At 59.0% G+C, this 50,401-nt stretch carries 65 protein-coding genes (1 of these 65 running past the window's edge); 21 read left to right on the top strand and 44 right to left on the bottom strand.

Annotated features, from left to right (window positions below; all coding sequences use genetic code 11):
- From AC1ROI_RS11925 to AC1ROI_RS11815, 23 genes are all read right to left on the bottom strand, one after another.
- On the bottom strand, positions 1-809 hold an 809-nt coding region (locus AC1ROI_RS11925), incomplete at its 3' end, for a phage portal protein (RefSeq protein WP_492572145.1).
- Positions 802-966 carry a hypothetical protein gene (locus AC1ROI_RS11920; protein ID WP_172962134.1) on the bottom strand — a complete coding sequence of 55 codons (165 nt, stop codon included), beginning with the start codon at positions 964-966 and terminating at the stop codon, positions 802-804. The genes AC1ROI_RS11925 and AC1ROI_RS11920, both read right to left, overlap by 8 nt.
- Before the next feature lie 7 nt (positions 967-973).
- Positions 974-2,701 (bottom strand): terminase large subunit, encoded by a 1,728-nt coding sequence (locus AC1ROI_RS11915; RefSeq protein ID WP_102595903.1) that lies wholly within the window; start codon positions 2,699-2,701, stop codon positions 974-976.
- Complete coding sequence (locus AC1ROI_RS11910) at positions 2,701-3,186, bottom strand: phage terminase small subunit P27 family (RefSeq protein ID WP_102595904.1); 486 nt, start codon at positions 3,184-3,186, stop codon at positions 2,701-2,703. Before AC1ROI_RS11910 ends, AC1ROI_RS11915 begins: the two co-directional genes overlap by 1 nt.
- Before the next feature lie 174 nt (positions 3,187-3,360).
- On the bottom strand, positions 3,361-3,768 hold the full coding sequence (locus tag AC1ROI_RS11905) for an HNH endonuclease (protein ID WP_102595188.1): 408 nt from the start codon (positions 3,766-3,768) through the stop codon (positions 3,361-3,363).
- The gene (locus tag AC1ROI_RS11900) at positions 3,759-3,947 is read right to left on the bottom strand and encodes a hypothetical protein (RefSeq protein WP_102595187.1); all 189 of its coding nucleotides are present in this window, start codon (positions 3,945-3,947) and stop codon (positions 3,759-3,761) included. Before AC1ROI_RS11900 ends, AC1ROI_RS11905 begins: the two co-directional genes overlap by 10 nt.
- A gap of 60 nt (positions 3,948-4,007) precedes the next feature.
- The gene (locus AC1ROI_RS11895) at positions 4,008-4,220 is read right to left on the bottom strand and encodes a hypothetical protein (protein ID WP_102595186.1); all 213 of its coding nucleotides are present in this window, start codon (positions 4,218-4,220) and stop codon (positions 4,008-4,010) included.
- 147 nt (positions 4,221-4,367) lie between these two features.
- Positions 4,368-4,649: a hypothetical protein gene (locus AC1ROI_RS11890; protein WP_102595185.1), complete on the bottom strand. Its 282-nt coding sequence runs from the start codon at positions 4,647-4,649 to the stop codon at positions 4,368-4,370.
- A 58-nt stretch (positions 4,650-4,707) separates the two neighbouring features.
- Positions 4,708-4,902 carry a DUF7940 domain-containing protein gene (locus AC1ROI_RS11885; RefSeq protein WP_102595184.1) on the bottom strand — a complete coding sequence of 65 codons (195 nt, stop codon included), beginning with the start codon at positions 4,900-4,902 and terminating at the stop codon, positions 4,708-4,710.
- Positions 4,899-5,126, bottom strand: coding sequence for a hypothetical protein (locus AC1ROI_RS11880; protein ID WP_102595183.1), 228 nt, complete (start codon positions 5,124-5,126; stop codon positions 4,899-4,901). The genes AC1ROI_RS11885 and AC1ROI_RS11880 overlap by 4 nt, the downstream gene beginning before the upstream one ends.
- Positions 5,123-5,443 (bottom strand): hypothetical protein, encoded by a 321-nt coding sequence (locus AC1ROI_RS11875; RefSeq protein WP_102595182.1) that lies wholly within the window; start codon positions 5,441-5,443, stop codon positions 5,123-5,125. Before AC1ROI_RS11875 ends, AC1ROI_RS11880 begins: the two co-directional genes overlap by 4 nt.
- Positions 5,444-5,803: 360 nt before the next feature.
- Positions 5,804-6,490 carry a hypothetical protein gene (locus tag AC1ROI_RS11870; RefSeq protein ID WP_102595181.1) on the bottom strand — a complete coding sequence of 229 codons (687 nt, stop codon included), beginning with the start codon at positions 6,488-6,490 and terminating at the stop codon, positions 5,804-5,806.
- Positions 6,491-6,493: 3 nt separating this feature from the next.
- Positions 6,494-6,805 carry a hypothetical protein gene (locus tag AC1ROI_RS11865; protein ID WP_146012978.1) on the bottom strand — a complete coding sequence of 104 codons (312 nt, stop codon included), beginning with the start codon at positions 6,803-6,805 and terminating at the stop codon, positions 6,494-6,496.
- Between the two features lie 5 nt (positions 6,806-6,810).
- A complete protein-coding gene (locus AC1ROI_RS11860) occupies positions 6,811-8,091 on the bottom strand; it encodes a tyrosine-type recombinase/integrase (protein WP_102595179.1) in 1,281 nt (426 codons plus the stop codon).
- Positions 8,088-8,348, bottom strand: coding sequence for a hypothetical protein (locus AC1ROI_RS11855; protein ID WP_102595178.1), 261 nt, complete (start codon positions 8,346-8,348; stop codon positions 8,088-8,090). The genes AC1ROI_RS11860 and AC1ROI_RS11855 overlap by 4 nt, the downstream gene beginning before the upstream one ends.
- Positions 8,345-8,776, bottom strand: a complete 432-nt coding sequence (locus tag AC1ROI_RS11850; RefSeq protein WP_102595177.1) for a VRR-NUC domain-containing protein — start codon at positions 8,774-8,776, stop codon at positions 8,345-8,347. Before AC1ROI_RS11850 ends, AC1ROI_RS11855 begins: the two co-directional genes overlap by 4 nt.
- A 106-nt stretch (positions 8,777-8,882) precedes the next feature.
- A complete protein-coding gene (locus AC1ROI_RS11845) occupies positions 8,883-9,185 on the bottom strand; it encodes a nuclease domain-containing protein (protein ID WP_102595176.1) in 303 nt (100 codons plus the stop codon).
- Positions 9,176-9,385, bottom strand: a complete 210-nt coding sequence (locus AC1ROI_RS11840) for a hypothetical protein (protein WP_102595194.1) — start codon at positions 9,383-9,385, stop codon at positions 9,176-9,178. The genes AC1ROI_RS11845 and AC1ROI_RS11840 overlap by 10 nt, the downstream gene beginning before the upstream one ends.
- The gene (locus AC1ROI_RS11835; RefSeq protein WP_102595175.1) at positions 9,378-10,079 is read right to left on the bottom strand and encodes a replication protein P; all 702 of its coding nucleotides are present in this window, start codon (positions 10,077-10,079) and stop codon (positions 9,378-9,380) included. Before AC1ROI_RS11835 ends, AC1ROI_RS11840 begins: the two co-directional genes overlap by 8 nt.
- Complete coding sequence (locus AC1ROI_RS11830; RefSeq protein WP_102595193.1) at positions 10,076-10,861, bottom strand: helix-turn-helix domain-containing protein; 786 nt, start codon at positions 10,859-10,861, stop codon at positions 10,076-10,078. Before AC1ROI_RS11830 ends, AC1ROI_RS11835 begins: the two co-directional genes overlap by 4 nt.
- An 11-nt stretch (positions 10,862-10,872) precedes the next feature.
- Positions 10,873-11,574 (bottom strand): phage antirepressor KilAC domain-containing protein, encoded by a 702-nt coding sequence (locus tag AC1ROI_RS11825; protein ID WP_102595174.1) that lies wholly within the window; start codon positions 11,572-11,574, stop codon positions 10,873-10,875.
- 69 nt (positions 11,575-11,643) lie between these two features.
- The gene (locus tag AC1ROI_RS11820; RefSeq protein WP_102595173.1) at positions 11,644-12,066 is read right to left on the bottom strand and encodes a phage regulatory CII family protein; all 423 of its coding nucleotides are present in this window, start codon (positions 12,064-12,066) and stop codon (positions 11,644-11,646) included.
- A 66-nt stretch (positions 12,067-12,132) separates the two neighbouring features.
- The gene (locus AC1ROI_RS11815) at positions 12,133-12,342 is read right to left on the bottom strand and encodes a hypothetical protein (RefSeq protein WP_030130831.1); all 210 of its coding nucleotides are present in this window, start codon (positions 12,340-12,342) and stop codon (positions 12,133-12,135) included.
- Between the two features lie 89 nt (positions 12,343-12,431).
- On the opposite strand from AC1ROI_RS11815, the gene AC1ROI_RS11810 reads away from it, so the two are divergent.
- Entirely contained in the window at positions 12,432-13,244 is an 813-nt protein-coding gene (locus AC1ROI_RS11810) for a S24 family peptidase (RefSeq protein ID WP_102595192.1), read from the top strand.
- An 83-nt stretch (positions 13,245-13,327) separates the two neighbouring features.
- On the top strand, positions 13,328-14,221 hold the full coding sequence (locus AC1ROI_RS11805; RefSeq protein ID WP_102595172.1) for a DUF7946 domain-containing protein: 894 nt from the start codon (positions 13,328-13,330) through the stop codon (positions 14,219-14,221).
- Between the two features lie 37 nt (positions 14,222-14,258).
- Here the strand turns inward: AC1ROI_RS11805 and AC1ROI_RS11800 are convergent, their stop codons facing one another.
- Positions 14,259-14,570 carry a DUF1654 domain-containing protein gene (locus tag AC1ROI_RS11800; RefSeq protein WP_102595171.1) on the bottom strand — a complete coding sequence of 104 codons (312 nt, stop codon included), beginning with the start codon at positions 14,568-14,570 and terminating at the stop codon, positions 14,259-14,261.
- 456 nt (positions 14,571-15,026) lie between these two features.
- Between AC1ROI_RS11800 and AC1ROI_RS11795 the strand changes: the two genes are divergently transcribed.
- The 4 genes from AC1ROI_RS11795 (at position 15,027) to AC1ROI_RS11780 (ending at position 16,485) form a co-directional block, all read left to right on the top strand.
- Complete coding sequence (locus tag AC1ROI_RS11795) at positions 15,027-15,188, top strand: hypothetical protein (RefSeq protein ID WP_156375896.1); 162 nt, start codon at positions 15,027-15,029, stop codon at positions 15,186-15,188.
- A gap of 311 nt (positions 15,189-15,499) precedes the next feature.
- Entirely contained in the window at positions 15,500-15,790 is a 291-nt protein-coding gene (locus tag AC1ROI_RS11790) for a hypothetical protein (protein WP_256580165.1), read from the top strand.
- A complete protein-coding gene (locus AC1ROI_RS11785) occupies positions 15,787-16,095 on the top strand; it encodes a hypothetical protein (protein ID WP_102595170.1) in 309 nt (102 codons plus the stop codon). Before AC1ROI_RS11790 ends, AC1ROI_RS11785 begins: the two co-directional genes overlap by 4 nt.
- Before the next feature lie 81 nt (positions 16,096-16,176).
- The gene (locus tag AC1ROI_RS11780) at positions 16,177-16,485 is read left to right on the top strand and encodes a hypothetical protein (RefSeq protein WP_102595169.1); all 309 of its coding nucleotides are present in this window, start codon (positions 16,177-16,179) and stop codon (positions 16,483-16,485) included.
- Between the two features lie 18 nt (positions 16,486-16,503).
- On the opposite strand, the gene AC1ROI_RS11775 is transcribed toward AC1ROI_RS11780, so the two are convergent.
- Positions 16,504-17,160 carry a hypothetical protein gene (locus tag AC1ROI_RS11775; RefSeq protein WP_102595168.1) on the bottom strand — a complete coding sequence of 219 codons (657 nt, stop codon included), beginning with the start codon at positions 17,158-17,160 and terminating at the stop codon, positions 16,504-16,506.
- A 51-nt stretch (positions 17,161-17,211) separates the two neighbouring features.
- On the opposite strand from AC1ROI_RS11775, the gene AC1ROI_RS11770 reads away from it, so the two are divergent.
- The 14 genes from AC1ROI_RS11770 (at position 17,212) to fdxA (ending at position 28,322) form a co-directional block, all read left to right on the top strand.
- Positions 17,212-19,017, top strand: coding sequence for a DNA cytosine methyltransferase (locus AC1ROI_RS11770; protein ID WP_102595167.1), 1,806 nt, complete (start codon positions 17,212-17,214; stop codon positions 19,015-19,017).
- Positions 19,018-19,058: 41 nt separating this feature from the next.
- Positions 19,059-19,700, top strand: a complete 642-nt coding sequence (locus tag AC1ROI_RS11765; protein WP_102595166.1) for a phiTE_072 family protein — start codon at positions 19,059-19,061, stop codon at positions 19,698-19,700.
- Positions 19,697-20,212 carry a hypothetical protein gene (locus AC1ROI_RS11760; protein ID WP_102595165.1) on the top strand — a complete coding sequence of 172 codons (516 nt, stop codon included), beginning with the start codon at positions 19,697-19,699 and terminating at the stop codon, positions 20,210-20,212. The genes AC1ROI_RS11765 and AC1ROI_RS11760 overlap by 4 nt, the downstream gene beginning before the upstream one ends.
- 11 nt (positions 20,213-20,223) lie before the next feature.
- Positions 20,224-20,562 (top strand): hypothetical protein, encoded by a 339-nt coding sequence (locus tag AC1ROI_RS11755; protein ID WP_102595164.1) that lies wholly within the window; start codon positions 20,224-20,226, stop codon positions 20,560-20,562.
- 90 nt (positions 20,563-20,652) lie between these two features.
- Positions 20,653-21,102, top strand: a complete 450-nt coding sequence (locus tag AC1ROI_RS11750; protein WP_256580166.1) for a hypothetical protein — start codon at positions 20,653-20,655, stop codon at positions 21,100-21,102.
- Positions 21,099-21,509 (top strand): hypothetical protein, encoded by a 411-nt coding sequence (locus tag AC1ROI_RS11745; protein WP_102595163.1) that lies wholly within the window; start codon positions 21,099-21,101, stop codon positions 21,507-21,509. Before AC1ROI_RS11750 ends, AC1ROI_RS11745 begins: the two co-directional genes overlap by 4 nt.
- Before the next feature lie 64 nt (positions 21,510-21,573).
- Positions 21,574-22,140: a hypothetical protein gene (locus tag AC1ROI_RS11740; RefSeq protein ID WP_102595162.1), complete on the top strand. Its 567-nt coding sequence runs from the start codon at positions 21,574-21,576 to the stop codon at positions 22,138-22,140.
- Entirely contained in the window at positions 22,137-22,325 is a 189-nt protein-coding gene (locus AC1ROI_RS11735) for a hypothetical protein (RefSeq protein ID WP_102595161.1), read from the top strand. Before AC1ROI_RS11740 ends, AC1ROI_RS11735 begins: the two co-directional genes overlap by 4 nt.
- Before the next feature lie 49 nt (positions 22,326-22,374).
- Positions 22,375-23,583, top strand: a complete 1,209-nt coding sequence (locus tag AC1ROI_RS11730; protein WP_102595160.1) for a DNA-methyltransferase — start codon at positions 22,375-22,377, stop codon at positions 23,581-23,583.
- A 50-nt stretch (positions 23,584-23,633) separates the two neighbouring features.
- The gene (locus AC1ROI_RS11725; protein ID WP_256580167.1) at positions 23,634-24,017 is read left to right on the top strand and encodes a hypothetical protein; all 384 of its coding nucleotides are present in this window, start codon (positions 23,634-23,636) and stop codon (positions 24,015-24,017) included.
- 36 nt (positions 24,018-24,053) lie between these two features.
- Positions 24,054-24,248, top strand: a complete 195-nt coding sequence (locus tag AC1ROI_RS11720) for a DUF4224 domain-containing protein (RefSeq protein ID WP_102595159.1) — start codon at positions 24,054-24,056, stop codon at positions 24,246-24,248.
- A gap of 12 nt (positions 24,249-24,260) precedes the next feature.
- A complete protein-coding gene (locus tag AC1ROI_RS11715; protein ID WP_102595158.1) occupies positions 24,261-25,238 on the top strand; it encodes a tyrosine-type recombinase/integrase in 978 nt (325 codons plus the stop codon).
- A 53-nt stretch (positions 25,239-25,291) separates the two neighbouring features.
- Positions 25,292-27,856, top strand: a complete 2,565-nt coding sequence (mutS, locus tag AC1ROI_RS11710) for a DNA mismatch repair protein MutS (protein WP_172962136.1) — start codon at positions 25,292-25,294, stop codon at positions 27,854-27,856.
- Between the two features lie 142 nt (positions 27,857-27,998).
- Positions 27,999-28,322 carry a ferredoxin FdxA gene (gene fdxA, locus AC1ROI_RS11705; RefSeq protein ID WP_008154011.1) on the top strand — a complete coding sequence of 108 codons (324 nt, stop codon included), beginning with the start codon at positions 27,999-28,001 and terminating at the stop codon, positions 28,320-28,322.
- A 474-nt stretch (positions 28,323-28,796) separates the two neighbouring features.
- On the opposite strand, the gene rpoS is transcribed toward fdxA, so the two are convergent.
- The 8 genes from rpoS to AC1ROI_RS11665 all read right to left on the bottom strand — a co-directional run bounded on the left by rpoS (position 28,797) and on the right by AC1ROI_RS11665 (position 35,931).
- Positions 28,797-29,804 carry an RNA polymerase sigma factor RpoS gene (gene rpoS, locus AC1ROI_RS11700; protein WP_010462770.1) on the bottom strand — a complete coding sequence of 336 codons (1,008 nt, stop codon included), beginning with the start codon at positions 29,802-29,804 and terminating at the stop codon, positions 28,797-28,799.
- 105 nt (positions 29,805-29,909) lie between these two features.
- Entirely contained in the window at positions 29,910-30,767 is an 858-nt protein-coding gene (locus AC1ROI_RS11695) for a peptidoglycan DD-metalloendopeptidase family protein (RefSeq protein WP_083374911.1), read from the bottom strand.
- 211 nt (positions 30,768-30,978) lie between these two features.
- Positions 30,979-31,614, bottom strand: coding sequence for a protein-L-isoaspartate(D-aspartate) O-methyltransferase (locus tag AC1ROI_RS11690; protein ID WP_010462773.1), 636 nt, complete (start codon positions 31,612-31,614; stop codon positions 30,979-30,981).
- A gap of 41 nt (positions 31,615-31,655) precedes the next feature.
- Entirely contained in the window at positions 31,656-32,405 is a 750-nt protein-coding gene (gene surE / locus AC1ROI_RS11685) for a 5'/3'-nucleotidase SurE (protein ID WP_077748335.1), read from the bottom strand.
- Complete coding sequence (gene truD / locus AC1ROI_RS11680; protein ID WP_077748334.1) at positions 32,393-33,451, bottom strand: tRNA pseudouridine(13) synthase TruD; 1,059 nt, start codon at positions 33,449-33,451, stop codon at positions 32,393-32,395. The genes surE and truD overlap by 13 nt, the downstream gene beginning before the upstream one ends.
- Positions 33,448-33,921, bottom strand: a complete 474-nt coding sequence (gene ispF, locus AC1ROI_RS11675) for a 2-C-methyl-D-erythritol 2,4-cyclodiphosphate synthase (RefSeq protein ID WP_010462780.1) — start codon at positions 33,919-33,921, stop codon at positions 33,448-33,450. Before ispF ends, truD begins: the two co-directional genes overlap by 4 nt.
- 43 nt (positions 33,922-33,964) lie before the next feature.
- Positions 33,965-34,810, bottom strand: a complete 846-nt coding sequence (fghA, locus tag AC1ROI_RS11670) for an S-formylglutathione hydrolase (protein WP_102595157.1) — start codon at positions 34,808-34,810, stop codon at positions 33,965-33,967.
- A gap of 8 nt (positions 34,811-34,818) precedes the next feature.
- Positions 34,819-35,931, bottom strand: coding sequence for an S-(hydroxymethyl)glutathione dehydrogenase/class III alcohol dehydrogenase (locus tag AC1ROI_RS11665; RefSeq protein WP_010462785.1), 1,113 nt, complete (start codon positions 35,929-35,931; stop codon positions 34,819-34,821).
- Between the two features lie 107 nt (positions 35,932-36,038).
- On the opposite strand from AC1ROI_RS11665, the gene AC1ROI_RS11660 reads away from it, so the two are divergent.
- The gene (locus tag AC1ROI_RS11660; RefSeq protein WP_010462786.1) at positions 36,039-36,935 is read left to right on the top strand and encodes a LysR substrate-binding domain-containing protein; all 897 of its coding nucleotides are present in this window, start codon (positions 36,039-36,041) and stop codon (positions 36,933-36,935) included.
- A 136-nt stretch (positions 36,936-37,071) separates the two neighbouring features.
- On the opposite strand, the gene ispD is transcribed toward AC1ROI_RS11660, so the two are convergent.
- The 11 genes from ispD to lpxA form a co-directional block, all read right to left on the bottom strand.
- On the bottom strand, positions 37,072-37,779 hold the full coding sequence (ispD, locus tag AC1ROI_RS11655; protein ID WP_010462788.1) for a 2-C-methyl-D-erythritol 4-phosphate cytidylyltransferase: 708 nt from the start codon (positions 37,777-37,779) through the stop codon (positions 37,072-37,074).
- Positions 37,776-38,054: a cell division protein FtsB gene (ftsB, locus tag AC1ROI_RS11650; protein ID WP_008028992.1), complete on the bottom strand. Its 279-nt coding sequence runs from the start codon at positions 38,052-38,054 to the stop codon at positions 37,776-37,778. The genes ispD and ftsB overlap by 4 nt, the downstream gene beginning before the upstream one ends.
- A 171-nt stretch (positions 38,055-38,225) precedes the next feature.
- The gene (eno, locus tag AC1ROI_RS11645) at positions 38,226-39,515 is read right to left on the bottom strand and encodes a phosphopyruvate hydratase (RefSeq protein WP_010462792.1); all 1,290 of its coding nucleotides are present in this window, start codon (positions 39,513-39,515) and stop codon (positions 38,226-38,228) included.
- Positions 39,516-39,671: 156 nt separating this feature from the next.
- Positions 39,672-40,517, bottom strand: a complete 846-nt coding sequence (kdsA, locus tag AC1ROI_RS11640; RefSeq protein ID WP_010462794.1) for a 3-deoxy-8-phosphooctulonate synthase — start codon at positions 40,515-40,517, stop codon at positions 39,672-39,674.
- Positions 40,518-40,522: 5 nt separating this feature from the next.
- Positions 40,523-42,154, bottom strand: a complete 1,632-nt coding sequence (gene pyrG, locus AC1ROI_RS11635) for a CTP synthase (protein WP_010462795.1) — start codon at positions 42,152-42,154, stop codon at positions 40,523-40,525.
- 274 nt (positions 42,155-42,428) lie between these two features.
- Positions 42,429-43,757 (bottom strand): tRNA lysidine(34) synthetase TilS, encoded by a 1,329-nt coding sequence (gene tilS, locus AC1ROI_RS11630; protein ID WP_102599426.1) that lies wholly within the window; start codon positions 43,755-43,757, stop codon positions 42,429-42,431.
- Positions 43,758-43,890: 133 nt separating this feature from the next.
- Entirely contained in the window at positions 43,891-44,838 is a 948-nt protein-coding gene (locus AC1ROI_RS11625) for an acetyl-CoA carboxylase carboxyltransferase subunit alpha (RefSeq protein ID WP_010462799.1), read from the bottom strand.
- A gap of 139 nt (positions 44,839-44,977) precedes the next feature.
- Positions 44,978-48,499: a DNA polymerase III subunit alpha gene (gene dnaE / locus AC1ROI_RS11620; RefSeq protein ID WP_010462801.1), complete on the bottom strand. Its 3,522-nt coding sequence runs from the start codon at positions 48,497-48,499 to the stop codon at positions 44,978-44,980.
- A 76-nt stretch (positions 48,500-48,575) separates the two neighbouring features.
- Positions 48,576-49,202 carry a ribonuclease HII gene (gene rnhB / locus AC1ROI_RS11615; RefSeq protein ID WP_010462803.1) on the bottom strand — a complete coding sequence of 209 codons (627 nt, stop codon included), beginning with the start codon at positions 49,200-49,202 and terminating at the stop codon, positions 48,576-48,578.
- An 11-nt stretch (positions 49,203-49,213) separates the two neighbouring features.
- Complete coding sequence (gene lpxB, locus AC1ROI_RS11610; RefSeq protein ID WP_077748331.1) at positions 49,214-50,344, bottom strand: lipid-A-disaccharide synthase; 1,131 nt, start codon at positions 50,342-50,344, stop codon at positions 49,214-49,216.
- Between the two features lie 2 nt (positions 50,345-50,346).
- Positions 50,347-50,401 carry the end of an acyl-ACP--UDP-N-acetylglucosamine O-acyltransferase gene (gene lpxA, locus AC1ROI_RS11605; RefSeq protein ID WP_010462807.1) on the bottom strand. Its footprint extends 722 nt past the window's final position, so only the last 55 of its 777 coding nucleotides appear in the window; its start codon lies off the right edge, out of view; it ends in the stop codon at positions 50,347-50,349.

Genomic DNA, 50,401 nt, shown 5'->3' with positions numbered 1-50,401 from the left:
ATGCCAGCTTCCAGGACCATCGTCTTTCCGGTATTCACCGCGCCGGCAAACTTCGCCGCCATGTCCTCGCGGATATCTTCGCGCTGAGCCTTGTTGAGGATCTGGTCTGTGGAAAGCACGCCACCGAGTTTCATCCCGTTGGCGAACATTTTGCTGGCCGACTCATCGGCAGCCATCGCAGCACCGAACACGTTGCGGCCCAACGCAAGCGGACTCAATCCGCACATGGGATCGGTTCCGAAACCCCGGGTATGCATCATCTGTTCATCGATCAGCGTGTGGCTTTTCCCTTCGCTGTCGACGAACCGGTACTCAATCGCGCCGCTGCTCGTCCGCCGGGGCGGGGATACAGACTGCGGCAAGATGAACTCCAGAGAAGAAACATCACGCCCCGACAGGTGGGGCTGATTGAAGCTGTTACCGCTCAACAACAGGCTGGCGGCCACGCACTCCCAGAATTCGACTGGCGTTTGATCTGCGTTTGGCTGCTGGCTGATGACTCGGTGGACGGGGTGCGACGTTGCCACCTCCGGAACACCGTTTTTGTCCTCGTAGAGCGCGATCGGGAGCGTAGCCAACGTCTCGGCAATGAGACGTACACAGGCCCAAACCGTCGAAAGCTGTAGCGCCGTTTGTTGGCTTACTGTTTTTCCTGAAGCTGAATCGGTGCCGTAATAGCCATTCCAGAAAGCCGCGTCACCCAGGCCAATGCGTCTGCCCACCCAGCCTGCCAGGGAGGACTTAACCAGACCCGGCTCTGCTGACTTGAACAGCGCCTGGCGTAGCACAGACTTGAGAGGTTTATTCACTGGTCAGCCCCTTGCGAATGAATCCCGCCGTCGCCAAGAACGAACACGCTCCAGCAATGAGGGACCATCCAACACCAGCCAGAACAAAGACGCCGGCGACGAACAGGCACAGCGCGGCCGCGGCCGCCACGATGAAGAGGATCAGGCCTGTATCCATGGGTGAGTTATCCAACAATGATTGGTTTCGAAAAGAAGTCGCTGATGTTGCCGCTGTTGTCGTTGGCCAGAATTAGCGCCCTGCCGATTGCCATGATCAGCGCGACGGCGCCATCGATCTTGTTGTCGTCGCCCTGCTTGATGGGCCGCACGACATCGTCGTTGCCAGGCATGTTCTTGCCAATCACGTTGGCGATACACCAGGTCATGATCGGGTGCCCGTCGTGATGGAACCGGCCGGCGGTAATAGCCGCCTCAAGCTCCTTCATGGGATCGGACATGTTGGTGTAGTTCTGCGTGATCGTGATCGGGCTGAAGCCCTCGTCGTCAAGATCGTGACTGAGGCCGGTTGCGCCGTGAGGGTCAATCGGGCACTCGCGGACCGGCGCCTGATGATTGGCTTCCTTGGTGTCTTCGAAGATTTCGCGGTAATCGATCTCGGCGCCATCGGTTATCTCCAGGTGCTTGGAGTTGATCCACGCTTGGAATCGTTCTGACATGCGCTTGTTGTCGCTGTCGTACGCGGTGTCATAGGGCACCCAGAACTTCGGGGCCACGCTGTAGTAATGGGTCTTGCCATCGATGACACGCCAAAACAGGCGCGCCCTTGAGTTCATATCCAGCTTGCGCGCCAAGTCGAAGCCTGCAATCCACTCCTGCCCCTCGAACTGCTCGAGCGTGAGAGTGGTGTCTTCGCAAGATCTCCAGTCTTCCATGTTGAAAAAGCCAGACTTTGCACTCACCCAGAGGTTTAGGTGCTTAGTTTTGAAGGTGTTTGCGAACCGCGCAGAACGTATTGCCCTGGCCTGCTGGCTCTCCAGATACTCTTGGAACACCGAAACCCCGTGGTTGGGGTTGGCCTTGGCCAGCATCTTCGGATCGGTCCAATCGTCGCCCTCGTCGAGCGTCCAGATCCAGCCGAACAATTCTTCGTCAGGTACGGTACCGGCCAGCATCTCCACGACCTGCCGGCGCTTGTCGTAGCAAGGCCCTTCGATATCGGCACCGGCGGTGGTGATGATGAACATCAGCGGTTGCCGGCGTGCGCCCATACCGGTGAGCATGGTGTCGTACTGGGCCGACGTTGGGTGTTCGTGGTATTCGTCGACGATCGCGCAGCTGGGTGATGCGCCGTCGCCTGGGTTGCCAATAAGTGGTTCGAAGCGGCTGAAGTCGGACGGGATGTTCATGTTCGAGGCGTTGACCTCGATGCCCGCAGCCTGAATCAGCATCGGTGACTTGCTGACCATGAGCTTGGCGGGACGGAAAACCTCCCACGCCTGCTTCTCGGTGGTCGCACCGGCATACACTTCGGCACCGAACTCGCCGTCGGCGACGAACATGCTGATGCCCACGCCGCCCGCGACAACCGATTTGCCGTTCTTTCGAGGCACTTCCCAGTAGCTTTCACGGAAGCGGCGGTGACCACCTTTCTTTTTGACCCAACCAAACGTGACGGCCAGGCCGAATAATTGCCAAGGTTCCAGGCTGATCAGCTGACGCTTGAATGCCCACTCGCCCTTTGTATGTGGCAGGAGCTGCATCAGCTTGAGCTTCTTCTCCGCCTTGCTCGGGTCAAACTTGAAACGGAACCCGCGCTTTCGACTCGCGGCCAGGTCGTCGAAGTGGCGCTGCACCGCCTGGTGGATGTAACGGCAAGCCGGGACCTTTCCACGAAGCAATGACCGACCCCACGCCGTCGCCTTGTCGACGTTAGGGTGGGCAGATTTGGTCATCAGCTACTCAGTAGTTTGGCGAATTCGTTGGTTTCTTTCTCCTTATTGCCACCTATCAGGCGCGTGCGGCTGGCCGGATCCAGACCCAGCATCGACCCGAACGTCACCATCTGGCGCATCGTCTCGTTCGCCGCGGTCAACGCAGGATTCTTCATCGGCCCGCCAGTGGCACCGGACACGACAATGCCGTGCGCCGTGATCGACTCCTGAGCCATTCGCCAGTTGTCATATGCGGTGCAGAAAGCTTCGACGTTATGTAGATCCGTGATTGCGACTACGTTTTCGCGCAGTAGCTCGGGAACAATCATGTTCCACATGGTGGCGGCCCGAGGGCTGAACCACTCGGGCGGGTCTATCTGGGTGATCTTGGAAAACTGAGGCTCGGCGGTGTTCAGCGCACGCTTGCCAGGGTTTCCAGCCAATGCTTTCTTGGCCGTTGGCTTGGGTTTGCGACCACGGCCGGCGACCGTGGCGGTGCCTCCCATCGCGCAACTCCTGAATTTTTAATTTCGCGGGTGTAAGAAAACGATTGAGGGCGCGGTCTAGGAGCCAAAAGGCCCAGACTTTCGACCCTCCCCCCCCCTGAACGAGAATTCCTCTCATTTCGGTCATTTTCGACCATTTTTGGTCAAAATCCGTGCGATTCGTTCTCATTTCGATCATTTGCCCGGGTTTTCCGCGCCCTGCCGCACCGCGTTGCCCCATCCGCCGTCCTCGGCCGCTGTCTTGCGGCTGTGGCATGGGCGGCACAGGCCTTGCCAGTTGGACCTGACCCAGAACGCATCCTTGTCGCCTTTGTGCGGGATGATGTGGTCGAGGTCAGTGGCAACCACTACCAAGCCCTGACGCTCGCACTCAGCGCACAGCGGGTGCTTGGCCAGGTAGGACTTGCGGGCCTGCTGCCACTTGTAGCTGTAGCCACGCTGACTGCTGGTCTCTCGCTGCTTCTCTCGCTGCTTCACCTCGAACTGCTTGCCCACATCCGCATGAGCCTCACAGTATCGAGGGTTGCGAGTCAGGACGTTGCAGCCCTGGGCATTGCACGGCTTCTGCGGTCTCAGCGGCATGGTGTGCCATCCATGTAGGTCGACGGCATCGCATCAGGATCTTCATCACCATCATCAGCCAGGGCCTGGATCAGTAGCAGTTGCTGCTCGGCCATCCTGTTGAGGATCACCGTCTGCTGCTTTTGCTCGGCCAGCACCTGGGTCAGCAGGCTTTCCAAGCAACTGAGATGCTCGCTCATATGCAACCTTGCTCCACTTCTTGATCCATTCGCGTCGGTCAGCGCATCCACCGCAGGCCATCAATCAACCCTTTCAACAGTCACAACACCGCGCAGTCGGCGGGTGTAGACCCCGTCACGCTTACCGTTGAGTCGGAATGGATAAGGTGAGAACACGGCAATGCCCATCGAGGTGTCACACCAGACGACGCGATCGATCTCATTTCCATTGACGTAGACCCGGCGCTTGCCTCGGCCATCGTTATAGTGGTGAAAGCTTTCAAGCCTGGTCATCACCAGCCTCCTGACATCATTCGACTGTGCATAGCGGCCAGATCGACCGAGCCCAGGCCAGTGCCTCAGCGTGACTGAGCGCCCGATCGAGGGTCAGCATTGGGAATGGCTTGTAGCCTGGGGTTGTGACTGACCAGTTCTTCTTGGTCACTCTGCCGTTTCGTAGGTCATCGCGAAGATATCCGGCTTGCAAGGGTAGATCTCGCCCTGGACGCCGGTGATCAGCATGTCGCCCCGATCAAACCGAAACACGCCTTCCAGAGTCGGGATCAGGTAGCAGTTGTCGTTTTCGTGCGTTACTCCGTGCCCCTTGTACTGGAAGGACCACGGCATCCCGTTGACGATGTTTCCGCCATTGGCTACTCCGTGCGCGACCAGCTCTTCAAACGTGATCGCCTCGATAACTACCGGCTTCTTGCGAAATTTCATGGCTCTCTCCAGTGTCGCGACACAATTTGATTGCTCGCGAAACGTGTCGCGGATTCAGTTACTTGGTCAGCTTCGGCTGCAAGATCACCCGAGCGATCATCACCAGCAAGCCGAGGACGCCGTAAGCCATCGGAGGCAGCACGGCCTGTAGTGATGGCATCAGCTGCTCAGCCACACCCAATGCAGCAATGGCGCCGCCGGCCTGAACGCTGGTCATGCTCAGAGCTTGCTTCCAGTTGTCGATGAGTTTCATTTGATCTTTGCTCCAGGTAGTTTTTCAAGCCGCTCGGCGTATCGCTTCCATTGGTCGCGACTCTTCAGTGCCTGGCGCAGTTGTTCGTTGTCGGGTTCTGCTGGTTCGCAGGATTCATTCGTGTAGCGGTAGACGGTTGTGCGGTGAGCCTGAGGCGGCTCCTGGATCGTTTCTTTCTGCGCGCAACCGGTGAGCAGCATGAGGACGATCAACAGGCGCTTCATTTTGGTGGCCTACCCATCTGTGCGAGCCCTTTGAGGCTCTCGACGAATTGAGCTTGCTGCATTTCTTGGCGCATGGCCGTCGTGCGCAGGGTGTCGACGAACTTGTCCGTGGAATCCCTGGAGCGCTCCAGCGAGTCGATACGCTGGGTCAGTAGTGCTTGGCTTGTCTGGTAGTTGCTCAGCGTCGCCTGAATCGAGGTCAGCGACCCGGTCACGTACATAAAGGCGCCAATGGCAGCACCAGACAGGATGGTTTGCAGCACAGGCACCACGACCTTGAATACCGTGCTGTCAGCAATGCGCGACACTTCAGTCATGGGCAGCACCAGAGAATAAAAAGGGCCGACAGGTGGCGGCCAAGGGAACGCAATAGATTCGGCCCCAGCAGCACTCCCAGCTCGGAGCGGTGGGTGTGGTGGAGCCGAAAACGAAAAAGCCCCGGCAATTGCCGAGGCTTGAAATTGGTGCAGATGGCCGGTGCTGGTCTCCGGCTTGCCTTGTCTACGCGTTGGTCTGTCGGTCCACCATCAAAGCTGATCCCGCTCTCTGCGCATCAGCCTGCGCACTCATCTGCATAAAGCAAAAAGCCCAGCGGTGGGCTGGGCTTAATGTGTCGTCTCTCATAACGCGCAAGATCGACATGATGGGGTTAATTTACGATCAAAGCGCCACTACAGTCAAGCGGCATCAATGAAGATTTCCTCCCGATCGAATATCTCGGTCGCATGCACCACTGCCTGCTCTTCGAGGCGCTCAAGGCAGCGCGCAATGCCCGTCTTCCAGCGGCGGCGAGTCGACTCTGGCTTGCCCTCAAGATCCCAAGTGTTCATGTCGTAGAAGTCGGCCGGCAGCACGATCATGTCGGTTGATCTCTTCACGTACTGGCCGCGCTCGACCTTCACCTCAGTCTTCCAGCCAGAAGCGATCATCTTGCCGACTGCATTGTGCTCCAGGTCTTCCCGAAGGCTGCGGGACACCACTTCCCGACCTCCGCGCGGCGCAACCTGAACACCCTTCAGCTTTGGGATCGCCCAGGCCGTCACCGCCTTATAGATGAACAGCTGCGGCGCTGGCGATTGAATCCGGCTGATGAGGCGGCCGATTGAAGCGACCTTGTTGCCTTTGTGAGTCGAGTACTTGGCGACCAATACGTCCCACTGAGCAGGGGCCAGGTGTTTGTGCAGCAGCGCATGCAGGCAGCAGTCGTAATCGAACTTGTCACGCACGGAGATGGAGCTGCCGGTACCGCCCTGTCGAAGGTCGGCATCGATCAGCTTCTGCCATGACTGCTTGGTGCTGTTGTCGATGTTGTCGGCGGCCAGTACGCGTACCAGGGTGCCCATCACGTCTTTATAGATGCCCATCGCTCAATCCCCTGTGTAGTTCGATCCGCCGGCACCGCGGCGGTTGCTCTGTTCGTATTGGCCCTGGGCTCCACCAACGCCCGGCGTGCTGCTCAGCTGGTTCCGCTCCCGGCGAACCATCCGACCAAGCTGGACCACCAAGTCTTCGATCAACAGCGGCTCCAGGGTCTGGGCATGAACGAAGCCGGATGAATGACAGCCGATGCAATCGAGCTCATGAAGCAGACCCTTGATCAACCCCTTCCCGGCACACGATGGGCACTCGGTCATCGGTATCAAACTGCGCACAAGGGCGGGGCCATGCTGCTTTTTCATCATTTTTAAACCTCGCCTATGGTTGATTCTTGAAGGGCCTCGCAGGCCTTGTGTTGCGTGGCTTCTGGGGCATTACCAGAATCTCCCGTTCTAAAGCCGGTCAACGCGTGAATACGCTTGAAGCCCTTCGCATCTAGATACGCACACCATCGTTCCAGCGCCTCACGCTTGCGAGCCATCACGTCCGATTGGATGTACACCTTCACGTTGTGGCCCATGGCATGGTTGATCAGCAGTTCACCGATCAGGTGGTCGACACCGATATCCGCCCAACCGGTGCGGGCCACCTTGCGCAGGTCGTGACTGGTCCACTCGCCCTGCCCTAACCGGGTGAACACGGCGCAGGCTTGGCCTTCGCTGAGCGCCTTGCCGTTGCGAGAGGGGAACAGGAACTGACCGTCATAGCCGTTCGCCCACTGGGTTTCGCGATACGCCACCAGCATCTGGCGCACCTGGTCAGTCAGCGGCAAATGGTGCTCGACACCGGTCTTGGTGTTCTTGGCCGGGATGAACCACTCCCGCTCAGCCAGGCTGATGTGCGACCACTGGGCTTGCCGGGTCTCGCCAATGCGGGTGCCGTGGCACAGCATCATTAGGGCGAGCATGGCGTCAGCCGGCGCGCTGGCCATGGCATCACGCAGCAGGGCTATTAGGTCCTGAAGCTGGGTCACCCGAAGCCGTGAAGGCTTCACGCCCACCTTGGCCTTGGAGAAGTCGCTGAACTTGACGTCCTTCATCGGGCTGACCGCGATCAGCCGAAGCTTGAACGCCTGACGGAATGCCAGGGCCAGCAACTGGAACGCCGAGCGCACGTAATCGATGCCGATGGTTTCCTGCGCCGGCCACATGAACTGGTCGTCGAGTGTAGCCTTGTCGATGGACGCCAACGGCACGCCACCCAACAGTGGCTTGAGGTGGCACTTGATCAGTGAAGCACCGGTCTTTTTGCGCTTGCTCGAGAGGCTACGGTCGCGGGCCATCCGGTCGGCGTACCAATCCAGCAGCTCGCCAGTAGTGACCCACTTCGACAGGTTGGAGCCGGCGCCGGCATCGAGGCGAAGGCGAATCGCCGGCAGCGCCGCGACCACCTGCTTGGTATTGAGGTCAGGGAAGTTGCCGACGAGGTTCCATTTCCCCTTTAGCACCAGGTACCACGACGCCCGGGCCCGATCCTTGGCAAAACGCAGGTACAGGCCACGGTTCTCGATGTCACGCAGGTCGCGCACGGTGCCGGCGGCCTGCCGTTTTATTTCGGCGTCGGTGATCTTCACGGCGGCGGTGGTCATGCGATCACCTCGCGAGACTTCTGCTGCTCTGGAGCGAAGTCGCCGCGCAGAGGCATCAGCTCCGCCTCTCCGAACGGCAGAGGATCGATCGCCGCCGCATGACGCACGAACCAGCCAGCCGTTGGCGCATGGAAAGCGAATCCGATGTACTCCCCCTTCTCGAACCGGGATAGAAGCACTACTTCAGACATCGCCGGAAGGTCGCGATCATTGACCAACGTTAGCGCTGGGTCGCCCGGCTTGAAGTTATGGCTCATGCGGCCACCACTGTCGGTGCGAGTCGCAGGTAGGCTCGGATCTGCTCCATTGCGTCGAAGTGTCCACGGCACACCACCGCCAAATAGCCCTGCTCGTTTAGTTTGCGAATGCGCTCGTGCTGGCTGGTCGAGATGGCGGCATCGTTCGGCGGCGTGGCCTTGAACTCGATGTACAGGCCGAAGTAGCCACCGCGCGCCATGGTCAGCACCAGATCAGGAATACCGGCCACCACCCCCTGCTGCTTCAGTTTCGCCGCCACGGCCTTGTGCCGGTGCCCGCCATTCGGAACGTGATAGATCAGGTCAGCAACGGCCGGCATGCGGGCACGGAGTTCGGCCATGAGTGCAGCCTGCTCAAGGCCTTCGCGGTCGACGGACTTGGCGCGCGGGGCTGCCTGCTTGAACAGCTTTGGGGTGAAGGCTTTCATCGGCGGTCACCCCGCGCCCGGCGTTGCCGGCGATCAATAACACCGCACAACTCGCGGAGTACCCAGCAGGCAAGAATCATCAGGACGAGCAAAGTCATTGGGTCGATCATGCAGCCCCCTTCACGGTCAGTATTCCGGCCCGGATCAGGGCCTCATGTGTTTCGGCGATGGCGCGCGGCATGTCCTGCCAATCGATATCGCCGGCGGCGCGGCCGTCGATGACGTCGTGGCACCCGCTGCACGCGTAAACGGCGACAGTGTCGAAGCCCTTCATGCCCATGCCTTTTTGGCCGCATGGCAGGTGAGCGAGCACCGTCGTGGCCGGGTCGAAGTTGCAAGCGCCTGGCGTGCGGACAGTGCAGTCCTGGCCATTGGCCGAGGCGCGGAGTTTCTTCGAGGTCACGCGCATACCCGCTCCCCCGTGACGACGTCGATAACTTCGTAGGTGGACGGCCACATCGTTTGGCCGAATTTCAACGCTGCCGATGAATGCTCGAACAGCGCGACTGCGCGGTCGGGCTTATCGGTCAGCTCCCACTTGTATCCGCAACAGTGCACGGCAAAGCGGTAATCAGCAGGGTTGGTCGGCGCAAGGCGGGAATCAGCCACGGGCAACACCTCGCGCACGCATTGCACGAAGTTCGGCCAGTGCTTGATTACCAACTTCAGGGGTGCGTTCCGGCGCCGGGCCGGCCAACTCCGCTACCGGAACCGGGCCGAGTTGCTCGCCCATCCAGACCTTGCGGACCTGTTCCAGATAACGCTTCTCGAAACTGATCAGGCCAAGTTCCCGACTGAGCAGTGGCAGGCTGTTGAACCCGGCGGCGGCGGTCGCGTGGTAGACGGCCGGGTGAAACCATTTCGCAACACCATGCATCGTTGGGTGACAGTTGCGAAGGGCCTGCTTGTACGCCGCTTCCACGCTCGGCAACGGCGGGTTGAGCATCTCCGGCGCAGGCACGCAGCCTTGAATGAATTTGCCCACGCTCGGGATGAAGTCGGAAGGCTCGGCGCGGCAACGGATCAGACCGATATCGATCTGCTCCTGGGTGCAGATGCCGTTCTCGATGAATGCCTGCAACCAGGTCGCTTTCGATTCCTTGTAGGCCTTGGCATCGGGCCATGCTTGATGCCACGCGGTCCGGATTGAACGCAGTTGGCGAAACAATTGGTTGATCACTTTGCCCGTTTCGTGGGCCTGATTCTTCTGGGCCTGAACCAACAACTCGGTGTCCGTTTCGATGAAATCACCGTGGTGAACCTTGGTCATGGCCTGGGCCGCTACCATGGAGACAGTTCTCATTTCGAACCCCCATTCATCCATTGGGTGTCTTCGTCGTCAAACTCATCTGGGCCATCAGCAGAAGCGGAACCGGCAGTCTTGACGCGATCACGCTTGATCCAGTTGGCCAGTCGGTAGCACCAGCCAGCAGCGGTATCGACGGTCGATGACTTGGCGACGAAGAAACCTTTGAAACCTGCGAGCAGTTCATCAGTGATCGAGTCTGCCGGGAGGCAAGCGATCTTCAGCTGCGTCGTCATGTAGCTTTCCGGAAACGCCCACTCGGCGAACATGGCGAAGCGTTGGCGGTGATCTAGCTCCTCGATGGCGGCCTGATCCTGCCCAGCAATCACGTCAGCAATCTCGCGCTGCTGCTGCTCTTCGGTTCCTTGATGGTTAATTGATGTATTGGGTGCAGCCTCTGCACCCCGTTCTGTTCCAGGCTGCACCCCGTTCTGTTGTGAGTTGCACCCCGTTGCGTCATCTGCACCCCGTTTTGTACGGGGTGCAGGATTTGCACCCCGCGATAGTTGAAGGTCGTAAACAACTGGGCGGCGGTCATGACGGTCAATGTGCACAGCGGCGATAGCCTGATTGCCCTTCTGGATCAGTCCGGACTTCTCCAAGTCATCCAGCTTGTAACGCACGGTGCGCTCGGACAGGCCGGTGTCTTGAGCCAGGGTCGAAGCAGACGGGAATGCCCCGGCACCGTTCGAACCGGCGTAGTTGGCCAAGCACAGCAGCACGTGACGCGCGCTCGAGTCTTTCAGGGATTGGATGGGCAGAGAGAGCGCCCAGGACATTGCTTGAACGCTCACAGCGTGATTCCTTGAAGTTGTTCAGCCAGCGTGACGATGCCCGAACGGGTCACCATCACTTGCTCGACTACCTTGATGTCCTGCCCTTCCCCACCGCCGACCTTGACCAGCTTGTGCTTGAGCCAGCCGGTGTTCAGGCGCGGCTGGTACGCGACCCAGCTCGAATGAGCGGTACGGCGATGAATCCAGCGGTTCTGGTTCAGCCAGGCGAAAAGATTAGTTGGGCGAATGCCAAGAAGCTGGGCAGCAGTGGTGATGCAGACGTCGCCGTGGGATTTGGCCAAGCGCTGGAGCGCTTCGACTTTCGGGGCCTGCTTGGCGATGACCTGCTGAAGCTGGAGATTCTCTTCGGCTTGCAAGGCGGCGAACCGCAGAGCTTCAGGAAGAGTTTGTGGGATCGTGACAACCTGTCGTGACACGTTTTCGAGTTCGTGCAAACGTGTCACGACACGGTATCGAAGCGGCGCGCTGTACCCGGAAAGCAACGTAATGACCAGGTCCTGCCCGAGCACGTACTCGGTTTGCTGACGGTTCAGACCATCGTGATAGATGCGTCCAAAAGTGGACGCATCGAAACCGAGGTCGCCAAGCATGCGCTTCGTGTCGCGCATGACGTGCTGATGTTGCTTGCCGGTGAGATCGGCGATCTCTCGACTCGACATGGTGACCGTATTGCTTGGAGCGACGATCGTGTTCATAATGGCCCCTCAAGTGTTTTATCGTTTTGAAAGAGCCGGGTTGCAGCCCGGCTTTTTTGTGCCTGCCGTTCAGGCAGCCTTCAGCGATTCGCGCATGACCTGCAGCGCGTCAATCGCTTCTAGGATTGCTTTCTCGCCCTGGGCTTTTTCGTGCTGGCTGATGTGGTTGTCAGCGGCGGCATCGAAAATCAATCGACCCACGTCGCCGCACTCAGCGGAGAGATGACCCAGCGCGACCATCAGCGGCTTAGCGACTGGCTTCTCGCGAGCCACCAGGTCGAAACCGAATTGGTCGGCGAGCGCGATCAACGGGCGCATGTCTTGGGTGTGAAGCAGCACGCCGAACAAATGCTCAATGGTCAGGTGATGCGCGGCGTTGTCCGGATTCGAGCGCTGAAGCAGGCTCACGTGCGCCATGCACATTTTCCCCGCCAGTTCCTCTGCCCCGCTTTCCTTGACGGTGGTGTGGCAAGCCCTCAAGAAATCTTCCATTCGTAAAACCTCAAATTTGTTTCCGTGGAGCCCTTGCAGGGCTTGAGCGATCATTTGTTCAGCGAGTTAGGCGGCCGTGTCGTTGAGCGCTTGGGCCGGATCGTCTTCGCGCCGAGCAACCAGCGCGCCGCCTGACTCTTTCTCCAGAACGCACTGCATTGGGTAAGAAAACCCGCCCGCTGTACGGCATTGCGATACCCGGCTACCAGTCACGCGAAGGGCGTCCCCGATAGCGCGGCCGGTGCGAAAATGTTTCAGGGCTTCGTCGTAGGTCATGGGTTTGTCTCCATTGTCTTCGTCGAGTTTAGAGTTCTTAACAATACAAGGCAAGTTATCTAAACAATGAAATGTTTAGAATCCTAAATATGGAATTCAAAGATCGCGTGACCGCGCGCATGAGGGAGCTGAACCTCAGCGCTACAGACATCAGCAAGCTGACTGGCGTGTCAAAGGCCACGGTCAGCTTTTGGGTGAGCGGAACAAACGGTGCAAAGGGTAAAAACTTGCTTTCCCTGGCACGCGCACTTGATTGCTCGCCTGACTGGCTATCGGAAGGAACCGGTTCGCCAGGCGTTTCCTCGTCCGAAAGCCGATTGGATACAGGCGCATCTGCCGCTGACATGGTCAAACAGATGCTCGCAAAACAAGGGAAGTCTCTACCCGAGGCTGCGCGTCAACGTTTGCTTGCGGCAGCTGAGGCCGACGATGGCGGTGGTGTAATAGATCTCGACTATTACCGCCCGGGCGCTGTTGGCGATGAAGTGTGGATCGCCCACTACGACGTGCGCGCTGCCATGGGCGGTGGACAGATCCCGCACGACTACCCTGAGATGTTTCAGGACGTGCGCGTTAGTCCCCAGCACCTGCGCGAGATGGGTGTTGAGTTCAAAGAGCATTTCCACCTGAAGATGGTGACGGGCTGGGGCCAATCGATGGCGCCCACGATCAAGCACCGCGACCCGCTCTTGGTAGACGTGAGCGTTCGCGAGTTCTCAGGGGATGGGATCTACATGTTCTCTTGGGACGGCCACCTCTATATCAAGCGGCTCCAGTGGCTAGGCGACGAGCAGATCACGATGCTCTCTGACAACCCGCGACATCCACCGCAAACAATCAGGGCGGAAGACACGCACATCCAGGCCCGGGTGCTGCTGGTGTGGAACGCGCACCTTGTTTAGTTGCCCCTGGCCGAATTGCTGCCCAAACTAACCCCGCCCCCAATAATCCAAGGTCTAGAACCTGGCGCCTCAAGGAAGAAAAGATGAAATGGGATGCGATGACCGGTGTAGCCGGACACATGGATGTCAAGTATGACGGGGGAGACGCAGACAGGCACCTGCTTGACTCTGCTCAGTACGCTCGATCAGTTGACGGGTCCGGGCGCCTGTATCGGCTAGTCAGTCATTACTGTCTTCACGGCGAAGTCCTTTCTGGAAAAAAACAATCTGACCTACGGTGCTTTTCGGCACCTCCAAGGGAGGGTTCATTCGACTCAACACTGGTTATACTTACAGCACTTACTCATCAATACCCAGCATTTAACGACGTCTATAAAAAGGCTTTCGACTGGCTGGTGGCGAAGGTGATGGGACACATCAAAGAAGCGCTGTCGGGGACATCTAACGTGAAAGAATTGGTCGACGTCATCAAGGAACAGGCGAAGTCGTCTTCTGAGCTGAATACACTTTTGGCCAATGGGTTGATAAAGGCGAATGACAATCTTGCCAGTCTTCACGAGAAAATGATGGTCTCGATTCCTGGGCTGATTGAAGCTGCGAAATCGCCTATGAGAGCGGCGCTCGCCCCGGTCGGCAAGAGCTGTAACCAGATAACGCAATTTTCCGACTCCGAGCATCCTGTAGTGATTTCCGAGCCTGAAGCACTTGCGATCCGGTCAGACGGGGACGTTGTTGTTGGAGATCCGGGTGACTACGTGGTGACTAGAATTTATTCTCTTAGCGTAGATAGCGGGGTGTGCCGAGTCGAGATCGAAGGATACGCTGGCACATATCATGGAAAGATTAACGATGTCGCTCTGACTCAGCCAAACAACCCTTACACCCGAGCCCTAAATCGCCATGACCCATTAAAGGTGAGAGCACGACCAGTGTTTAAAGACGGCGAACTGCACAGGCTCTTCATCACTGAAGCTTGAGCTAAGCCCGCCATTGAGCGGGCTTTTTTACGGGTAATCAAAAAGGCGCGGGCTCCTCAACCTGCTCCGCAGTCTCAACCGGCCGATCTTCTTCGGCACTTGCCTCCCACTTCAGCGTCACCGACTCATCGTCGTTGAACGTCATGTCTATGCCATCCGTCTCGCTTAGCAGCCCCATCACCTCCTCCCACTCCCGATCCCCATCAGTGTCCAGGCGATGGATCGTCACCCAGCGCTGAATCTGCGCTACCGGGTGATTGATCATCGACGATACGCGCAGGCCGAGGCGCTCAATTCCGCTCACTTCATGCCGCACTGCCGGCTTTTCTGTCTTCTTTGCCTTCGCCATGTCCGCCTCCTAATGCTGTATGCATATCCAGTTATTACGGAGCATACGCCAGCATTTTTTAAATCGTAAGCCTTGATCTTTTCCAATTTGGCAGAGACGGAATTTCACAGCCTTGTTAAGTTTTCTTAAAATAAGTGTTGACGGTTTTTGTTTAGTTTTCTAAATTACATCCATCGCAGCGAACACAGACACTGCGCAGCACCACCGCTCTTTAACAGTCAGCGCAACAAACAACAGACCGCATTGCCTCTACCGGCGACCGGCGAGCAGACAGGCCCGAAAGCCTGCCAACGACAGGGAAAACCTTGTACGGCTGCCCGATGGCGAAACGCCAAAACCGTGTGAATGACCCGGCAAGCAATGCGCCCCGCCCCTCCGGCGGCAATAGGACGGACAGTTTCACTGATGCACCTGGCTTGCCGGGTGCATTGGGAAAACGACCGAGAGGAACGATCCATGAAGCACTCAGCAGCAATAGCCCAGCTCGAAATCCACGCCTCCAACTGCGAGAACAACGCAGCGATTCAGGATCGCGAGGGCCAGCACGAAGACGCGGCAAACAATCGCACCAACGCCGCCGAATACCGGCAGGCCATCGAAGCGCTCCAGGCTGAATGAGCATCACTGCTGCACCTTGGCGACAGGGTGCAGCGGGATGCGGACGAAACCCCGGCTTATACCGGCCACCTGCATGCAACAAACCAGAGACCGGCGAGCGCCCGCCAGATGCCAACGGCGCGCATTGGAGGATGACCATCATGAAATAGACCAGAGCCCAACGATTGCTGCATCTGTGAAAGGCCCGAACGTCCACGGGCCTTTCTTTTGCCCAGCGTTTATTCGTGAGCACTCTCCCCTGCGCCCAACGGCAACCAGCAGACCGGCCGAGTTCTGACGAATACACGCAACCCCACACCGAGGGATCAGCCATGCAAATGCATCCATCCATGCAAGCGCGCGTCGAAGGCAACATTGCCCTGCACATCCGCGCAACAGCGGACACTGCCGAGTTCTATTCAATGATCGGCAAAGAGGCACCGGTTAGCGCCGTTCGCTTCCAGGTCGTCACCAAGGGCGATAACGCCTATCACGTCATCGAGCGGGCCACCGGCAAAGTGAAGGGGTTCCGCTTCAGTTGGAAGGCGGCGATCAACCTGGCGCAGGTGCTGGAAGCGCGAGCAGACGGTGCGAAGGTGAACATCGATGGGTGGGACAAATGATCGGCGTACCAATGCCCAACCCGCGAGACTCGATCATCGAGGGCCTGAACCAGAAGCTGGAACAGTTCTTCGGCTCCGGCAAGACCGTGCAGCAGATCGCCCGGGGCGTCAGTGCCGATGCCCCGGCTTTCGGTACCACCACCCACGGCAACAAGCTGCGCGCCGAGCGGGACAAGATCGCGCCCAGGCTGAAGGAGCTGGCCGAGGCTGGAACGCCAATCGCCAAGGCAGCGAAAGAATGCGGCATGGAAGCCAAGCGCGCCCGCCTCATCGCTCGCGAAAACGGATTCAAGTTCACTTCATGAAGCGGCTCAGCAACCAGGTGCGCCAGCGCCGACGACAGACATGGCTGGATCTACCGGCCCACGGAATTGAAGAGGCAGGCCATGGCCAAGAGCAATGCAGAGCTGCAGAAGGACAAGCGCGCCAAGGAGAAAGCCCTGCTGGATCGGATCGGCGCCGAGAAGCGCACGCTGATTGTGTCGAAAGCGCTCGCTGATGCACTTGATGTGCTGGGCGAGCGGCACGATTTCGAGGAATGGCAAGAGACGGTCTCTACCTTCCTGATCAACCTCGCCGGCGCAACGGCCTATGAGTCCGGTCAATTCGCAAACATGTCGCGACCTGAAATCGTGGTTACGGAAAAGCAGTCACGACAGCTAAAGGAGTTCGCCAGAACCGGTATAGAAAGTTGACACTAGAGAGATGAACACTTATTTGGATAAGTCATCCTTTAATACGTACAAATCTTTCATCTCCGCAACCCGAGCTCTTGCGAACTTATTGTAAATTGACTCGTCTTGTTGCCCGCGGGCTTTTGAAGTCTCGGAGAGCATATGTGGATTAAGAATATCTGCAGCTACATCAGCAAAGTTCTTATGCACCCAAAAGCCCTCACGCCAAGGGCCATTCATACCTATTGCGACCGAGTATAATTCAGGAAGCATTACGTCGATACATTTAAGTAGGTCAGGCTTAAGGGCTTCAACTGCGCCAATCCTTTTAGCCTCAGCAACGACATCCCAGAAATTTCTATCGATAGCCAAGTATCCTTCTTCTAGAGGCTCACCTCTGCTAACCAGTGGCTTGGTGAACAGCATCAATCTTAATAATTCAGCTTGAGATTTTTTCAGGATCTCAATCGATTTTAATGCTTCGTTTTTAACTTCTCTCAACTTAACAACGTTGCCAGCAATTGAGAACTCCTGAACTTCTGGCGCGAAAGCAACTATCCCGCCGATTATTGTGAACGCAACTACGAACGCAACAAATTCAGTGCCTGAAAGCTTGGGCACAAAAAGCAACCACAACCCCACACCAATCGCTAGACAAAAAATCAAGCCACCCGCAACAGCCAATTTTATTCGCATGTGCCATCCCCCTTTGATGATCAGGCCACTATAGCCCGGCGAGGACCAACTATGTCCGCACAACAGAAATTACCCCAGTTCATCCATGGCCAGCCAAGCATGGGCCTGCCGTTCGAAAAAGAACTGGTGGTGGACCTGTTCGCCGGTGGCGGCGGTGCCAGCACCGGCATAGCCCGGGCGTACCGGGAGCCGGATGTCGCGGTAAACCACAACCCGATCGCCCTGGCCGTGCACCGTGCCAACCACCCATCAACAGCTCACTACGTTGCGGATGTGTACGAAGTCGATCCTCGGGAAGCAACCGGCGGCCAACCAGTGGCGATCATCTGGGCATCACCTGATTGCCGCCATCACAGCAAGGCGAAAGGCGGGGCGCCGCGTGACCGAGGCGTTCGCGGGCTGGCATGGGTGGTGATTCGTTGGCTGTTCATCACCAAGTCGCGACTACTTTTCTTGGAGAACGTCGAAGAGTTCTGCGACTGGGGGCCAATCGACGACGAAGGTCAGCCAATCAAGGCCGAGCGCGGGCGCACTTTCAGAGCTTTTATCTCAGCGATCAGCGCGGGGCTTGCTGCCGATCACCCGGACATGCCGGAGATCATGCAGGCCATTGGCGAGTTCGTGCCGATGGAGGCGCTGGTTCGAGGCCTCGGCTACAACGTCGAGTGGCGCGAGCGCATTGCGGCCAACGCCGGCACCCCGACCATCAGGAAGCGCCTGTACCTGATAGCACGCAGCGATGGCCAGTCAATCGTCTGGCCAGCGCCGAAACGCCACAAGGCGCCGACCGCCAAACAAAAACCTTGGCGCACCGCCGCGGAGTGCATCGACTGGAGCAACCTCGGCCGCACGATCTTCCGTGAACGACCGATGGCAGTGAACACAATGCGCCGCGTAGCCAAAGGCTGCTGGCGACATGTACTGACCAGCACGAAGCCGTTCATTGTCCCGATGCGCGGTACTTCGGAATCACACACCAGCACCCACGGCGTGGACGACGCCTTATCAACCATCAGCGCCGGTGGTACTCATCACGCACTGGTGCAGCCAGTAGCAGCGCCATTCCTCACCGAGTGCGCCAACGGCTCAGCGCAGCGTAACTTCAGCGCGGTCGAACCGTTGCGCACGCAAGTTGCCCAGGTCAAGGGCGGGCACTTCGCGTTGGCCGCGGCGAACATGGTGACGCTGCGAAAAGGATCGGTCGGAGCTGAGGTAACAGAGCCGCTCAACGTGGTGGCTACCAGCACCGGGCACCATGCGGTATCGGCAGCGTTCTTCGAACAGGCGAATGGCGGCTACTACAAAGGCGATGGCCGTTCGGCCTATGACCCCATCTCCACCATCTGCCAATCCGGCGCCAATCAGCGACTGGTCAACGCCTACCTGGTGAAGTACTACGGCAACGAAAAGGACGGCATCTCGCTCACCGAGCCAATGCACACGCTGCCAACGAAAGACCGAGTGGCACTGGTTGAGGTGGTGCAGGTTCCAGACACGCTCACCCTGGAGCAGATGGAAGGCGCCCGCCGGTGTGCTGCCTTCATGCACGAGTATCTGCCGGAGCATTTCAAAGACCCGGCCGAGATGGTCATGGTCGGCGGCTATGTGCTGGTGGACATCACCCTGCGCATGCTGCAACCGCCTGAGCTGAAGGCGGCGCAGGGCTTCGACAAGGATTACATCATCGACCGCGGGCTGTTCGTTGATCCTGTGACCGGTGCCGAAGAATGGCGCGACATCAACAAGACGGACCAGGTCCGGCTGATCGGAAACAGCGTCTGCCCTGACGAAGCCGAAGCACTGGTCGCGGCCAACGCCGCCGACATCATCGAACTTTACCAGCGCCTCGCGGCGTAACCCACTCCACCGCCCGGGCATGACCCGGCATAGGACGCCCCATGCCCACAGAAAACAAACCGGCCGAGCCGCTGAAGGTTGAGCGCTCGACAGTCACGAAGCTGGTGATCACCGGCGCGCCGCGGCTTGACACGATAACCGTGTTCCTCGAGGACTTCGGTCGACGCGATTGCCCCATCGAATCTGACCCTAACTACCAGACAGCCCAGGGCAAGATCACTATCAACTGCTGGGACAACAGTTGGAACGCCTACTGGGGTGGCATGGGGCCGCGCACCGTCGCTGAGTTCGTCGCTGACTGCGGCTGGGACTACGTCCTGAATTGCTTGGATCGCGGCATCAGCCCCACCGTCTTCAGCGGCGACGCGCTGCACGCCCTGGCCAAGAAGTGCATCGTCCAACGCCGTCGGCAACAGACCGGGCGCCACGAATGGGAACTGGGCGAGCTGAGCAAAGATGAAGCGCGCGAGCTTTGGCATGACATTGATGTACTGCGCAGCATCGAGAGCTCAAACGAATGCTGGCATCAAAGCGCGCTGCTGTCCGACTTGTTCGGCGAGGAATGGCATTACCCGCTCGACGGTAAGGCAGTCGAAGAAAACCACAAATTCACGTACCTGCGCCGAGTTGTCGAGGCTGTCCAGGCTGCGTTGCGTCTCGAACAGCAGAAGGAGGCGGCATGATCAACCTCTTCTGGCGCCTGGTCGCCAAGCTGCTTGCCCGCCCGGCCATTGCCGCCTGGCTCATCGCCCGCGCCAAGCGCACGCCTTACCTGCACATCATGTCCGCCGACGGCGCCGAGATGTACATGGGCCGCTGGTGGCTGTTCAACCCGTACAGCCGAGAGACGCACAAGCCGGCGCTCTGGTGGTGCCCGTGGTCCTTTCGCATCCACCACATCATGCGGCCGGACGAAGACCGGGATCTGCATGACCACCCGTGGAATGCGCGGACGATCATCCTGCGCGGCTTCTACAAGGAGCAGCGCCGACACAGCGGGAACGGCGATATCGATTACTGGCGCGAACCCGGCGACACCGCCCGCCTGATGCACGGCGAGTACCACCGGATCGACGAGGTATCTCCCGGCGGCGTCATCACCCTGTTCATCACCAGCAAGTGGCGTGGTGACTGGGGCTTTCTGGTCAACGGCGTCAAGGTCCCTTGGCGCACCTACACGGGTACGGACAATTGAAGGGGTTCAAAGTGAGCGAGCCAAAAATCAACTATCTCGGCCCGGCCAGCGAGGCTGCCATCGCGACCTTGCAGCACATGGGCTACATGTACAACGGTGGTCAGCAGTGGAAGCCTCCGATAGGCACGAAGCCTGACTTCGATCTGATCGACACCGTGCGCGCCGAGCGTGACGCCCTGCAGCTGCGCCTGAACGAAGCGGACCAGCGGATTGATGAGCTGGAATCACAGCTGGCCTACGCCGTGGATGCCCTCAACGAGGTGGTCAAGGTCTCAGCCATTTACGAAAAGCCTTTCGAGATTGCAACGCTTGCCATTGGCGAGCTATCCGCCAGCGCAGAACCTGCCTGACGCCAGCAGGAGTACATCTGTACTCCTCCCCGCAAAAACCTTACTCCCTCCCCCTTCAAAGTCAGCCGCTATAGCGGAAAAGGAACGGTCATGCCTGAAGAAAGTGGAAAGGCGCCTGAGCAAATCACCATTGTGAACGGCAAGCCGGCTGAGTGCGGCTGCACTATGGCCTTCAGTAGTGGCGGCGGGCAGTACTCGGATGTTCACCGAGTCACCCTTTGCGAAGTCCACCGCACGAAGACCGGCTTCGGTCCTACTGAAGTTGTCCGCGACGAAAACGGCTACTGGTATCACCCTTGTATTCCAGCGTTCGACGGCAGCGAAGACCCCGAGCCGTATCACGCATGGCTCAAGGCACAAGGCCTGCAACTGAGCTGGGGCTCGCTTGAAATCGATCTGGCCGACCACCCCTATTGGAATGGCGAGGCGAACTGCATTGGCTGGGACCCTCGGTCACCAGGGCCTGAGTGGTTTCTGCTCGGCATCTTCGATACGGAAGACGGTCCGCATGTGCACTGGGCACGGAGGGTCGCGTCATGAGCCGCAGCGGATACAGCGATGATTGCGGTGGTTGGGATCTGATCTGCTGGAGGGGCGCCGTCAAGTCAGCACTCAAGGGCAAGCGCGGGCAGGCCTTCTTGATCGAGCTGCGCGATGCGCTGGACGCCATGCCGGGCAAGCGCCTGATCGCCGACTCCCTGGAAGCTGAAGGTGAGTTCTGCACCATCGGCGTGGTTGGGGCAAAGCGCGGCGTGGATATGGCAGCGCTCGATCCGGATGACCGAGAAGCCGTTGGTGAAGCGTTTGGCATCAGCCCCGCCATGGCTTCGGAAATCGTTTTCATGAACGACGAGGGAAGCTGGCAGGCAGAGACACCGGAGCAGCGATGGGTGCGCATGCGCAAATGGGTCGAGTCGAACATCAAGCAGGTGACGCCATGCTCCTGAAAGTAATGACCGTAAGCGCCTGCTTCTGGGGCGCTCTCTACTTCTCTGTCGCGGCGGTGGCCTCATGATCATCGATGACGTAATGACCGACAAAATCACCCTGCACGGCCTAGGCTTTGTGCAGGTCCAACTCCAGGGAAACCAGCGGCTGCATGTCTGGCACCCGGAGTTGCCGCGCCGCGCCTGCTTCGAACACTCGGCGATCCACGATCACCGCTTCAACTTCACTTCCCGGGTGATCGTTGGCACGCAGTTCAACCACGCGTTCGAAATCGTCTGTCATGACGCTGGCGAGTTCGTGCTTTACCTGCATGAAGGCGCACGAACAGCCGGCGGCGGACGGCCATGGACACCCGACGGGCGCGCCGACATGGTGCCGGCCGGTACTTACGGGATCACCGCCGGCAACGACTACAACACCCAGGCCTACGAATATCACCGCACCGAGCCAGGCGGTGATGGTCGAGTGGCCACGATCATGGCCAAGCGCGGCGAGTACCCGGCCGGCGCCCACTCTACCTGCCGGTTCGGCATCCAGCCCGATACGGACTTCGACCGGTTCCAGTGGTCACCGGCCAAACTTTGGGAGGTCGTCAGCGATGTGCTGCTCGGCCAGAAGGTAACGCCATGAGCAAAACAATTGTGCTGACCGGGAAAGCGGTCGTGAACTTCCGCAAGGTGATCGAGGATGCATCCGATGATGACGTTGAGGGACTGCTGGCCAGTGATGATTTGCGCGGTGCTCAGATCGATGAAGAGGACCTGCTCGACATCGAGTGGATTCATGACGATGTCGACATCAAGGTGACGCCATGATCGCACTCGCCTGGTTCGCCTACGTGTACTGCTACAAGAGGCCGCGGCGATGAGCAGCTACCAAATCATGGTCGGCGACTGCCTCGCGCTGCTCAGGCAGATGGCCGACAACAGCGTCGACAGCGTCGTAACGGACCCGCCATACGGCCTTTCCTTCATGGGGAAGAAGTGGGACTACGATGTCCCAGCGGTAGACGTGTGGACCGAATGCCTTCGAGTACTCAAACCAGGTGGCCACCTACTGGCTTTCGCCGGAACCCGCACTCAGCATCGAATGGCGGCACGCATCGAGGACGCCGGGTTCGAGATCCGCGACATGATCGCATGGGTGTACGGTTCAGGTTTCCCGAAGTCGCACAACCTGGAAGGCGAACACGAAGGCTGGGGCACGGCGTTGAAGCCGGCGCTGGAGCCAATAACCGTTGCTCGCAAGCCCTTCGCCGGCACGGTCGCCGCAAACGTGCAAGTTCACCGCACGGGTGCCATGAACATTGATGGGTGTCGCGTGCGAGCCATAGACGCCGAGGCCTTGGCGAAGAACTGGGACCGACCGACCACTGTTGATATGCGCGGCGGTAACTTCGTCGGGGGTAAGTCGGGGAAGCTACCGAGGACGACCGAGGCTTCTGATCTCGGCCGGTGGCCAGCAAACCTGATCCACGACGGTAGCCCAGAGGTCATTGCAGCGTTTCCTGATGCGCCTGGACAGCTTGCCGCCGCCAGCACCAGCGATACACAACGCGCCGGGCAAAACTGCTACGGAAACATGAAGCGAGGGCGCGGAACTGAGGCGAGCGCGGAAAGCACGAATGAAGGTGTCGTCGGGTTTCAAATGAAGCCCGGTGCACGTCGTCTGGATAGCGGAAGCGCTGCTCGATTCTTCTACTGCGCCAAAACCAGCCGCTCGGATCGACACGAAGGCCTGCTGGACCCGGGACCACAATTCCAACAGGGCACAACCCTGCGCAAGGTGGCAACCACAGAGACAAGTGGCAACAACCACCCCACAGTCAAGCCCACCGTGCTGATGGCGTATCTGTTGCGCCTGGTCACTCCAAATGGCGGCATTGCCCTTGACCCGTTCATGGGCTCCGGTAGCACCGGCAAGGCCGCAATGCGCGAAGGCTTCCAGTTCATCGGTTGCGAGATTGACGAGCAGTACGTCGCGATCGCTCGATCTCGAATCGAACACGAAATCACCCGCCTCCAAGAGCAGGCAGTCGAATCTGATCAACTCGATCTCTTCGGCACGGCCTAACCCCTATTCCACCTACCAGCCTGCCGGTGTACGGCGGGCGAGGAATCGTTATGCCTGAAATCAAGTGCGAGTACGGGCACACCCTGCGAATCGGCACCGACGAATGGGTCAGCCAGCTTTCCCTGGACCAGCTTCGTTACGCTCGCCAGCAGATGGCCGAGAAGATCGATAAGGCCGAGCAAGGCCCGCGCCGGACAGTCTGGTTGGTCGATGACGGAATCAGTGTCGCTGGCTTTTATCGTGAGGACGCTTTCGCAGAAGCGGCCGACCACCTGCTCAGGATCTACAAAGACGTGTTTTTGAGAGAGGCGAAGGACTTCGGCGGCAGCCCCGGATCTGTTCACGAGTTCAAGCAGTCGATCCCACACATTGAGCCGCGGCGCGTGACTCAATTCGAATACGACACCGAGTGGTTCCCCACTAAACCCGAATAACCATCTTCTGCCGCCACGCGCGGCATGGAGCATCAAATGTTTCTGACCGCTGAAGAAGTGGCCGAACTCACCGGCTACACGAAGCCTGGCGCCCAGATCAAATGGTTGCAGGCGGAAAAATACGGATTCGCCGTTGATGGATACGGCAAGCCCAAGGTGCTGCGCCAGGTTGTCATTGGCCGGCTTGGTGGTATTCAATCGAAGAAAGGCCCGGAACTCCGGCTCGCATAAGGAAGGTAGAGAATGCGCCCTCGCAAGAAAGACCGGCACTTGCCGGCGTGCATGTACCAGAAGCACGGGGCTTACTACCTGGTGCGCAAAGGCAAATGGATGCGCCTGGGCACGGACTTCCAGGCATCGCTGGTCGCGTACGCCAAGGCAATCGACAAAGGCAACCAGGGCGGCATGTCCAAGCTGATCGACGATGCCCTGGCGAACATGGCTCCGAAGCTCGCGACCAACACCGTCAAGCAATACGAGGCCGCAGCAGTCAGGCTCAAGGAGGCGTTCGCCGACTTCGAGCCCCGCGACGTGCTGCCGCGCCACGTGGCTGCGCTGAAAATGCACATGGCCAGCACGCCTAACATGTCAAACCGGGTGATTTCTTTTCTGAGGATGGTGTTCATGTACGCGCTGGAGAGTCAGTTGGTTGACTCAAATCCCTGCACAGGGATCCGGCGACATACGGAGAATCGACGCGATCGGTATATTTCCGATACTGAGTTCGCAAAGATCTGCGAGAAGGCGAGCCCGAACATGCGGGTCATTTACGAGATGTGTTATCTGACCGGACAGCGGATCAGCGATGTGCTGGCCATCCACCTTTCAGATATCAGTGAGGAAGGTATTGCGTTCAAGCAGCAGAAGACCGGGGCCAGGCTTATCGTCCGGATGAGTTCAGACCTCGAAGCCCTGGTCGCACGGATCAAGGCATTGCCTCGGACCATTCGCGGACTCACGTTATTCTGTTCGCCCCGCGGCGGAAAGCCGGTTCATTACAGCTCGGTGAAGGATGCATTCAACCGCAACTGCAAGGCTGCCGGGGTCGTCGGTGCAACGCTGCATGACCTCAGAGCGAAGTCGCTGACCGACACCGACAAGCAGGGCAACAACGCACAGAAGCTCGGCGGCCACACCGATGCGAAGATGACGGCACGCTACCTGAGACTGCGTGAAACCGACATCGCCGAGCCGCCAACAATGCCGAAAAAATCCCTGTAGTATTAGACGTTTGACCATTGTCAAATAGACAGATAGAGCAAAGCCCTTTGAATATGGACCTCTCCAGCCACACCCCGATGATGCAGCAATACTGGCGCCTGAAGAACCAGCACCCCGACCAGCTGATGTTCTACCGCATGGGCGACTTCTACGAGATCTTCTATGAAGACGCGAAGAAGGCCGCCAAGTTGCTGGACATCACCCTGACAGCCCGTGGGCAGTCGGCCGGTCAGGCGATTCCGATGTGTGGGATTCCTTACCACGCCGCCGAAGGCTACCTGGCGAAACTGGTGAAGCTCGGCGAATCGGTGGTGATCTGTGAACAGGTCGGCGATCCGGCCACCAGCAAGGGGCCGGTGGATCGTCAGGTGGTGCGGATCATCACGCCGGGCACGGTCAGTGATGAAGCGCTGCTGGATGAGCGTCGGGACAACCTGATCGCGGCGGTGTTGGGTGACGAACGTCTGTTCGGTCTGGCGGTGCTGGACATCACCAGCGGCAACTTCACCGTGCTGGAAATAAAGGGCTGGGAAAACCTGCTGGCGGAGCTGGAGCGGGTCAATCCGGTGGAGCTGATGATTCCCGATGACTGGCCAAAGGACCTGCCGGCGGAAAAACGTCGCGGGGTTCGTCGCCGTGCGCCGTGGGATTTCGAACGCGACTCGGCACTGAAAAGCCTTTGCCAGCAATTCTCCACCCAGGACCTGAAAGGCTTCGGTTGCGAGAACCTGACCCTGGCCATCGGCGCCGCCGGTTGCCTGCTCAGCTACGCCAAGGAAACCCAGCGCACCGCCCTGCCCCATTTGCGCAGCCTGCGCCATGAACGCCTGGATGACACCGTGGTGCTGGACGGCGCAAGCCGTCGCAACCTGGAACTGGACACCAACCTGGCCGGAGGCCGCGACAACACGTTGCAGTCGGTGGTAGACCGCTGCCAGACCGCCATGGGCAGCCGCCTGCTGACCCGCTGGCTGAACCGTCCGCTGCGGGATCTGACCGTATTGCTGGCGCGACAGACCTCGATCACCTGCCTGCTCGACGGTTACCGTTTCGAAAAACTGCAACCGCAGCTCAAGGAAATCGGTGACATCGAGCGGATTCTGGCGCGGATCGGCCTGCGCAATGCCCGTCCTCGCGACTTGGCTCGCCTGCGCGATGCGCTCGGTGCATTGCCAGAATTGCAAGTGGCGATGACTGAACTGGAAGCGCCGCACATCATTCAACTGGCGAAGACCACCAGCACCTACCCGGAACTTGCGGCGCTGCTGGAAAAAGCCATCATCGACAACCCGCCGGCGGTGATCCGTGACGGCGGTGTGTTGAAGACCGGTTACGACGCCGAGTTGGACGACTTGCAATCGCTCAGCGAAAACGCCGGGCAGTTCCTGATCGACCTGGAAGCACGGGAGAAGGCTCGCACCGGCCTGTCGCACTTGAAGGTCGGCTACAACCGCATTCACGGTTACTTCATCGAGTTGCCGAGCAAGCAGGCTGAATCGGCACCGGCCGACTACATCCGCCGCCAGACGCTCAAAGGTGCAGAGCGATTCATCACGCCGGAACTGAAAGCGTTCGAGGACAAGGCGTTGTCAGCCAAGAGCCGCGCCCTGGCTCGCGAGAAGATGCTGTACGAAGCGCTGCTCGAAGACCTGATCGCCCAATTGCCGCCGTTGCAAGACACCGCCGCGGCACTGGCCGAGCTGGACGTGCTGAGCAACCTTGCCGAGCGTGCGCTGAACCTCGACCTGAACTGCCCGCGCTTCGTTGACGAGCCGTGCATGCGCATCTCCCAGGGTCGCCACCCGGTGGTCGAGCAAGTGCTGACCACGCCGTTCGTGGCCAACGACCTGAGCCTCGACGACAACACGCGCATGCTGGTGATCACCGGTCCGAACATGGGCGGTAAATCCACCTACATGCGCCAGACCGCGTTGATCGTGCTGCTGGCGCACATTGGCAGTTTCGTGCCGGCAGCCAGTTGCGAATTGTCTCTGGTGGACCGGATCTTCACCCGGATCGGTTCCAGCGATGACCTGGCGGGCGGGCGATCGACTTTCATGGTCGAAATGAGCGAAACCGCGAACATTCTGCACAACGCCACCGAACGTAGCCTGGTACTGATGGACGAAGTCGGTCGCGGCACCAGCACCTTCGATGGCCTGTCCCTGGCCTGGGCTGCCGCCGAACGTCTGGCGCATCTGCGGGCTTACACGCTGTTTGCCACCCACTACTTTGAGCTGACGGTGTTACCGGAGGCCCAGCCGCTGGTGGCCAACGTTCACCTTAATGCCACCGAGCACAACGAGCGCATCGTGTTCCTGCACCACGTGCTGCCCGGGCCTGCCAGCCAGAGCTACGGCCTGGCAGTTGCGCAGTTGGCCGGTGTGCCGAGTGAAGTGATCGTGCGTGCTCGCGAGCACCTGGGCCGACTGGAAGCGACTGCCCTGCCCCATGAAGTTCCGAAACCAACCAGAGGCAAACCGGCCGCGCCGCAGCAGAGCGATATGTTCGCCAGCCTGCCGCATCCGGTGCTGGATGAACTGGCCAAACTGGATCTGGATGACATGACACCGCGTCGCGCGTTAGAAATGCTCTATACACTAAAGACACGGATCTAACGCACTTGCCTGCAAGCTGTTAGAATCTCGCGCGGTTTGGGATGCTGCAGGCTAATAGCCTGGCCTGCAGACTATCGCTCCCAAACCTGGCGACCCCAACAAGAAGGGGCTCCGCTGCCGCCGCCTGAGGAGAAAATTAGAAATGACCTTCGTCGTCACCGACAACTGCATCAAGTGCAAGTACACCGACTGCGTAGAAGTCTGTCCGGTGGACTGCTTTTACGAAGGCCCGAACTTCCTGGTGATTCACCCGGATGAGTGCATCGACTGCGCATTGTGCGAACCAGAATGCCCTGCCGTGGCCATCTTCTCTGAAGATGAAGTCCCGGAAGACATGCAGCAGTTCATTCAGCTGAACGTTGAGTTGGCCGAAATCTGGCCCAACATTACCGAGAAGAAAGAATCGCTGCCCGACGCTGAAGAGTGGGATGGCGTCAAAGGCAAGATCAAAGACCTCGAACGCTGATTTCCCCCGCGTTCTCGAAAAGGCCCCTAGCGGGCCTTTTTGCTTTTCTGCAGGAAAAAAAAAGGGGCGGTTTGACCCGCCCACATTTTTTCCCTATTCCCTGTGTTCCTTTTCATCGTCCTGATGAATCGCTTCCCTGCGATGTCCATTCCCCTCATCCTTGAAGGGTGTGTCTGTCCGTTGACACAGTTCAGATACTAGAGAGTTCCCCACCAAGCGCAATCGCTCCCAATCCGCAAAACTCTCTGTCATATGCTTTTAATCTTTATTAATAACTATATAAATCAACTAGATAACTCGAACAGACGTAACAGATGAGCGACTGCCACACTGTAAAAATAACGAACACTTACGAAAGAGTAAGCAAAGACTTACAGCGCGAAACTACAATCCTGAGGCGCTTGCCAGCCATCTCCCAGGCATTAAAAAACCCCGAACCAGTCGGGGTTTTTTAATGCTACTCAAGCGCGTTGCTTACTGAAACAGCGACTCGCTCGACAGGCCGTTCTTCTCGAGAATCTCCCGAAGACGTTTCAGGCCTTCCACCTGAATCTGTCTGACCCGTTCCCGGGTCAGGCCGATCTCCAGGCCCACGTCTTCAAGTGTGCTGCTCTCGTGACCGCGCAGGCCGAAGCGGCGTACCACCACTTCGCGTTGCTTGTCGGTCAGTTCCGAAAGCCATTGATCGATGCTCTGGGACAGGTCGTCATCCTGCAACAGCTCACATGGATCGGTTGGTCGGTCATCTGTAAGGGTGTCCAGCAGGGTTTTATCCGAATCCGGACCCAGCGAGACGTCGACCGAAGAAACCCGCTCGTTCAAGCCAAGCATGCGCTTGACCTCTGCCACTGGTTTTTCCAGCAGGTTGGCGATTTCTTCGGGTGAGGGTTCGTGATCGAGTTTTTGGGTCAGCTCTCGTGCAGCCCGCAGGTACACGTTGAGCTCTTTGACCACATGGATCGGCAACCGGATGGTCCGGGTCTGATTCATGATTGCGCGCTCGATGGTCTGACGAATCCACCAGGTTGCGTAGGTTGAAAAGCGGAAGCCGCGCTCAGGATCGAATTTCTCCACTGCCCGGATCAGTCCGAGGTTGCCCTCTTCGATCAGGTCCAGCAGCGACAACCCACGATTGACGTAACGCCGGGCGATTTTCACCACCAGCCGCAGGTTGCTTTCAATCATGCGTTTGCGCCCGGCCGGATCACCACTTTGCGACAGACGCGCAAAATGAACTTCTTCTTCCGGGGAGAGCAGCGGGGAAAAGCCGATTTCATTGAGGTACAGTTGCGTGGCATCAAGTGCCCGCGTGTAGTCGATGTACTTGTGTTGCTTTAGCGAAGCGGAGTGTTTGGATTTGGCACGAACGGAAGGTGGAGCAGCCCCTTCATCATTCGACATCGAATCCGTAGCGATGCCGGTCTCCATAAGGAGAACCTCATCGTCGATGTCAAACTCCGGCACTTCTTTACTGAGAGCCATTGTTATAGTCCTTTGGTGAGTTCGACCCCAAGCTCAAGCGGCGCCTTTATCCTTGGCAACGCTGGAGCCTGTCCCCTCTACGTGACGGAACAGGCTGGTAACAAATCAACGACGTGGCAGGAACTGCAGTGGATCTACAGGTTTACCTTGTCGGCGAATCTCAAAATGCAGTTTCACCCGGTCTGTACCCGTTGACCCCATTTCGGCAATTGTCTGTCCGACCTTGACCTGCTGCCCCTCCCGAACCAACAGCCTGCGGTTATGTCCGTAGGCACTGACGTAGGTGTCGCTGTGTTTGATGATGACTAATTCGCCGTAGCCCCTTAAGCCACTCCCGGCGTATACCACCGTCCCATCAGACGCAGCTAAAACAGGCTGTCCCAAATCCCCGGCGATATCAATTCCTTTATTCAAACTACCGTTTGAGGAGAACTTTCCAATCAGAATGCCATTAGATGGCCATCCCCAGCCGGTCGGGGCCGGGCCGGCAGGAGGCATCGGAGCGGGGGTCGGCTTGCTGGCGACGGACGGTGCAACCACCGCTGTGCTGGTGGTTGCGCCATTTGGCTGGCGCCGGATTACCGTGGTTTTCAGCGACGACGAAGGCGTTGAATCGGTAGCACTGGCTACCGGCGCCGACGTTGATCCGGTGCGACCGTCAAAGCGAATTGTCTGACCCGGATGGATCGTATACGGCGTAGGAATATTGTTCCGTGCGGCGAGGGCTTTGTAGTCCCAGCCGTAGCGAAAAGCGATCGAGAACAACGTATCTTTTGGTCGAACGACGTATTGACCCGTGGTCACCGCCGGACGCTGGGCGACGGACTTGTTGCGATCGACGACACGCACGTCACTCGTTTTGGAACTGGAGCAACCGACCAGCAAGGTGCTCAAGACGAGGCCAGTCACCAGGCGCTGAAAGCTCTTTGTACCCATACGCTGCGCAATGACTGTGAGACTCACCCGCCGCTCCCTTTTTGGTGGCTGAAATAGTGGATTGCCGTGTTTCGGCACGAAATGTCGCAAGTATAACGGGCCGAACAGGCTTTACCTTTAATGAAGCGAAATCGCTTCGCGCACACGTTTGCTGCCTGCCGATGAATCCTGTTTAACCCATCTATGCCGCTGTAAGACCCGGGCAATCGAAGAGAATTCAGCGTACTTGAACAAATGCTCAGGCCAGCGGCCCGTTGAGCAGTGGCACGAAGCGAACCGACCCCAGAACACGACGTGAAAAGCCTTGTTCTTCGCGGATGATCAGCATCAGTTGCTGCACCTCACCGGAGCCGACAGGAATCACCAGCCGCCCGCCAGGCGCCAATTGATCCAGCAACGCCTGGGGCACATCGGTCGCCACTGCGGTCACGATAATGCCGTTGTATGGCGCCAGTGCCGGCCAGCCTTCCCAGCCATCGCCCCAGCGAAACACCACATTGCGCAGGTTCAGCTCCACCAGGCGTTCCTTGGCCCGGTCCTGCAACACCTTGATGCGCTCCACGGAGAACACCCGTTCAACCAGCTGCGACAGCACCGCCGTCTGGTAACCCGAGCCGGTACCGATTTCCATCACCTTGTCCAAGGGACCGGCCTCCAGCAGCAGCTCGCTCATGCGCGCCACCATATAAGGCTGGGAGATGGTCTGGTTGTGTCCGATCGGCAGGGCCGTGTCTTCGTAGGCGCGATGAGCCAGCGCTTCGTCGACGAACAGGTGACGCGGTGTACGACGGATGACTTCCAGCACCTTGGCGTTGGAAACCCCTTCCTCATACAGACGCTGAATCAGGCGCTCGCGGGTTCGTTGCGAGGTCATCCCGATGCCGCGACGCAGAATATCGTCTTGTTCACGAGCCATTAGCGCAACCCCTCCAACCAGCCATCGAGACTTCTGAAGGCATCATTGAAGGTGCGATCCAGTTGCAGCGGAGTAATCGAGACAAAGCCCTGCATCACCGCATGAAAGTCGGTGCCCGGGCCACCATCCTCGGCGTCCCCGGCGGCGGCGATCCAGTAACCGGACTTGCCGCGCGGGTCGACCACTTTCATCGGTGCCGCAGCACGTGCGCGGTGCCCGAGACGGGTCAGCTGAATACCGCGAATGTGGTCCAGCGGCAAATTGGGAATATTCACGCTCAGTACCGTACGCGGTGGCAAGTCGAGGTCAGCGTGGGCCTCGACCAGTTTGCGCGCAAAGTAAGCGGCCGTGGGAAGGTTCTCCACTTGCCGTGAGACCAACGAAAAGGCGAACGAAGGACGCTCAAGGAAACGCCCCTCGAGTGCCGCCGCAACGGTGCCGGAATACAGCACGTCGTCGCCCAGGTTGGCGCCCAGGTTGATGCCGGAAACCACCATGTCCGGTTCGCGCTCCAGCAAGCCGTTAAGGCCCAGGTGCACGCAATCGGTGGGTGTGCCGTTCAGGCTGATAAAGCCGTTGGCCAGGGTTTGCGGGTGCAACGGACGGTCAAGCGTCAGCGAACTGCTGGCGCCGCTTTTGTCCTGGTCCGGGGCGATAACCACGCACTCGGTGTAATCCGCCAGCGCAGCATAAAGCGCGGCGAGACCGGGTGCGGCTACCCCATCGTCGTTAGAAATCAGAATACGCATGGGCTGTCCGTCTGCCCCACCGGCACCAGATCAACAAGCTCGCGCACCAATACGGTGGCAAAGCATCCGGCCGGGAGGACGAATTCCAGTTGCAGAATGTCAGGCTCCGGATAATGCCACGTCAACCCACCAATGGGCAGCCGCAGGATGCGACGTTCGTGGTTCATTCCGGCGTTAATCAACCAATCGCGCAGATCCGCTTCGCGAGCGGCGATTGCCTGCTCCAGTACATGGACAGCGCCGGTCGCCGGCGAGTCACCTTCGCCCCACTGGGGACCGGTCGGGTGCAGGTCGAGAATTGCCAGGCGCGGGTCGCTGCACTCGGCTTCACCTGCCGGAAAAAAACTGCGGCTGTCGGTGAAGGCCAGCAGATCGCCAACCTGCGCTTGCTGCCAGGTGCCATCGGCCACACGCGCCGCCAATACCTGGTTGAACAGGAAGCTGCGGGCAGTGGAGAGCAGACGCGAACGGACATTGCGCTGCTCCGGCAACGCCTTGCGCGCGGCCCAGGCACGGGCATCGACCACGTTACCGCCATCAAAGCCGAAACGCTGGGCACCGAAATAATTGGGAATACCTTGCTTGGCGATCAGCTGCAGCCGCTCTTCAATCGCGGCTTTGTCGCCAGCGAATTGCGTCAGGCGCAAGGTGAAGCCATTCGCCGAATGGGCACCGCGTTGCAGCTTGCGCTTGTGCCGACCGGTCTTGAGGATTTTCAGCGTGTCGTTTTCGGCCGCCGACAAATCAGGGTCGGCCTTGCCCGGCAGCTGCACGCTGAACCACTGGCGAGTCAGCGCCTGACGATCCTTGAGGCCTGCATAGCTGACGGTGCGCAATGGCACACCCGCCGCCTTGGCAATGCGCCGTGCCGCTTCTTCGGTATTGAGACCGCGCTTTTCCACCCAGATCCACAAGTGTTCGCCATCGCCACTGAGGGGGATATCGAGTACTTCATCGACCTGAAAATCTTCTGCGGTGGCTTTCAGAACCGCCGTACCGAGGGCGTCGCCATAGGCTCGCGGGCCGAGCAATTGCGCTTCGTTCATGCGCGCAGCAACAAGGCAACGGAATGCACGGCAATGCCTTCTTCGCGACCGACAAAGCCAAGCTTTTCGGTGGTGGTAGCTTTCACGTTCACTTGATCCAACTCAACTTGAAGATCCGCGGCAATCAGCGCGCGCATCGATTCGATATGCGGGGCCATTTTCGGCGCCTGGGCGACGATGGTGTTATCGACGTTGCCGACTTTCCAGCCTTTGGCGTGGATCAGTGCGACGACGTGACGCAACAGCACGCGGCTGTCGGCGCCCTTGAACGTCGGGTCGGTGTCCGGGAAGTGCTTGCCGATATCACCCAGCGCAGCGGCGCCGAGCAAGGCATCGCTCAAGGCGTGCAGCAGGACGTCACCGTCGGAGTGAGCGAGCAGCCCGAAACCGTGTGCAATGCGCACACCGCCCAGAGTAATGAAATCGCCTTCAGCGAAACGGTGCACATCATAGCCGTGGCCAATACGCATAAAAAAACGCCCCGATTTTTGTCAGGGCGTGATTCTACCTGCATTAGGCGCCTAGAGCGCGTGCGTGATGCTGCAAGTGGTCGTCAATGAAGCTGGCGATGAAGAAATAGCTGTGGTCGTAGCCCGGTTGCAGGCGCAACGTCAGCGGATGACCGGCCAGTTTGGCCGTCTGTTGCAAGGCTTCAGGCTTGAGTTGAGTCGCCAGGAAATCATCACGATCGCCTTGATCGACCAGCAACGGCAACTTTTCGTCGGCCTCGGCGATCAGTGCGCAGGCATCCCATTCGCGCCACTTCGAGCGGTCTTCGCCCAGGTAGCGGGAAAACGCTTTCTGCCCCCACGGGCAATCCATCGGATTGTTGATCGGCGAGAACGCCGACACCGATTGGTAACGCCCCGGATTGCGCAAGGCGCAGACCAGCGCCCCGTGGCCACCCATGGAGTGACCGCTGATGCCGCGCTTGTCCGACGCCGGGAAATGGGCTTCGACCAATGCCGGCAATTCCTGCACGACATAGTCATGCATCCGATAGTGCCGGGACCAGGGTTCCTGCGTGGCATTCAGATAAAACCCGGCACCGAGACCGAAGTCCCAGGCGCCGTCCGGATCACCTGGAACATCGGGTCCGCGAGGGCTGGTGTCCGGCGCAACGATGATCAACCCAAGCTCGGCGGCCATGCGCATCGCGCCGGCCTTGTGCATGAAGTTTTCGTCGGTACAGGTCAGGCCGGACAACCAATACAGCACCGGCAACTTGCCGCCCTGCTCCGCCTGCGGCGGCAGGTACACGGCGAACACCATGTCGCAGCCGAGGACATCGGAGCGGTGCTTGTAGCGTTTGTGCCAGCCACCGAAGCTTTTCTGGCAGGTGATATTTTCCAGGCTCATGACCGACCTCAGAAATGGATGACGCTACGGATGCTTTTGCCTTCGTGCATCAGGTCGAAAGCCTTGTTGATGTCTTCCAGGCCCATGGTGTGGGTGATAAACGTATCCAGCGGGATTTCGCCGGTTTCGGCCATCTCGACGTAGCTTGGCAATTCGGTACGACCGCGCACGCCGCCGAATGCCGAACCGCGCCAGACACGACCGGTCACCAGCTGGAATGGACGGGTTGAGATTTCCTGGCCGGCACCGGCCACACCGATAATCACCGACTCACCCCAACCCTTGTGGCAGCACTCAAGGGCCGCACGCATCAATTGCACATTGCCGATGCACTCGAAGGAAAAGTCGACGCCGCCGTCAGTCATGTCGACGATGACTTCCTGGATCGGACGGTCGAAATCTTTCGGGTTCACGCAGTCGGTTGCACCGAGCTGCTTGGCGATCTCGAACTTCGCCGGGTTGATGTCGATGGCGATGATGCGACCAGCCTTGGCCTTGACCGCACCGATGATGGCTGACAAACCGATGCCGCCCAGACCGAAAATGGCGACGGTATCACCTGGTTTTACCTTGGCGGTATTGAGGACTGCACCGATACCGGTGGTGACACCGCAGCCCAGCAGGCAGACTTTTTCCAGTGGTGCTTCTTTTGGAATTTTGGCGACGGAGATTTCCGGCAGCACGGTGTACTCGGAGAATGTCGAGGTCCCCATGTAGTGGAAAATTGGCTGGCCCTTGTAGGAAAAGCGCGAAGTGCCATCCGGCATCAGGCCCTTGCCTTGAGTCGCGCGAATCGCCTGACACAAGTTGGTTTTGCCCGACAGACAGAATTTGCACTGACGGCATTCCGGGGTGTACAGCGGGATCACATGGTCGCCAACCGCGACGGAGGTCACGCCCTCACCGATTGCCTCAACCACCGCGCCACCTTCGTGACCGAGGATCGACGGGAAGATGCCTTCCGGGTCAGCGCCCGACAGGGTGTAGGCATCGGTATGGCAGACACCGGAGGCCACCACTCGCAACAGAACTTCACCGGCCTTGGGCATGGCGACATCGACTTCGACGATCTCGAGGGGTTTCTTGGCCTCGAAGGCAACGGCAGCGCGCGACTTGATCATGTGGATTCTCCAGTGAATAAAAACGAGACAGGGAGTGTAATACAGCGCGCTACGAGGAATAATCCGGGCAAAAGCAAAACATTATTGCCACACAGGGATAATCCTGGATGTCTGAAAACCGCTGGGAAGGAATCGACGAGTTCGTCGCCGTGGCCGAGTGCAGCCAATTCACGGCGGCGGCGGAACGCCTTGGGGTTTCTTCCTCTCACATCAGTCGACAAATCGCACGCCTCGAAGAGCGCCTTCAGACGCGACTGCTTTACCGCAGCACTCGCCGGGTGACGCTGACCGAAGCCGGGCAAACCTTTTTGCAACATTGCCAGCGCTTGCAGGACGGTCGCGAAGAAGCCTTGCGCGCGGTCGGCGACCTGACCAGCGAGCCTAAAGGCATGCTGCGCATGACCTGCGCCGTGGCGTATGGCGAACGCTTCATCGTGCCATTGGTAACCCGTTTCATGGGCCTTTATCCACAACTGCGCGTCGACATTGAATTGAGCAACCGTCCTCTCGACCTGGTGCACGAAGGGCTGGACCTGGCAATCCGCCTCGGGCGTCTCCAGGATTCGCGACTGGTCGCCACGCGCCTGGCACCACGGCGGATGTATTTGTGCGCGTCGCCGTCCTACGTGGAACGGTATGGTCGCCCACACAGTTTGTCGGAACTCAGCCGCCACAATTGCCTGATCGGCAGTTCGGACATGTGGCAACTGGAGCAGAACGGGCGGGAATTTTCACAACGGGTGCAGGGAAACTGGCGCTGCAACAGTGGGCAAGCGGTTCTGGATGCGGCACTACAGGGTGTCGGGTTGTGTCAGCTGCCAGACTATTACGTGCTGGAGCACCTGAAAAACGGCGAATTGATTTCATTGCTGGAGGCGCACCAGCCACCGAACACGGCGGTTTGGGCGCTGTATCCACAGCAGCGGCATCTGTCGCCGAAGGTGCGCAAGTTGGTGGATTATTTGAAGCAAGGGTTGGCTGAGCGGCCGGAGTATCGAACTTAGCTCGGATTGCCGCTTTCAGTGACAGTTTTGCTGATTGATAGAACGCCATCGCGAGCAGGCTCAGTGCTACAGGGAAATTCATTCCAATGCAGGAGTGAGCCTGCTCGCGATGGCGGTTGAACAGCCAATGAGCGACTCAGCGGCGATTAGCCCAACGCTGGCGAAGCCATTCAAGATCTTCAGGGCGAGTAACCTTGAGATTATCGGACCGCCCTTCAATCAGACGCGGCGCCAATCCAGCCCACTCCATGGCCGACGCTTCATCAGTCACCAAGGCATCCGCCACCAGACTGTCCGCCAATGCCCGATGCAACGCGCCGAGGCGAAACATCTGCGGCGTGTACGCCTGCCAGATCACGCTGCGATCCACGGTTTCAACCACACGACCGTGCTTGTCGACCCGTTTGAGCGTATCGCGGGCAGGAACTGCCAGCAGCCCGCCCACTGGATCGTCCGCCAACTCACCCAGCAACTTATCAAGATCATCACGCGAAAGATTCGGCCGTGCAGCATCGTGAACCAGCACCCAGTCTTCATCGTCAGCACCTTGAGCGTGCAGATGCAGCAAGGCATTGAGCACTGACCCGGAACGCTCGTCGCCGCCCTCGACCCGCTGAATACGCGGATCGGCAGCACACGCCAGGTTCGGCCAGTAGGGATCATCAACAGCAAGACTGACCACCAACCCCTTCAGGGCAGGATGATCAAGGAAACAGCCAAGGCTGTGTTCTAGAATAGTGCGCCCGCCCAATTGCAAGTATTGCTTGGGACGGTCTGCGGCCATACGGGCACCGACGCCCGCGGCAGGAATCACGGCCCAGAAGGCCGGTAACGAGTTATTCATTGAGCCAACTGGTAAAGGGTTTCACCGTCCTTGACCATGCCCAACTCATGACGAGCCCGCTCTTCCACGGTCTCCATGCCTTTTTTCAACTCGCTGACTTCGGCGTCCATGACCCGATTGCGTTCCAGCAACCCTTCGTTCTCAGCGTGTTGATCTGCGATCTGCTGAGTCAGCTCAGCCACTTGCGCCAGACTGCCATTTCCCACCCACAGGCGGTATTGCAGGCCAGCCAGCAACAAGAGCAAGACGAGGAACAACCAATTGGGACTGCGCATCGAATATCAGGTATCCAGTGAAAAAAGACAGCCATGCCAAAACTTTGAAGCTTCTGATAGCACGAAGCCTGGAAGACCCAGGCTTGTGCTTATAAGGCATCAGATTAGTGGCAAATCCATCGCTGTAGCGATTTTTCCGACACAATCCGGTGTCTTTTTACCAGTTAACGATTAACCGCGGAATTCGCTGCGACCGTTGTACTTGGCTTTGCCATTCAACTGCTCTTCGATACGCAGCAGTTGGTTGTACTTGGACACGCGGTCCGAACGGCACAGGGAACCGGTCTTGATCTGGCCAGCCGCAGTGCCCACCGCCAGGTCGGCAATGGTCGAATCTTCGGTTTCGCCGGAGCGGTGCGAGATCACGGCAGTGTAACCAGCGGCCTTGGCCATCTGGATGGCTTCCAGGGTTTCGGTCAGGGTGCCGATCTGGTTGAACTTGATCAGGATCGAGTTGGCGATCTTTTTATCGATGCCTTCTTTCAGGATCTTGGTGTTGGTCACGAACAGGTCGTCGCCCACCAGTTGGGTCTTCTCGCCGATCTTGTCGGTGAGGATTTTCCAGCCAGCCCAGTCGGACTCGTCCAGGCCGTCTTCGATCGAGATGATCGGATAACGCTCGGTCAGGCCTTTCAGGTAGTCAGCGAAACCTTCGGCGGTGAACACCTGGCCTTCGCCGGACAGGTTGTATTTACCGTCTTCGTAGAATTCGCTGGCCGCGCAGTCCAGTGCCAGGGTCACGTCGGTACCCAGCTTGTAACCGGCGTTGGCCACGGCTTCGGAGATCACTTTCAACGCGTCTTCGTTGGAAGCCAGGTTCGGTGCGAAACCACCTTCGTCACCCACTGCGGTGCTCAGGCCACGGGCCTTCAGAACAGCTTTGAGGTGATGGAAAATCTCGGTGCCCATGCGCAGACCTTCCGAGAAAGACTTGGCGCCAACCGGCTGAACCATGAATTCCTGGATGTCGACGTTGTTATCGGCGTGCTCGCCACCGTTGATGATGTTCATCATCGGAACCGGCATCGAGTAGACACCCGGGGTGCCGTTCAGGTTGGCGATGTGCGCGTACAGCGGCAGGTCCTGGTCCTGTGCGGCGGCCTTGGCGGCGGCCAGGGAAACGGCGAGGATCGCGTTGGCGCCCAGGGAGCCTTTGTTTTCGGTGCCATCAAGCTTGATCATCGCGTGATCCAGTGCTTTCTGGTCGCTTGGGTCTGTACCCAGCAACAGATCGCGGATCGGACCGTTGATGTTGGCAACGGCTTTGAGTACGCCTTTGCCCAGGTAACGGCTCTTGTCGCCATCACGCAGCTCGAGCGCTTCACGCGAGCCAGTGGAAGCACCGGACGGCGCGCACGCGCTACCGATGATGCCGTTATCGAGAAGCACGTCCGCTTCCACGGTGGGATTGCCACGGGAGTCGAGAACTTCACGACCTTTGATGTCGACGATTTTTGCCATTGTTGTAAACACTCCAAAGTTGACGAAAACGACGCAGCTAGAGGAAATCTTTTACCGTCGGCAAGTGGTGTGCAGCGGGCAGACTTGCGGACGATAAGGCTCAGGCCCGAGGGCCTGAGCAACAAATCGTGCGGTACTTTACCGGAGAAATGAGGTTTACGCGGTCTCTACCGTCGGAAAACTCTTCACCAGTTCGTCCAGGGCTTTGAGCTGGGCCAGGAATGGCTCCAGTTTGTCCAGGCGCAAGGCGCAAGGGCCGTCGCACTTGGCGTTGTCCGGGTCCGGGTGGGCTTCGAGGAACAGACCGGCCAGCGACTGGCTCATGCCTGCCTTGGCCAGGTCAGTGACCTGGGCGCGACGACCGCCGGCGGAATCGGAGCGACCACCGGGCATTTGCAGCGCGTGGGTCACGTCGAAGAACACCGGGTATTCGAACTGCTTCATGATGCCGAAGCCAAGCATGTCGACGACCAGGTTGTTGTAGCCAAAGCTCGAACCGCGCTCGCAGAGGATCAACTGATCGTTACCCGCTTCCACGCATTTGCTCAGGATGTGTTTCATCTCATGCGGGGCGAGGAACTGGGCTTTCTTGATGTTGATCACCGCGCCGGTCTTGGCCATCGCGACCACCAGGTCAGTCTGGCGCGACAGGAAGGCCGGCAGCTGGATGATGTCGCAGACTTCAGCGACGACCGCGGCCTGGTCAGGTTCGTGGACGTCGGTGATGATCGGCACGCCGAAGGCTTGCTTGATGTCCTGGAAAATCCGCATGCCCTCTTCCAGGCCGGGGCCACGGTAAGAGGCCACGGAGGAACGGTTGGCCTTGTCGAAGCTGGCCTTGAACACGTAAGGGATACCGAGTTTCTCGGTGACCTTTACGTATTCTTCGCAGACCTGCATCGCCATGTCGCGGCTTTCCAGCACGTTCATGCCACCGAAAAGCACCATTGGCTTGTCGTTGGCAATCTCGATATCGCCTACACGGATGATCTTCTGCGCCATCGGATTTACGCCTTCTTCTGGTGTTGAACCAAAGCTGCTTTAACGAAACCGCTGAACAACGGGTGACCGTCGCGTGGTGTCGAGGTGAACTCAGGGTGGAACTGGCAAGCGACGAACCATGGATGATCCGGGGCTTCAACCACTTCGACCAGCGCGCCATCACCGGAACGACCGGAGATTTTCAGGCCGGCTTCCATGATTTGCGGCAGCAGGTTGTTGTTCACTTCGTAGCGATGACGGTGACGCTCGACGATCACGTCCTTGGCGTAGCAATCGTGCACCAGGGAACCCGGTTCCAGCAGGCAATCCTGAGCGCCGAGGCGCATGGTGCCGCCCAGGTCGGACGATTCGGTACGGGTTTCGACGGCGCCGGTGGCATCTTCCCACTCGGTGATCAGACCCACGACCGGATGACCGCTGGCGCGATCGAACTCGGTGGAGTTGGCGTCTTTCCAGCCCAGCACGTTACGAGCGAACTCGATCACGGCCACTTGCATGCCCAGGCAGATGCCGAGGTACGGAACCTTGTTTTCGCGAGCGTATTGAACGGCGGTGATCTTGCCTTCCACGCCACGCAGACCGAAGCCGCCCGGTACGAGGATCGCGTCGACACCTTCCAGCAGCGCGGTGCCCTGGTTTTCGATGTCTTCGGAATCGATGTAGCGCAGGTTGACCTTGGTGCGGTTGCTGATGCCGGCGTGACTCATCGCTTCGATCAGCGACTTGTAGGCGTCCAGCAGTTCCATGTACTTGCCGACCATCGCGATGGTGACTTCGTGTTCCGGGTTCAGCTTGGCGTCAACCACCGCTTCCCACTCGGACAGGTCCGCGCTGCCGCATTGCAGGCCGAAACGCTCGACGACGAAATCGTCCAGGCCCTGGGAGTGCAGGATGCCCGGGATCTTGTAGATGGTGTCGGCATCTTCCAGCGCGATCACCGCACGTTCTTCAACGTTGGTGAACTGCGCGATCTTGCGACGCGACGAGATGTCGATCGGGTGATCGGAACGGCACACCAGCACGTCTGGCTGCAGGCCGATGGAACGCAGTTCCTTGACCGAGTGCTGGGTTGGTTTGGTTTTGGTTTCGCCGGCAGTGGCGATGTACGGCACCAGCGTCAGGTGCATCAGCATCGCGCGCTTGGCGCCGACTTCGAAACGCAATTGACGGATCGCTTCGAGGAACGGTTGCGACTCGATGTCACCCACGGTGCCACCGATCTCGACCATCGCCACGTCGGCATCGCCGGCACCCTTGATGATGCGGCGCTTGATTTCGTCGGTGATGTGCGGGATCACCTGGATGGTTGCACCCAGGTAATCACCACGGCGCTCTTTGCGCAGGACGTGTTCGTAGACACGGCCGGTGGTGAAGTTGTTGTTCTGGGTCATGGTCGTGCGGATGAACCGCTCGTAGTGGCCCAGGTCCAGATCGGTCTCGGCGCCGTCGTGGGTGACGAACACTTCACCGTGCTGGAACGGGCTCATGGTGCCCGGGTCAACGTTGATGTACGGGTCCAGCTTCAGCATGGTGACCTTAAGTCCCCGCGCCTCCAGGATGGCCGCCAATGAAGCCGAGGCAATGCCTTTCCCCAATGAAGAAACAACACCGCCCGTGACGAATATGTAGCGCGTCATGAAAAACCCTAGAAGTCTGCGTTAAAGCGGTCCGAGCCGCCGGGGAAAGCGAAGGAAGGCCGAAGCCCCCGATCACCTGCATTAATCACAGTGCACCTTTCAAAAAAACCGCCGCGTTGGGACAGACCGGCAGATGAAACACCGGTACGTTGCTCGCTACACATTTTTTGGAATCGCCCAGCAAAGACTGCTTGGTAATCGGCAACTTCTGTAATTCAGGCGAATCCACAGAAGTTGTATCAAGAAGGGAGCGTAGTCTACCGGAAAGCCCCTTTCAGCTCAAACCTTGATCTTCGCTCAGTGGGTCCCACTGCAAATGCCAGCCCTCCTGCTCGTTGCCATCGAGGCCCCGCAGGTTGGCCACCGCCAGCAATTGCGCGTCCCGGTAAAGCAGCGGCAATCTGCCACGGACGAAGCCCGGAACCCCGCGTTCGTTGAGCAAACGCTTGAGATCCCGGTGGCCGCGCTCAGGCAGATTCATGACCTCGCCTCCTTCACGATAGCGGATTTGCAGCGGGCCGGCGGGGATTTGGCCGGTGATCGTAAGCTCGCCGTTTTCCGGTAAAACCAGCGTTGTCGAAGGATCAGCCCAAAGGCCGACTGGGGGGGGAACGCGCAGCCAACGACCCGCCAGCCACCAGATACGCCCACCCGCCCGATGCAATTCGCCCTCCGCCAATCGCCAGACCGGACGGGCATCACCCGTGGCATCGCGCAAATCATCCCAACCCGACCAATGGTCGCTATCCGGCAGCCGCGTCAATGCTGCAAGCCAGTGACTCAATGCGTTGCGCTGGCGCGCGGCAGAAAGCCAGACCAGCGGCGCCAACTCCAGGGATGGCAAACCCAGCCAATCGAATTCATTGGCGGTATTGGCGCTGGCCAGATCGATGTGGGCCAGCTCATCGAGCAACCCCTGCGCTTCGCTCAGATGCGCGGCAGTGCGAGCCATGGTTGCCGTCGCTTGCGGCCAGCGCTCGGTCAATACCGGGAACACTTGATGCCGCAGGTAGTTGCGTGAGAACTGACGGTCCTGGTTCGAAGGGTCCTCGATCCAGCTCAACCGATGCTCGGCCGCATAAGCCTCAAGCTCGGCGCGTGTGACATCGAGCAACGGACGCAAAAGATGCCCGCGACCCAGGACGCGCTCGCGCGGCATGCCGGACAAGCCCCTCACCCCTGCCCCGCGCAACAGCCGAAACAACAGGGTTTCCGCTTGGTCGTCCCGGTGCTGCGCGGTGAGTAGCAGCTCATTGGCTTGAGTGGCTTCAACGAAGGCGCCATAGCGCGCATCCCGGGCGGCACGCTCAAGGCTGGCGCCGGGCTGAACCTGAACGTGAACCACCTGCAGCGGCACACCCAGCGCGTCACAGACCGACTGACAATGTTGCGGCCACGCATCAGCCGCAGCCTGAAGGCCGTGGTGAACATAAATGGCGCTGAGCGCCGGCAGGGATTGGGTTTTTGCGAGGTGGGCAAGGAGGTGCAGCAGGACGGTGGAGTCGAGTCCGCCGGAGAAGGCGACGCGCCAGGTTGTGGCGTTGCGCCACGGCGCGAGATTCAGCAGAAGCCTGGTGGAGAGATCACGGGTTGGCAGACTCATATCGATCACTTCGCACAAATCAAATGTGGGAGCGAGCCTGCTCGCGATGGCGGCTTAACATTCAACTTATCTGTTGGCTGTTATACCGCTTTCGCGAGCAGGCTCGCTCCCACATGGGTGAAGCGCGGTCAGATCAGAGACCGTAGCTCATCAGACGCTCGTAACGACGGGCCAGCAGCGCCTCGTTATCGAACTTCTTCAGCATCGCCAGTTGCGAGCTCAGCTCGGCACGGATCGAAGCCGCCGCCGCTGCCGGATCGCGGTGAGCGCCGCCCAATGGCTCGCCGATCACTTTGTCGACGATGCCCAGGCCTTTCAGGCGCTCGGCGGTGATGCCCATGGCTTCAGCCGCGTCCGGCGCTTTCTCGGCGGTTTTCCACAGAATCGAGGCGCAACCTTCCGGCGAGATCACCGCGTAGGTCGAGTACTGAAGCATGTTCAGTTGATCGCAGACGCCGATCGCCAGCGCGCCACCCGAACCACCTTCACCGATCACGGTGGCGATGATTGGGGTTTTCAGGCGGGCCATGACGCGCAGGTTCCAGGCAATCGCCTCGCTCTGGTTACGCTCCTCAGCATCGATGCCAGGGTAAGCGCCCGGCGTGTCGATGAAGGTCAGGATCGGCATTTTGAAACGTTCGGCCATTTCCATCAGGCGGCACGCCTTGCGGTAGCCTTCAGGACGCGGCATACCGAAGTTGCGGCGGACTTTCTCGCGCACCTCACGGCCTTTCTGGTGGCCGATGATCATCACCGGCTGATCGTCCAGACGGGCAATGCCGCCGACGATCGCAGCGTCGTCGGAGAAGTGACGGTCGCCGTGCAGTTCGTCGAACTCGGTGAAGATGTGTTCGATGTAGTCCAGGGTATACGGACGTTTCGGGTGACGCGCGAGACGTGCGATCTGCCAGCTGGTCAGCTTGCCGAAGATGTCTTCGGTCAGCGTGCTGCTTTTGTCCTGCAGGCGGGAGATCTCATCGCCGATATTCAGCGAATTGTCGTTACCGACCAAGCGCAACTCTTCGATCTTGGCTTGCAGGTCGGCGATCGGCTGTTCGAAATCTAGAAAATTCGGGTTCATAGGCGTCCGTCTTGGGTCGACGTCCAAGAGAGCTTGGGCCGGCCGGTTGTCTATTCGCGCCCTACCTTAAGGGACAGGCGCGTTCAGGTCGAGATTAAAAATTCTGGTCGAGATCGGAGCCTACAGACAGCCCCGACCGTCAACGGTATTGGAGGAAGACGTTGTCTCGCCCGAACTGGTCACGCAAGGCTTGAATCAACGCATCCGCCGGATCGATCCGCCAGGTCTCGCCAAACTGCAACAAGGCCTTCGCATCGGGGCTCGTGTACTCCATGGTGATCGGGCACGCGCCGCGATGACGTTTGAACAACTCACCCAGCCAGCGTAGCTGATCGCCCTTCAAATCCTTGGTCTGCAGCTTCAGGCGCAGGCTTTCGGCTAGGTTGGTGCGCGCATCTTCCATGCTCATCACCCGCTTGACCCGCAGACGCAGGCCACCGGAGAAGTCGTCGTTGCTGACTTCGCCTTCGACCACCACCATCGCATCGGTCTGCAACAGCGATTGCGCCGAGTGGAACGCTTCGGCAAACAGCGAAGCCTCGATCCGCCCGGAGCGATCGTCGAGGGTGATGAAACCCATCTTGTCGCCCTTTTTGTTCTTCATCACCCGCAAGGCGATGATCATGCCGGCGACGGTTTGCGTATCACGAGCCGGCTTCAGGTCGATGATGCGCTGACGGGCAAAACGGCGGATCTCGCCTTCGTACTCGTCAATCGGGTGACCGGTCAGGTACAGGCCGAGGGTGTCTTTCTCCCCTTTCAGGCGCTCCTTGAGGGTCAGCTCCTTGGCTTTGCGGTGATTGGCGTAGACGTCGGCATCTTCTTCAACGAACAGACCACCAAACAGGTCGACATGACCGCTGTCATGGGTACGCGCGGTTTGTTCGGCCGCCTTGATCGCCCCTTCCATGGCGTTCAGCAAGACCGCCCGGTTACGGTCGATATTGGCCTGATAGGCTTTCTGCTCGTCATGGAAATAAGGCCCCAGACGATCCAGTGCACCGCTGCGGATCAAACCGTCCAGGGTGCGCTTGTTGATTCGCTTGAGGTCGACACGGGCACAGAAATCGAACAGGTCCTTGAACGGACCGTCCTGACGCGCCTCGGTAATCGCCTCGACCGGGCCTTCGCCCACCCCCTTGATCGCACCGAGGCCGTAAATAATCCGGCCTTCGTCATTCACTGTGAACTTGAACTCGGAAGTATTCACATCAGGCGCGTCGAGACGCAGCTTCATGGTGCGAATTTCTTCGATCAAGGTCACGACCTTGTCGGTGTTGTGCATATCCGCCGACAGTACCGCGGCCATGAACGGCGCCGGGTAGTGCGTCTTCAGCCAAGCGGTCTGGTATGAAACCAGGCCATAAGCGGCGGAGTGGGATTTGTTGAAGCCGTAACCGGCGAATTTTTCTACCAGGTCGAAAATGTTACCGGCCAGGTCGGCGTCGATATTGTTGGTCTTGCAACCGTCAATGAAACCGCCGCGCTGCTTGGCCATTTCTTCCGGCTTTTTCTTACCCATGGCCCGTCGCAGCATGTCCGCGCCGCCGAGGGTGTAACCGGCCATGACCTGGGCAATCTGCATCACCTGTTCCTGATACAGGATGATGCCGTAAGTCGGTGCCAATACGGGCTTGAGGCCTTCGTACTGGTAGTCCGAGTGCGGGTACGCGAGTTCGGCGCGACCGTGCTTACGGTTGATAAAGTCGTCCACCATGCCCGATTGCAAAGGGCCCGGACGAAACAGGGCCACCAGTGCGATCAAGTCTTCCAGGCAGTCGGGCTTGAGCTTTTTGATCAGCTCTTTCATGCCGCGCGACTCAAGCTGGAACACCGCGGTGGTTTCAGCTTTTTGCAGCAGCTGGTAGGTCGGTTTGTCATCCAGCGGGATGAACGCGATATCCAGCGGCGGCTGATCGACCTTGGCGCGGTCGCGGTTGATGGTTTTCAGTGCCCAGTCGATGACCGTCAGGGTCCGCAGGCCGAGGAAGTCGAACTTCACCAGGCCGGCGGCTTCAACGTCGTCCTTGTCGAACTGGGTCACCAGACCGTCGCCGGCCTCATCGCAATAGATTGGCGAGAAGTCAGTCAGCTTGGTCGGCGCGATCACCACACCACCGGCGTGCTTGCCGACGTTACGCACAACGCCTTCAAGCTTGCGCGCCATTTCCCAGATTTCCGCGGCTTCTTCATCGACCTTGATGAAGTCGCGCAGGATTTCTTCCTGCTCGTAGGCTTTTTCCAGGGTCATGCCGACTTCGAACGGAATCATCTTCGACAGACGATCCGCCAGACCGTAGGACTTGCCCTGCACCCGCGCCACGTCTCGGACCACCGCCTTGGCGGCCATGGAACCGAAGGTGATGATCTGGCTCACCGCATTACGGCCGTATTTCTCGGCCACGTAGTCGATCACACGGTCACGACCGTCCATGCAGAAGTCGACGTCGAAGTCGGGCATGGAAACCCGTTCCGGGTTAAGGAAACGTTCGAACAGCAGGTCATATTCCAGCGGATCGAGGTCGGTGATCTTCTGCACATAGGCCACCAGCGACCCGGCACCCGACCCCCGGCCAGGCCCGACCGGCACGCCGTTGCTCTTGGCCCACTGGATGAAGTCCATCACGATCAGGAAGTAACCGGGGAAGCCCATCTGGATGATGATATCCAGTTCGAAATTCAACCGGTCGACGTAGACCTGACGCTTGGTTTCGTAGTCTTCGGTGGTGTCTCGGGGCAGCAGAACGCTGAGACGCTCTTCCAGGCCATCGAACGAAACTTTGCGGAAATACTCGTCGATGGTCATGCCATCAGGGATCGGGAAGTTGGGCAGGAAGTGAGTGCCCAGCTTCACTTCGATGTTGCAGCGCTTGGCGATCTCGACGGTGTTGGCCAGCGCTTCGGGAATGTCGCTGAACAGCTCGGCCATTTCCTCGGCGCTTTTGAGGTATTGCTGATCGCTGTAATTCTTCGAACGCCGCGGATCGTCGAGGGCGCGGCCCTCACCGATGCAGACGCGGGTTTCGTGAGCGGCAAAGTCTTCCTGCTTGATGAAACGCACGTCGTTGGTGGCGACCAGCGGCGCACCGATCTTCTCGGCCAGCGCCACGGCGCCGTGCAACTGCTCTTCGTCGTTCGGGCGGTTGGTGCGCTGGATCTCCAGATAGAAACGATCCGGGAACACGGCCATCCATTCGCGCGCGAGGTTTTCCGCTTCTGCCGGATTGCCGCTGAGCATGGCCAGGCCGATCTCGCCCTCTTTGGCCGCCGACAGCATGATCAAGCCTTCGCTGGCTTCGGCCACCCACTCGCGCTCGATGATGACCGAGCCATTGCGCTGGCCGTCGATGAAGCCGCGGGAAATCAGTTCGGTGAGGTTGCGATAGCCGACAGCGTTCATCACCAGCAGGCTGATCCGGCTCAGGGCGTTGTCCGGGTCCTTGTTCGACAACCACAGGTCGGCACCGCAGATCGGCTTGATGCCTGCGCCCATGGCGGCTTTATAGAATTTGACCAGGGAACACATGTTGTTCTGGTCGGTGACCGCGACGGCAGGCATGTTCATGCCGACCAGGGTCTTGACCAGCGGTTTGATCCGCACCAGACCGTCGACCAGGGAATATTCAGTGTGCAGGCGTAGATGAACGAATGAAGCCGGCATAGTGATCCTGTCTAGAAACGTGAAGACAACAAGGCCCGGATTGTACCGGGCCTTGAGTAAAACATCAGCCTCGCGACTAACTCTCGATCAGGTTTTCGCGAGCCTCGTAAGCCAGGCGCACCGGGGCGAAAGAACGACGGTGAATCGGCGTTGGCCCCAATCGGGCCAGAGCTTCCAGATGAACGGGGGTCGGGTAGCCTTTGTGGCCGCCGATCCCGTAACCCGGGTAAATCAATTCGAAAGCGGCCATTTCACGGTCACGGCTGACCTTGGCCAGAATCGACGCCGCAGCGATGGCCGGCACCTTGCCGTCGCCCTGCACCACCGCTTCGGCGCGCATGGACAGTTTCGGGCAGCGGTTGCCGTCGATCATCGCCAGTTTCGGCTGGATGTGCAGCCCTTCGATCGCGCGCTGCATGGCCAACATGGTGGCATGCAGAATATTCAGCTCATCGATTTCTTCAACTTCGGCCCGGGCGATGCACCAGCTCAGGGCTTTTTCGCAAATTTCGTCGTAGAGCTTTTCGCGGCGGGCTTCGGTGAGTTTCTTCGAGTCGTTCAGACCAAGAATCGGCCGATTCGGATCGAGAATTACCGCAGCCGTGACCACGGCGCCGCAGAGCGGGCCGCGACCGACTTCGTCGACACCGGCAACCAGATCTTCCACTTCAGCGACCAAGGTGAAATCCAGCCCCATTTGCATGCTTGTTTTACTCATTGTACTGGGCCAATCAGTTTCAGCACGGCATCCGCCGCCTGGTTGGAGGCATCCAGACGCAAGGTCCGGTGGATTTCGTCGAAGCCACGGGTCTGTTCTTCGCCACCCTCGATCAACGGTGACAAGGTCTGGGCCAGGGCTTCGACCGTTGCGTCGTCTTGCAGCAACTCGGGCACCAAAAGGCGTTGGGCCAGCAAGTTCGGCAACGAGATGTAGGGGCTTTTCACCATGCGCTTGAGAATCCAGAACGTCAGCGGCGCCAGGCGATAAGCGACCACCATCGGCCGCTTGTACAACAGCGCTTCAAGGGTCGCCGTGCCGGAGGCAATCAACACGGCGTCGCAGGCGGCAAGGGCCAGATGGGATTTGCCATCGAGCAGGGTCAGCGGCAGATCGCGACCGGCCAGCAACTCTTCAAGCTGCGCGCGGCGTTCCGGGCTGGCGCAAGGCATGACGAACCGAACGCCGGGGCGCAAGGCCCGCAGGCGTTGGGCGGTATCGAGGAACAACGCACCGAGACGGCCGACTTCGCCGCCACGACTGCCCGGCATCAACGCAACCAGCGGTCCGTCCGGCAAGCCGAGCTCGGCCCGAGCGGCGGCGCGATCGGCTTCAAGCGGGATCGCATCCGCCAGGGAATGCCCGACAAACCGCACCGGCACGCCCTTTTCTTCGTAGAATTTCGCTTCGAATGGAAACAGCGTCAGCATCAGGTCGCAGCCTTCGCGAATCTTCAGCACCCGCTTCTGCCGCCACGCCCACACCGACGGGCTGACGTAATGCACGGTCTTGATCCCGGCCTGACGCAGCTTGAGTTCGATAGTGAGGTTGAAGTCCGGGGCATCGATGCCGATAAATGCGTCCGGCTTTTCGGCGATCAGGTCGGCGATCAGCTTTTTGCGACGCGCCATCAGTTCACGCAATCGACCCAGCACTTCCACCAGGCCCATGACCGAAAGACGTTCCATCGGGAAATACGAAGTCAGGCCTTCGGCCTGCATCAGCGGACCACCGACACCGATGAACTCCACTGCCGGATGCTGAGCCTTGAGTGCGCGCATGATGCCCGCGCCCAGAATGTCACCGGAAGCCTCACCCGCCACCAGCGCAATACGCAGATTAGCCATGATTAACGTGTGATGCCGCGGGTCGAAGACTGGATGGAATCACGGAACACCGCGACT

The sequence above is a fragment of the Pseudomonas sp. GW823-FHT02C02 genome, from assembly GCF_058797635.1.
This window is presented reverse-complemented; position numbering and strand designations above follow the sequence as displayed.

Bases quoted from the DNA above. Each gene is read 5' to 3' on its own strand.
- AC1ROI_RS11920 (WP_172962134.1), bottom strand. From the start codon at position 966: ATGGATACAGGCCTGATCCTCTTCATCGTGGCGGCCGCGGCCGCGCTG.
- AC1ROI_RS11915 (WP_102595903.1), bottom strand. From the start codon at position 2,701: ATGACCAAATCTGCCCACCCTAACGTCGACAAGGCGACGGCGTGGGGT.
- AC1ROI_RS11910 (WP_102595904.1), bottom strand. From the start codon at position 3,186: ATGGGAGGCACCGCCACGGTCGCCGGCCGTGGTCGCAAACCCAAGCCA.
- AC1ROI_RS11905 (WP_102595188.1), bottom strand. From the start codon at position 3,768: ATGCCGCTGAGACCGCAGAAGCCGTGCAATGCCCAGGGCTGCAACGTC.
- AC1ROI_RS11900 (WP_102595187.1), bottom strand. From the start codon at position 3,947: ATGAGCGAGCATCTCAGTTGCTTGGAAAGCCTGCTGACCCAGGTGCTG.
- AC1ROI_RS11895 (WP_102595186.1), bottom strand. From the start codon at position 4,220: ATGACCAGGCTTGAAAGCTTTCACCACTATAACGATGGCCGAGGCAAG.
- AC1ROI_RS11890 (WP_102595185.1), bottom strand. From the start codon at position 4,649: ATGAAATTTCGCAAGAAGCCGGTAGTTATCGAGGCGATCACGTTTGAA.
- AC1ROI_RS11885 (WP_102595184.1), bottom strand. From the start codon at position 4,902: ATGAAACTCATCGACAACTGGAAGCAAGCTCTGAGCATGACCAGCGTT.
- AC1ROI_RS11880 (WP_102595183.1), bottom strand. From the start codon at position 5,126: ATGAAGCGCCTGTTGATCGTCCTCATGCTGCTCACCGGTTGCGCGCAG.
- AC1ROI_RS11875 (WP_102595182.1), bottom strand. From the start codon at position 5,443: ATGACTGAAGTGTCGCGCATTGCTGACAGCACGGTATTCAAGGTCGTG.
- AC1ROI_RS11870 (WP_102595181.1), bottom strand. From the start codon at position 6,490: ATGGGCATCTATAAAGACGTGATGGGCACCCTGGTACGCGTACTGGCC.
- AC1ROI_RS11865 (WP_146012978.1), bottom strand. From the start codon at position 6,805: ATGAAAAAGCAGCATGGCCCCGCCCTTGTGCGCAGTTTGATACCGATG.
- AC1ROI_RS11860 (WP_102595179.1), bottom strand. From the start codon at position 8,091: ATGACCACCGCCGCCGTGAAGATCACCGACGCCGAAATAAAACGGCAG.
- AC1ROI_RS11855 (WP_102595178.1), bottom strand. From the start codon at position 8,348: ATGAGCCATAACTTCAAGCCGGGCGACCCAGCGCTAACGTTGGTCAAT.
- AC1ROI_RS11850 (WP_102595177.1), bottom strand. From the start codon at position 8,776: ATGAAAGCCTTCACCCCAAAGCTGTTCAAGCAGGCAGCCCCGCGCGCC.
- AC1ROI_RS11845 (WP_102595176.1), bottom strand. From the start codon at position 9,185: ATGCGCGTGACCTCGAAGAAACTCCGCGCCTCGGCCAATGGCCAGGAC.
- AC1ROI_RS11835 (WP_102595175.1), bottom strand. From the start codon at position 10,079: ATGAGAACTGTCTCCATGGTAGCGGCCCAGGCCATGACCAAGGTTCAC.
- AC1ROI_RS11830 (WP_102595193.1), bottom strand. From the start codon at position 10,861: ATGTCCTGGGCGCTCTCTCTGCCCATCCAATCCCTGAAAGACTCGAGC.
- AC1ROI_RS11825 (WP_102595174.1), bottom strand. From the start codon at position 11,574: ATGAACACGATCGTCGCTCCAAGCAATACGGTCACCATGTCGAGTCGA.
- AC1ROI_RS11820 (WP_102595173.1), bottom strand. From the start codon at position 12,066: ATGGAAGATTTCTTGAGGGCTTGCCACACCACCGTCAAGGAAAGCGGG.
- AC1ROI_RS11815 (WP_030130831.1), bottom strand. From the start codon at position 12,342: ATGACCTACGACGAAGCCCTGAAACATTTTCGCACCGGCCGCGCTATC.
- AC1ROI_RS11810 (WP_102595192.1), top strand. From the start codon at position 12,432: ATGGAATTCAAAGATCGCGTGACCGCGCGCATGAGGGAGCTGAACCTC.
- AC1ROI_RS11805 (WP_102595172.1), top strand. From the start codon at position 13,328: ATGAAATGGGATGCGATGACCGGTGTAGCCGGACACATGGATGTCAAG.
- AC1ROI_RS11800 (WP_102595171.1), bottom strand. From the start codon at position 14,570: ATGGCGAAGGCAAAGAAGACAGAAAAGCCGGCAGTGCGGCATGAAGTG.
- AC1ROI_RS11795 (WP_156375896.1), top strand. From the start codon at position 15,027: ATGAAGCACTCAGCAGCAATAGCCCAGCTCGAAATCCACGCCTCCAAC.
- AC1ROI_RS11790 (WP_256580165.1), top strand. From the start codon at position 15,500: ATGCAAATGCATCCATCCATGCAAGCGCGCGTCGAAGGCAACATTGCC.
- AC1ROI_RS11785 (WP_102595170.1), top strand. From the start codon at position 15,787: ATGATCGGCGTACCAATGCCCAACCCGCGAGACTCGATCATCGAGGGC.
- AC1ROI_RS11780 (WP_102595169.1), top strand. From the start codon at position 16,177: ATGGCCAAGAGCAATGCAGAGCTGCAGAAGGACAAGCGCGCCAAGGAG.
- AC1ROI_RS11775 (WP_102595168.1), bottom strand. From the start codon at position 17,160: ATGCGAATAAAATTGGCTGTTGCGGGTGGCTTGATTTTTTGTCTAGCG.
- AC1ROI_RS11770 (WP_102595167.1), top strand. From the start codon at position 17,212: ATGTCCGCACAACAGAAATTACCCCAGTTCATCCATGGCCAGCCAAGC.
- AC1ROI_RS11765 (WP_102595166.1), top strand. From the start codon at position 19,059: ATGCCCACAGAAAACAAACCGGCCGAGCCGCTGAAGGTTGAGCGCTCG.
- AC1ROI_RS11760 (WP_102595165.1), top strand. From the start codon at position 19,697: ATGATCAACCTCTTCTGGCGCCTGGTCGCCAAGCTGCTTGCCCGCCCG.
- AC1ROI_RS11750 (WP_256580166.1), top strand. From the start codon at position 20,653: ATGCCTGAAGAAAGTGGAAAGGCGCCTGAGCAAATCACCATTGTGAAC.
- AC1ROI_RS11745 (WP_102595163.1), top strand. From the start codon at position 21,099: ATGAGCCGCAGCGGATACAGCGATGATTGCGGTGGTTGGGATCTGATC.
- AC1ROI_RS11740 (WP_102595162.1), top strand. From the start codon at position 21,574: ATGATCATCGATGACGTAATGACCGACAAAATCACCCTGCACGGCCTA.
- AC1ROI_RS11735 (WP_102595161.1), top strand. From the start codon at position 22,137: ATGAGCAAAACAATTGTGCTGACCGGGAAAGCGGTCGTGAACTTCCGC.
- AC1ROI_RS11730 (WP_102595160.1), top strand. From the start codon at position 22,375: ATGAGCAGCTACCAAATCATGGTCGGCGACTGCCTCGCGCTGCTCAGG.
- AC1ROI_RS11725 (WP_256580167.1), top strand. From the start codon at position 23,634: ATGCCTGAAATCAAGTGCGAGTACGGGCACACCCTGCGAATCGGCACC.
- AC1ROI_RS11720 (WP_102595159.1), top strand. From the start codon at position 24,054: ATGTTTCTGACCGCTGAAGAAGTGGCCGAACTCACCGGCTACACGAAG.
- AC1ROI_RS11715 (WP_102595158.1), top strand. From the start codon at position 24,261: ATGCGCCCTCGCAAGAAAGACCGGCACTTGCCGGCGTGCATGTACCAG.
- mutS (WP_172962136.1), top strand. From the start codon at position 25,292: ATGGACCTCTCCAGCCACACCCCGATGATGCAGCAATACTGGCGCCTG.
- fdxA (WP_008154011.1), top strand. From the start codon at position 27,999: ATGACCTTCGTCGTCACCGACAACTGCATCAAGTGCAAGTACACCGAC.
- rpoS (WP_010462770.1), bottom strand. From the start codon at position 29,804: ATGGCTCTCAGTAAAGAAGTGCCGGAGTTTGACATCGACGATGAGGTT.
- AC1ROI_RS11690 (WP_010462773.1), bottom strand. From the start codon at position 31,614: ATGACCTCGCAACGAACCCGCGAGCGCCTGATTCAGCGTCTGTATGAG.
- surE (WP_077748335.1), bottom strand. From the start codon at position 32,405: ATGCGTATTCTGATTTCTAACGACGATGGGGTAGCCGCACCCGGTCTC.
- truD (WP_077748334.1), bottom strand. From the start codon at position 33,451: ATGAACGAAGCGCAATTGCTCGGCCCGCGAGCCTATGGCGACGCCCTC.
- ispF (WP_010462780.1), bottom strand. From the start codon at position 33,921: ATGCGTATTGGCCACGGCTATGATGTGCACCGTTTCGCTGAAGGCGAT.
- fghA (WP_102595157.1), bottom strand. From the start codon at position 34,810: ATGAGCCTGGAAAATATCACCTGCCAGAAAAGCTTCGGTGGCTGGCAC.
- AC1ROI_RS11665 (WP_010462785.1), bottom strand. From the start codon at position 35,931: ATGATCAAGTCGCGCGCTGCCGTTGCCTTCGAGGCCAAGAAACCCCTC.
- AC1ROI_RS11660 (WP_010462786.1), top strand. From the start codon at position 36,039: ATGTCTGAAAACCGCTGGGAAGGAATCGACGAGTTCGTCGCCGTGGCC.
- ispD (WP_010462788.1), bottom strand. From the start codon at position 37,779: ATGAATAACTCGTTACCGGCCTTCTGGGCCGTGATTCCTGCCGCGGGC.
- ftsB (WP_008028992.1), bottom strand. From the start codon at position 38,054: ATGCGCAGTCCCAATTGGTTGTTCCTCGTCTTGCTCTTGTTGCTGGCT.
- eno (WP_010462792.1), bottom strand. From the start codon at position 39,515: ATGGCAAAAATCGTCGACATCAAAGGTCGTGAAGTTCTCGACTCCCGT.
- kdsA (WP_010462794.1), bottom strand. From the start codon at position 40,517: ATGGCGCAGAAGATCATCCGTGTAGGCGATATCGAGATTGCCAACGAC.
- pyrG (WP_010462795.1), bottom strand. From the start codon at position 42,154: ATGACGCGCTACATATTCGTCACGGGCGGTGTTGTTTCTTCATTGGGG.
- tilS (WP_102599426.1), bottom strand. From the start codon at position 43,757: ATGAGTCTGCCAACCCGTGATCTCTCCACCAGGCTTCTGCTGAATCTC.
- AC1ROI_RS11625 (WP_010462799.1), bottom strand. From the start codon at position 44,838: ATGAACCCGAATTTTCTAGATTTCGAACAGCCGATCGCCGACCTGCAA.
- dnaE (WP_010462801.1), bottom strand. From the start codon at position 48,499: ATGCCGGCTTCATTCGTTCATCTACGCCTGCACACTGAATATTCCCTG.
- rnhB (WP_010462803.1), bottom strand. From the start codon at position 49,202: ATGCAAATGGGGCTGGATTTCACCTTGGTCGCTGAAGTGGAAGATCTG.
- lpxB (WP_077748331.1), bottom strand. From the start codon at position 50,344: ATGGCTAATCTGCGTATTGCGCTGGTGGCGGGTGAGGCTTCCGGTGAC.